We start from the raw sequence: 56,642 nt of genomic DNA, 5'->3' as shown, positions 1-56,642 counted from the left end.
CAGCATCGAGCCGGCGAAGAACAGCCCGAGCGCGAGGATCCACAGCCGCCTGCCGCCCAGCACCGCCTGCGCCCAGCCGACCGCCGGCATCGTCGCGGACAGCGCGAGCAGATAAGCCGTGGTCACCCACTGAACCGTGGCCAGCGACGTGTGCAGCTGCCCGGCGAGGGTGTCGATCGCGACGCTCATGATCGTGGTGTCGAAGATGACTGCGAGCGCACCGACGATCAGCGTGAAGGTCAGGCGCCGCAGGGCGGGGTCGATGCGGTCCGGCTCTGGCGGCCGGGCAGGGGTGGCGTTCATCGACGGCTCCTTAAGATACAAACCTCTATCTTACGAACCCCAGACTAGGCCGCTACGATTAGATACGCAACTCTATCTAAACGAGGGAGTCACGATGCCCGAACGCCGCCGCGGAGCCGCCCTGGAGAACGCGCTGCTCGACGCGGCCTGGGAAGAACTCACCGCCGTCGGCTACGCGCGCTTCACCATGGACGCCGTCGTCAAGCGCGCCGGCACCAGCCCGCCGGTCCTCTACCGCCGCTGGCCCGACCGCGACGCCCTGGTCCGCGCGACCCTCACCCGCGTCCTGCAGAAGAACGTCCTGCAGGCCCCCGACACCGGCAGCCTCCGCGAGGACGTCCTGACGCTCCTGCGCGAGATCAACGCCACCAGCGTCGAGCTCATCACCGCGATGAGCAGCTACTTCGCCGGCTACCACAAGGAGACCGGAGCCGGCACCGGCGACCTGCGCGACCCCTCCGCGACCGGCCGCAAGCAGGCCGTCGACGCGATCTTCGAGCGCGCCGTCGAACGCGGCGAGGTCAAGGCCGACCGCCTCACCGAGCGCGTCAAGACCCTGCCGTTCGACCTGCTGCGGCACGAGTTGCTGACGACCTACTCCCCCGCGCCCGACGACGTCCTGGAGGAGATCGTCGACACGATCTTCCTGCCCCTGGTGCGGTGAGTTTCGTGCGGTGAACTCCGGTCAAGAGGAGCGCGGAAGCACCTTCCCAACCGTGACCGGAAGCGCGGCGAGCGATCGCTGCCGGTGGCTCGACCGCCAGACCAGTTCCTCCGACGGCACGGCCAGGGCCAGGTCGGGGAGCCTGGCCAGCAACGTCCACAACGCGATGCGCACTTCGAGTCGAGCAAGTGGCGCGCCCAAGCAGTAGTGCACTCCATGCCCGAACGTGACGTGACCCGCGCCCGCCCCCGGGCTCCCAGCGCCCTGCGGATCGCGATTCGCGGAGCTGACCGACAGCAGAACGGTGTCACCGGCCGGAATCACGACACCGTCGCCAAGCGCCACGTCCTCGGTCGGAAAGCGGCGGATCGCGGTGGTCCCCGGCTGGTCGCGCCGCAGCACCTCCTCGACCAGGGCAGTCATGCCCGGCGTGTGCGGGTCCGGCTCGGCGCGCACCGCGTCAGCGGCGGCGGGGTCCGTGAGGAGCCGGGCCACCGCCGCGCTGATCACGTGCACCGAGTTCTCATAGCCCGCGAACAGGATCAGGAACGCCAGCGAGAGCAGCTCGTCCTCGGACAGGCGGTCGGCGCCGTCGCGGGCCGCGATCATGGCCGAGAGCAGGTCGTCGGCCGGCTCGTCGCGCTTGGCCGCGAGCAGCCCGGACAGCAGCCCGATGATGCCGCGCATCGTTCCGGCCACCTGCTCCGGCCCGTACTCGCCGGGCGCGAGCAGGACCTGCGTGTACCCGCGCAGCGTCGCACCCTGCTCGCCGGGGACGCCCAACAGGTCGCAGATTACTGCGATGGGCAGCGGCGCGGCGTAGGCGCTGACGAGGTCCGCCATGCCAGCGCTAGAGCCGGTGTCGCCAACCAGCGCATCGATCAGCACATCGATCAGCGCATCCGCCTGCCCCTGAATCCGCTCGCGAAGCCCCTCCACCCGCCGCGCGGTGAACGCCGACGACACCAGCCGCCGCAGCCGCGCGTGGTCCTCCCCGTCCAGGTTCAGCAGGTTCGCCTCCAGCGCGGGCGGCAACCCGAAGCCCTCGTAACCGGCCTGCGAAGCCTTCTTGTTCAGCGCCAGCCGCGGATCGGCGAGCAGATTCCGCACGTCCTCATACCGGCTCACCACCCAGATCCGCTCCCCGCCCGCGAGCCGCGCGCAGTGCACGCCCCCGGGCTCGGCGTGCAGCCGCTCGGCCACCACCTCGTGGTCGGCGCCCAGGACGGGGATGAGCGCGCGGGCGATGTCCGCGTCTTTGACGGTCACGAGGGCACTCCATCTTGCGCACGGCGGGAAAGACCGGATCAGCCTAGTGGATCAGGACTCTGGCCAGGCCGCTGTCACGCCTGCACCAACGACGACCTGCTCAGGATCACGATCCCGGCGATCGCCAACGCCCCGGCCGCCGCCTGGCCGACCAGCGCCCACGACGTGGCCAGCGGCTCCCGGAACACGACGGCCCCCATCAGCACCGATCCGACCGGCTCCACGGTATCGATGACCGGCAGGCTGATCGCCAGCGAACCGGCCTGGTAGGAACTCTGGACGAGCAGCAGTCCGGTGACGCCGACGGCGATCAGCGCGTACGGCTCCCAGTGCCCCAACGCGTCCCAGCCGTCGTTGCGGAACAGGTCGGCCGCGCTCTTGGTCAGCGCGTCGAGCAACGCCAGCAGCATCCCGGCCGCCGCCGCGTACAAGGCGGTCCGGGCCCTGCCGGACGTCCGGAATCCCACCGCGAGCAGCGCGGCCACCACCGCCACGACGGCGATCAGCACCAGCGTCCAGTCCGCCAGCCCCGGCACGGCCGTCCCCGACACGGACGGCAACGCCACCAGGAACGCGGCCATACCGCCGGCGGTGCACGCCGCGCCGGCCATCTCGGCGCGCGTGAGCCGGCGGCCGCGGCGCCAGGCGAGCAGCGGCAGCGCGAACAGCAGGTCGGTCGACGCCAGCGGCATCACCAGCACCAGCGGGCCGAACGCGAGCGCCACGCCTTGGATGCCGAAGGAGGCGACGTCCAGCGCCGCGCCGGCGAGCCATACCCGACGCCGGAGCAAGGACACGATGAGACTCGGGTGCAAGGATCGCGTCTCGGGGACGGACGCGGCGGCGGACTGCTGGAGCACGGCGGCGACCGCGAAGGCCAGCGCGGCCAAGAGCGCTGCCGTCACCGCCACCGCAATCGCCACATGTCATAGCATGACGGAACAAAGACGACTCGCCACGGGAGACACGCGTGCGCCTGCTGCTGACCACGGACACCCACCTCCCGACCCGCGCCAAGGCGCTGCCCGCGCCGCTGCTCGACGCGCTGGACAAGGCCGACGTCGTGTTCCACGCCGGGGACTGGGTCGACACCGCCGCCCTCGACCTGTTCCAGGAACGTTCGAAGCGGCTGGTCGCGGTCTACGGGAACAACGACGGCCCGGCGTTGCAGGAGCGGCTTCCGTTGGTGGCGCGGGTCGAGCTGGAGTCGTGCCGGTTCGCCGTGGTGCACGAGACCGGTCCGGCGAAGGGGCGTGAACAGCGGTGCGCGGCGCAGTTCCCTGACACCGACGTCCTGGTGTTCGGGCACAGCCACATCCCGTGGGACAGTCAGGCACCCGGCGGCCTGCGCCTGCTCAACCCTGGCTCGCCGACTGACCGGCGCCGGCAGCCTTTTGCGACGTTTATGACCGCCGCCGTGGAGGACGGCCGGCTCAGCGATGTGCGCTTGCACGACCTGCCGCCCCGCTAGAGCTGAAGCTAAAGAAGGTGCTTGGTACCGCCCCGAGCCCGAAGTGCGGCCGGAGACAACCCCCAATGCCGTTGGAACGACTCGGTGAAGTGGCGGCGATCGAGGTAGCCGCAGGAGCGGGCGATCGCGGCGATCGGCGTGTCATGGTGGCCGGGGTCGCAGAGCAGTTGGGCGGCGGCCTCCAACCGGCACCGGGCCAGGTAGGCGTGCACGGTGCAGCCGGCGAACTCGCGGAACAGCCGGGCCGCGTGCCGCTCGCTCAGGTGCACCTGGGCGGCGACCTCGCGGATGCGGACCGGCCGGTGGTAGTTGTCGCGCAGGTAGCGGATCATCGTCGTCACGGTCGAGGCGCCGGGGGTCGCGGGAGCGAGCCGGGCCGGGTGGCGCGACAGGTTGCGCGACGGCAGGTCGCTGAGGGTGCGAGCCGCGGCCAGCACGAGCGCGGAGGCCAGGGATCCGATCATCTCCGCGCTGCCGGGTCCGGGATCGGCCGCTTCCCGCGCGAGCAGCAACAGGATGCGGGGAACGGGACCGTCGGCGGCCATTGCGACGCGGTCGTCGCCGGTGGTGAAGGCCTCCATGAGATCGGCGGCGTCGTGGTTGTCGTCAGTGGTCGAGCCGGTGGCGGCTTTCGTGCCGGCCCCGTCCTGGAGCACCGCCCAGGACCAGAAGACGATGCCCATCGGGTCCTCGTCGGAGGCGACGATGTCGTGGACGTCGCCGGGCCGGGCCAGGAACAGCTCCCCGGGACCGATGGGATGCTCGGTGCCGCCGACGCGGAACGTGCCGTGTCCCGCGTAGGTGTAGCAGAGCTCGTAGCAGGAGTGGACGTGGGGGAAGTTGCGCCACGGCTCGGGGGCGTAGAAGCCCCAGTCGACGAACTCGATCCGGCGGCCGGCGAGCCTGACTCCGACCCGTTCGGCGCGAAGCCGACGCAGGGCCGCGCCCGAAAGGCGCAGCCCGTCCGCCGTGGCGTCGGCAGTCACTGCCGGCGCGCCGTGGGATCGACGCCGCGCAGGATCATGCCCTGCCCCAGCGACCACTGGTGGTCGTCGGTGGTCGGCCGGTCCTCCGGATCCCGGTATTGCACCAGCCACGTGACGCGCTCGTGGTCGGAGGTGTTGAGGCCGGAACCGTGCACCGTGAGGTACGTGAAGAACAGCACGTCACCGGCCTCCGCCGGGCAGGGCACCGCGTCGTCCAGCCGCCACTGGTCCGGGGCCAGGTGCCAGCTGCCGTCCTCGATGTGCTCCAGCGGCCCGTTGTGGTGGCTGCCCGGCACGACCCGGACGCAGCCGCGCTCCTCCTCGGCGTCGGTGAAGTGGAAGATCGCGGCGGCGACGCTGTCCTTGGCGTGCGGGAAGAAGGGGTGGTCCTGGTGCATGGGGAACGGGGAGCCGTTCTCCGGCGGCTTGACGAACATCTTCGTGTGGTGCAGCTGGAGGTTGGGGCTGCCGTTCAACGCCGCGGCGGTGTCGGTGAAGCGGCGGTCGACGAGCAGCCGGGCGAAGGCGGCGGAGTGGAACTGCGTGTCGTGGCAGTGCCGCAGCCGCGTGGCGGCGGCGCCGGCGGCCTCGCGGGCACTCCCCCACGTCGGGTCGTCGGTCTCGTTGAGGCGCCCGAGGAGGTCGTGGCACTCCTCGCGCATGGCGGCGGCCTCGTCGAGGTCGAGGAGACCCTTGACCAGGAGGTAGCCGTTCTCGCGGTAGAAACGGACATCGGCGTCGGTGATCGGGTACCGCGCGGCGGCGGGAGCGGTGGTTTCGGGGACGGTCTGCATGTGCTGTTCGGCCATGTCTTCGAAGGTAGGCGGGGCTCTGGCGCTTGCAGAGCGGCTCGACGGTCACGGAGGTGGGGAATCCGGACAGGCTACGCGCTCGGTCGAGCGCCGTCAGATCAGCCCGACGCCATCGGCTCCACATCAGTCCACACCACTCCACGCCAATCCGCGATACCCTCTCAGTCGCTCCACCCTACGCAGAAGGTTGATTCCGTCGGGCTGAGAGGGACATCGCCCATGTCACGAACACGTACGAATCCCCTGACGAGACGGGTCCTCGTCTCCATACTCACCACTCTCGCGATCACGACCGCGACGGTGCCGGCTGCCACGGCCGACTCCTCGCAGAACCCGGCGACGCCGTCCGCGCCGTCCGCCGCCTCGTCCACCGCGGCGACGCTGACCCGGGCCTTCGCGGCCGGCCGGCACGTCGGCGGCGACGCGATCGGCGGCATCCGCACCGGCACCCTGCACACCGGCACGGCGGACGGCCAGACCTGGGCCGTCGCCGCCTTCGACGCGGCGGACACGGCCACGCCGGAACAGGCCGTCGCCCTGCAGGACGCCAACACCGGCGTCTTCGTCCAGACCGGGAGCAGCTGGCGCCTGGTCAGCACCGGCCTGTACGGCTGCGCGACCGGCCTGCCCGCCGCGCTGAAGACCGCCTGGAACATCTCCGCGCCGGGCGTGTGCTCGGGCTCCGCGCCGGCCGAGAAGGCCGCGGCCGCCAAGGCACGGGCGGCCAAGCCCGCCGCCGCCACCGACGCGACCCCGCTCGGCCAGAAGATCGCGGACATCGCACTCAGCCAGGTCGGAGTCCAGACCGATCCCCCGGTGCCGAACTTCAACACCATCGACTGCGACCCGTACAGCACCCTGGTCGCGGGCTTCTCCTCCAACAGCGACGGCTGCGGCTACAACTCCGCCTTCGGCGTCCGGAACCAGAACGAGACCTGGTGCGCGGACTTCGCGAAGTGGGTGTGGCAGCAGGCCGGCGTCACCGCGGACATGAACACCCTCAACGCCGGCGCGGTCTCGTTCCACACCTGGGCCGTGCACCAGGGGCAGAACCCGCAGGCGAACACCGGCACGCCTGAGCCGGGCGACGCAGTGCTCTTCTACCGTCCCGGCCGGCTGCCCAACGGCTTCGCCGACCACGTCGGGCTGATCTCCGGCATCAACGCCGACGGCACGATCAACATGGTCAACGGCGACTTCTCCGGCGACGCGGCCGTGGACGTCCAGTACGACCAGAACATCAAGGACCTGGCGGCCTTCGCCGCGAGCGTGGAGAGCCCCGGCGAGCAGTGGGCCCTGGTGACCCCGCCGACCACCGCGCAGCAGGCGAACCCGACCGGCGCCATGGACGCCGCCACGGTCGCCGTGGACGGCGCCACCGCGCGGTTCCACGCCTCCGGCTCGGTGCCCGGCGGCACGATCACCGGCTACTACTGGACCTTCGGCGACACCCGGATGACCAACGAGACCGGCGCGGACGTGACCCACGTCTTCAGCGAGCCGGGCACGTACACGGCCACCGTCACGATCACCTCCAGCTTCGGCACCACCACCACGGTGCGCAAGAACATCCAGGTCGTCGCGGCCTCGGCGGCCGTCGCCTCGGCGCCGACCGACCAGATCTGGTACGACCCGCTGCCGGTGGTGCAGTACGCCTTCACCCGGTCGGCCGGCGGCCTCGCGGTCGACTACTGGAACGGCGGGCAGTGGATCCAGTGGGCCGTTCCGGGCACCCCGGACGCCGCCGGCGACATCACGGCCCTGACCTACCCGGACGTCGCGAACGCCGACGTGAACACCGCGCACGCCTTCTACCGCACCGCGAACGGCTCGCTCGCCGAGACCTCGCAGACCGCCGGCGGCTGGCAGACCCAGACGCTGCCGGGCACGGCGATCGCCGGCGGGGCGGTCAACGCCACGACGACGGCCGACGGCAATACAGAGGTCTTCTTCGTCAACAACCACCGGCAGCTGTCGGCGGACGTGCAGTCGGCCTCCGGCTGGAGCACCAAGGTGCTCGACCCGGCGCCGGTCGCGCAGCCCGGCTCGCTGGTGCTCGCCGACACCACCAGCGGCCCGGTCATCCTGGGGATCGGCCCGGGCGGCCTGGTGACGGCGAGCACTGACATCGGCCCGACCTGGATCACGGTGCCGATGGCGGCCCTCGCGGCCAAGGGCAGCAGCCTGGCCGTGGCGACGACGGCGGCGGGTACGGCAGAGGTCTTCTATACGGCCCCTGACGGCACACTCGGTGAGGCGACGCAGAGCGGGTCCTGCTGGAAGCCGTCCACCCTGCCCGGCTCCCCGACGGCGGCCGGAGGCAAGGCGGCGACGACCTACCTGCTGCCCTCGGTGCTGCCGGCCAACGTCGGCGACTTCCCGCAGCCTCCCGGCACGCTGACCGAGACCAGCGTCAGCGCGCCGCTGGGCATGGAGGTGTTCTACCTGACGGCGTCCGGCGCGCCGGCGGTCACGTACAACGACGGCACCGGCTGGCAGAGCAAGACCCTGCCGGGATCGGCCGACGGCATCGCGGGCGCGATGGCGTACCAGGTCGACGAGCAGCCCTCGAACCTGTACGTGACGAACGCGGGCACCCTCAGCGAGGAGACGACCGGGGCGCGCAGCGGCGACCCGTCCGGCTCCTGGCACGCGGCGCCGGCGCTGCCCACCGCCCCGGCGAGCTGGGCGAACCAGATCGTCCTGTACGCGGCCGACGCCGCGGACGCGGCGACCGCCCAGGCCTCCGCCGCCGCGGCCGGCCTGCCGGCGCAGCAGGTGACCACCTCGTTCGCGGTGGCGTGGGCGGACACGCTCGACGGCAACTACCTGGTGTACGCGGTGGGCACCCCGGCGGTGCGCGCTCTGTACAGCAACGTGTGCGACTGGGCGAACCCCTCGGATCTACCGGGCCCAGGCACCCCGTTCTCCTACGGCGTCGACCCGGTGAACACGCTGGCCCAGGTGGGCCCCGGCAACTTCATCAACGCCGCGGGCGCGACCGCCGCCGATACCCAGGCGATCACCACCGACCTGGCGTACTACGCGCTGCACGGCGCGCTGCCGCCGGGCGTGACGTCGGTTCCGCCGCAGGTCGGGGCTCCGTACGCGTGCATGGGGAGCCCGAGCTAATGATCAGCAGCGACGACAGCAATACCCTGTAACGCTCCGGGGCGGCCGCGAGGAGTTCGCGGTCGCCCCGACTACGTGCGCCGTCGCGGCGTGGAGCTACCGCGCGGAATCCCGGCCCGGAAGAAACCGCACCGTCAGCAGCGCCCCGACGAAAGCGACCCCCGCGCCGATCCAGGCAGCGGTCTGCGTCCCGTCCAGGAACGAGGCCCGCGCGGTCGCGGCGAAATCGGCGCCGAGCGGGCCGCCGACGCGGTCCGCGGCCTCGATCGCGCCGCTGATCGATTCGGTGGCGACCTTGCGCAGCTCGGCCGGGAGGGAGCGGACCGCCGAGGTAAGGCCCGCCGCGAAGCCGGCCGCGTACACGCTGCCCATGACCGCGACGCCGAGGGTGCCGCCGAGTTCGATCGAGGTCTCGTCGACCGCCGCCGCCGAGCCCGCCTGGTCCTCCGACACCGAGCTCATGATCGACTCGCTGGCGGCGATGCCCGCGGCCACCAGGCCCAGTGTCAGCACGCCGAGGCCGGCCAGGACCACCGGTTCGTTGTTGTGCCAGCCGACCGTGGAGAACACGAGCATGCCGAGCGTGGTCACGGCCAGGCCGCCGGCGACGACGTCGCGGGTGCCGAACCGGTGGACGAGCGGTTCGGCCGCCGCCGCGGACAGGCCCGCGGCCACCGCCATCGGCGTCAGCCGCAGCGCCGAGCCGACCGGGCTGTGGCCCTGGACTGTCTGCATATACAGCGTCAGCAGGAAGGCGGTGCCCATGAGCGCGAAGTACGCGATCGTCACCGCCACGCTCGCCGCCCAGAACCGCGGGTTGTGGAACAACGTCAGGTCGAGCATCGGGTACGCGGTCCGGCGCTCCCACCACAGGAACAGCACGAATCCCGCCGCGCCGCCGGCGAGCGTCCCCAGCGTCCGCGCGCTGAGCCAGCCCGCGTGCGGAGCCTGGATCACCGCGTAGACCAGCGCGGTGGTCGAGGCCGCGCCCAGCACCATGCCCAGCGGATCCAGCGGACGCCGGCCGGCCGCGCGCGATTCCGGCACCACCAGCGCGACGGCCAGCAGCGAGCCCGCGACCAGCGGCACGTTCATCCAGAACAGCGCCGGCCAGCCCCAGGCCTCCACCAGCACCCCGCCGGCGATCGGCCCGAGCATCACGCCAGCGCTGACGACGCCGGTCCACACCGCCATCGCCTTCACCATCTCCTCGGGCGGGAAGACGCTCCGGACGATCGACAGCGTGGCGGGCATGATCATCGCCCCGGCCGCGCCCAGGACCGCGCGCACCGCGATGAGCTGCCACGGCGCGTGGCACAGGGCGCCGCCCACCGAAGCCACGCCGTACAGGAGCAGCCCGGCCACCAGCAACCGGCGGCGGCCGAAGCGGTCGGCCAGCGAACCCATGGTGATCATGAGGGCGGCCAGCGCCAGGACGTACGTCTCGGTGATCCACTGGAGCTGGCTGGTCGTCGCCTGCATCGCCACGCCGATGCTCGGCAGGCCGATGTTCAGGGCCAGCGTGCCGATGTTGACCGTGCACAGCGCGACGCTCAGAGCCATGAGAATGTGCCAGCGCCGCGGATGCATGCGACCAGTCTTGATCAAGGACGGCGACTACGCCAACCAGGTCGACGCCCTGCGACGGTCGGGGATCGGTCCCCAAGTCGGTCGCTAGATCGGTCGCGCACCAGTCGCCGGCCCCAACCGGTAAGTGCTATTCCGGACGCGGTCGAGGCATCAGGCCCGGCATCATGGGCGGATGTCCCACTCCGCCGCGGCCGATCTGCTCGCCGTGCTCGACCCCCTCGACTACCCGACCCGCGCGCGCCGCCTCGCCACCGAGATCGCCCGGCTCAGCACGTATCCCGCCGCGTTGGACGCCGTCCTGGACGCGTTCGCGGCCGGCGGCGCCCACGAACGCGAACTCGGCCTGAAGATGGCCATGGCCGCGCATCGGCAGGACCGGGTGATCGCCGCGTTGCACGACCCGCTGCACCGCATCAGAGCCCTGGCCCTGTACGCGTGCGTCGCGCGCCCCGACGCCGAGGCCGACGCGGCGATCCTGGCCACCGTCGAGGACGCCTCGCTGCACTGGCGGCGCACCGTCGTCCGCCTGGTCGGCAACGCCAAGCGGACCGACCTGGCCGACCGGCTCGCCGAGTCCTACCGCGACCGGCTCGGCGACACCGACACCGCCAAACTGCTGCCGGTGTGCTCGGCGAAGGTCGCCGAGCGGCTGCTGCCCGACCTGGCCCACGAGCTGCGCGCCTGGTCCCGCTTCGGCACCGGGCATCCCGCGCTGATGCTGGAGTTCGCCCGGCGCGAGCTGGCAGCGGTTCCGGCCGGGACCCGCAGCGGGTGGTGGACCTGGTTCAGCGAAGGCATGCTCGCTGCCGCCAAGCAGAATCCGGATACGGTGCTGGACCTGCTGGAGGAATTCCCGCTCCCGGAAGGGCTTCCGCACCCGTTCCTGAGGCAGATCGGCCTTCTGACACGCGCCGACGAGACGCGCACGCTGCGGCTGCTCACGGTGGCCGACGGCGGGCTCGCCGGACGCTGGCGGGGCCTGTCGCGCACCACCCGCAAGCGACTGGCCAGGTCGGGGCGGCCGGAGATCGCCGTCGTCGGCCGCGCGGTCATGGACGAGCCGTCGGCGTTCGCCGATCTGCTGCGCGGCCTCCCGCCGGTCGCCCGGTCGGAGTTCTACGACGCCGTCACCGCCGACCAGGAACGGGAGAAGGCGATCCTGGCCCGTCCGGTTCTGGACGCGCTGCCCCGACGGCGGCGGCACGCCGAGGCCCGGCGGATGCTCGGGCTGGCCGCCTACACCGACCGGCCGGACCAGCGGCTGGCCGTCGTGGCGCGACTGCCGTGGGACGAGGCGCGGACGGAGCTGCGTGCGGCCGTGCGCGGCGCCGACGCGCAGGAACGCGCGGAGGCGTATCCGCTGCTCGTGGCGTGCGCCGCCGCCGAGGACCACCCGCCGGCGATCACCTCGCTGCTGACCGAGGAACTCCTCCGGCTGCGCAACGAGCAGGACCCGGTGCGGCAGGCCGCGCTGACGGCGCTCGCGACGGTTCCGGCGCGGCTGTTCGAGGACACGGCGGTGGTTACCGACGTGCTGCGGAGCCTGGTCACCGATGCGATCGAGGCTCGCGACTGTTCCTGGCACACCCGCGAGGCGCTGCGGCGGTTGGCGTGCCGGGTACTGGCGCATCAGGCTACGGACAGCGGCGGATCTGGTTCTGATGCCGGCTCCGGCAGTCTGCTGACATGGTCGCTGGCGACGTTCGACCAGCTGGCCGGCTCGACCGGCTTCTTCCTGCTGGACCGGATGGACCGGAACCTGCGCCGTGGTCAGGAACTGGCGGTCTACCGGACACTGCAACCGTGGGTCCAGCGCGGCATCGAGCGCGCCGACCACCGCCTCGTCCTGGCTCTGGCCCAGTCCCTCGGCGACCGGGCCCGAGCGATCCCCGGCCTGCAGGACGCGCTCGCGCACGCCATCTGGCACGGCACCGACGCCACCGCGCGGTCGGCGATCGACCTGTGGCTGGACGATCCGGCGCACCGGGACACCCGGGTCGCCCAGGTCGTCGCCTGGGATCCGACCGCCGTGGCGATCCCCCGGGTCTGCCGGCTGCTGTCCCTGCGCCGGACCGATCTGCTGGACCCGTACCTCGCCGCGAAGAAGCCGATCAACGGCAGGTTCATCGCGAAGGGCTTCATCTGGGTGCCGCAGTTCCAGCCGTCCCACCGCTGGCTGCCGCGCCAGCTCGCGGCTTACGCCGGGCAGCTCGCGAAGATCGCGGCCGACCCCGGCGCACGGATCGACGTGCGCGTCGGCGCGATCAACGGCCTCGGCGCGCTGCCCGGCGAGGGCGAACGGGAGGCGCGGCGCTATCTGGACTCGGCCGAGGTCCCGCTCGTCGAGGCGGCACTGCGAATGCTGTCCCGCAGCCAGGACCCGGTCGCCGACCTGCCGGTCCTGCTCGGCTACGCGGACGGCGACCGGGCCCGGGTGGCCGTCTACGCGGCCGGCCGGGCGGCCCGCTTCGCCCGGCCCTCGGCCGCCGGACCCGTCCTGGCCGCGGTCGCGTTGTCGCCGACCGCGAAGGTGACCAGCCGCAAGGAGGCGCTGCGGATCGCGGCGGACATCGAGATCCCCGGCCTGATCGATCTGCTGGTCACGGTCTGGCGGGCGCCCGGGCAGCATCGCGACGTCAAGGCCGCGGCCGTGCTGCGGCTCGCCGCCCGGATGGACGACGACCGGGTGCCGGCGCTGCTGCGCGAGGCCGTCGGCGACCACGCCGCGATCGCCACCCAGCTGCTGCGCATGGATCCGCCGGACCTTCCCGAGCGCCACCGCGCCGCCTACGGCGACTTCATCGCCGCGGCCTGCGACGCCGACGACCCCAAGGTCGCCGGGGCGGCGCTGGCGGTCGCGCCGCGGTGGTACCGGTGGAGCGCGGCGGCCACCACCGCCGTGTGCACGGCCACGACCGATCTCGGCCGGCGCGGCGACGGGGCCGCTCCGCCGACGGCGTTGTTCGCGCTGCTCGCCGAGGGGATGCCGGTGCCGCGGTATCGAGCGGTGCTGGAGGCTTTGCTCGCCGCCGACGCGCGGGAGGGCCTGGAGGAGAGCGCACAAAGCGGCGGGAGCAGCGGTGGGAACGACGAGCGGGACCGGCCGGCGCGTCGGCGCCTGGTCCTGATCGCGCAAGCTGCGATCGCGCTGCGAAACCGCGATCAGGCCGATCGTCGCGCACTCCTCACGGTCACGGCACAGACCTTGGCCGGACGTCCCGGATATGCGCGGTTGGCGTCGACGCTGCACGCGAATGCCGCGGATCTCGGCGCCTCGGCCGAGGAGGTGACCGGCGAGCTGCTGGAGATCGCCGCCGGCGTGTCAGGACGCTGCGACGCGGCAGCGCAGGTGGGCGCTTGTCTGGCCGATATGGTCCGGCCGGGGATGCCGTGGAATCCGGCCGCGGTGCTCGCCGCGATCAGAGCACTGATCGCGCGCGACGACCCGGAAGCCGGGTTGATCGCTGTGCATCTGGTGGGCGCTGTCGGCACTGAGCTGCGCTGGCCGGCGGGGTGCCGGTCGGCTGTCAGGGCTCTGCGTCGGCACTCGGACCCGGCCGTGGTGGAGGCGGCGCTGGACGTGGATACCGGCGCGGCTGCTGCGGTGTAGGACGTCGCGCACGGCGAGCGATCAGGCCGGATCGGATCCGGTGACGATCGCGAACGCGTCGGTGATGGACGCGGCGATGCGGGTCGGCCGCATCGCCGCCTCGCGCGGCAGCTCGGGATCCGGGTCGCCCTGGGAGATCCAGATGGTCCGGAGCCCGGCGGCCGCTCCCCCGGCCACGTCCTTGTCGAGCCGGTCGCCGACCATCCAGCCGTGCGGGCCCAGGTCCACGCCGAGCTCGGCCGCCGCGAGCTCGAAGATGCGCCGGTCCGGCTTGCGGTGGCCGGCGGCCTCGGAGTCGACGACCACGTCGACGTGCTCCCGCAGGCCGACGCTGTCCACCTTGGCCTGCTGCACGAGGGTGGATCCGTTGGTGACGACGCCGAGCAGCCAGCCGGCCGCGCGCAGCTCCGACAGGCCGTGCCGCACCGGCGGTTCGAGGACGAACTTGCCCGGGTAGACGGCGGCGACGTGCGCCATGAGCTGCTCGTCCGGCGCGGATATGCCGTAGCGCTCGCGGGCGTCCGCGACGAACGCCGGCCAGTTCGTTGCGGCGTCCACGCGCTCGAACACGTCGGACGCCGCGTCTTCGCGGCCGACTACGTACTCTGCGGCGAAGTCCGCGGACCAGGCGCGCAAGGCTGACCGAGCGTCCACGAGGGTGTCGTCGAGGTCGAAGAAAGCGAAGCGCATGCGGTGATCATACGGAGGGCGATTTCGCTGTAGAGACTGTAGAGATGGCGAGCATCGCGTTGATGGCCGCGCGGACCTGGTCGGCGACAGCCTCGGGCGTGGAGGCGTCGAGCTTGCCGTCGAGGTGCAGAAACGCGAGCCCGTGCACCAGTGCCCAGACAGCCGTGGAGAGTGGACCGGGGTCTGCGTCGGGGAAGACGGTGTGGACGATGGCCTGCAAGTACTCCGACACGGCGGCCACCGCCGCGACCCGCTCTTCGCTGGTGGGGTCGCAGGGTTCTGCGAACATGGCACGGAACAGCGCCGGGCGCTCCAGGGCGAAGCGGACGTAGGCGACGGCGAGTTCGATGAGGTCCTGCGGCGTCGCGGGCGCCGGGTTCGCCGCGACCAGCTGTTCGCCGAGTTCGCGGTAGCCCTCGGCGGCGACGGCGGAGACGAGCTGCTCGCGTACCGCGAAGTGCCGGTAGGGGGCGGTCGCGGACACGCCGGCGCGGCGCGCCACCGCCCGCAGCGACAGGCTGGCGCTGCCGTCCTCCTCCAGCAGCTCCCGCGCGGCGCGCACGCAGGCGGCGCGCAGGTCGCCGTGGTGGTAGGGGACCTCGGCGCGTGACATGAGACACCTCTTCCATGTTTGCAGTGCTCACATCGAGTGGCTAATGTAAGCACTGCAAACATCATACCCCTCGCCACCCGATCGGAACAGTCGTGAAAGCAGTAGTGATCAAGGAATTCGGCGGCCCGGAGATGCTGGAGTGGACCGAGGTCGACGACCCGGCACCGGCCGCCGACGAGGTCGTCATCGATGTCGCCGCCAGCGCCCTGAACCGCGCCGACGTGATGCAGCGCTACGGGCTGTACCCGCTGCCGCCGGGGACCTCGCCGTACCCGGGGCTGGAGGTGTCGGGCCGGATCAGCGCCGTCGGCGAAGGCGTCACCGGATGGGAGGTGGGCCAGGAGGTCTGCGCTCTGCTGACCGGCGGCGGTTACGCACAGAAGGTCGCCGTTCCCGCCGGACAGGTGCTGACCGTTCCTCGGGGCGTCAGCCTGACCGAGGCCGCGGCGCTGCCCGAGGCCACCGCGACGGTGTGGTCCAACCTGGTGCTGACCGCCGGGTTGAAGGCCGGTGAGACGCTGCTGGTCCACGGCGGCGGCGGGGGCATCGGGACGACGGCCGTGCAGATCGGCAAGGCGCTGGGGGCCCGGGTCGTCACCACGGTCGGCGGCCCCGAGAAGGCGGCGCTGGCCCGGGAGCTGGGCGCCGACCAGGCGATCGACTACCGCAGCGAGGACTTCGCCGAGCACGGGCCCTACGACGTCATCCTCGACGTCATCGGCGGGGCTTACCTCGACCGTAACGTCCGCTCGCTCGCCGGCGACGGACGGCTGATCGTCATCGGCCTGCAGGACGGGCTGGAGGCCACGCTCAACCTCGTCGAGGTGCTGTACAAGCGGCTGTCCGTCATCGGCACGACGCTGCGCAGCCGATCCAAGGCGCAGAAGGCCGAGATCATCGCCGACGTGCAGAAGCACGTGTGGCCGATGATCGAGAGCGGCGCCGTGAAGCTGGTCGTCGACCGGACGCTGCCGATGTCCGAGGCCGCCGAGGGGCACCGGCTGATGGAGGCCGGCGGGCACACCGGGAAGATCATCCTGGTCAACGACTGACGGAGCGTCGGCGGCACGGCCGGTCGGTCGGTAGGTAGGTCGCTGACGAATCAACACCCGGACCCGGCTAGGGCCCGGCGGCTCGCTGCCGCCGGGCCCGCTCTCACTTGCCGCCCTCGGATGGCGGCACGATCGTCGCCCCGGGGAAGGGGGCGCCGAGCGGGATGTTGGTGTACGGCAGCGTCCCGTTAGGGTGACCGGTCGGTTGGCTGGTCGGCAAGCTGCTCGGGGGCGTCCCCGTGATCTCGCCGCTGAACGATGTGGCGACGAGCGCGCCGCTGGTGTCGTAGACGTTGATCCGGAAGGTGTTCCAGGTCGTCACTCCCGCCGGGCGCAGCACGTACAGGCCGCACCAGCCCTGGCTCCCGTTCACCTTGACCACTGTGGCCGGATACACCGTGCCGTCGACGGTCATGCTGGCTGCCGCGATGTCCTTGTCGCCGACGTACATGCCGGTGACGAGCCGATCGGAGATGCCGCCGCCGACGAAGTCGGAGCCCCAGGTGTTGGACCCGTTGTACTGCATCGTCAGTCCGCCCTCGTACGTCCACCACGACATCGAGCTGGTGGAGTAGCTGAGGTAGAACCCCTTGGCGAGGGTGACGGGTCCCGGGTTCACGTGCTGGACGATCGAGGAGACCGGCAGCTTGGTCGTGGTCGCCGACGACGGTGACGTCGGGGCGGTCGGGGCGGTCGGGTCGGTCGGGTCGGTCGAGTCGGCCGTCTTGGGCGACGACGACGTGCCGCGCGGTGCCGTCGGCGACGGCTTCGTCGGCGTCGTGGCAGTCGGGTGGACGCCCGGCGCGGCACCCGACCCCGACCCGGTGTCGTGGGCCGTCGCCGCCGAGGACGGCGCGAACTGCGCCACGGCGCCCGCGACGGCCAGCACCCCGACCGCGCTCACGGCGCCGGCGCCGATCCGCGCGCGCCTCCTCTTCCGCCGCGCCTCGGCGACCGACCGGGCGACGAGGTCGCCCAGCGGCGGGCGCGTGGTCTCCAGTTCCGCGGTGATGCGATCGCGCATCGAGTCTTCCGGATTCATCATTCCTCGCTCCGTGAGGTGGTTGCAGGCCGTCAGACCAGGAGGAAGTCGAGCTCGGCCAACGCGGTGTCGTCCCGCAGGACTTCGCGCAGCTCGGCCAGCGCCCGCTGGGTGAGTGACTTGACGGCGCTGACGGAAAGGCCCATCGCCTCAGCCGTGGCTTCAACGCTCTGGTCCTCCCAGAAGCGCAGCACCAACACCGCCCGCCGATTGATCGGCAACCGCGCCAACGCCGCCAACAACGTCAACCGAAGCGCGGGATCACCCCCCACCGGCGCAGCCCCCTCGGGCACATCAGCCACCGGCCGCTCCGTGGAGCGCTTCAACCGCCGCGAGTCCAGAAACGTACGCAGCATGACCTGCCGCGCATAGGCATCGATGCTCTCGCTCCGCTCAACCCGCTTCCAGGCCCCGTAGAGCTTGACGAGCGTCGCCTGCGTCAGATCCTGCGCGGCGTGCCAGTCCCCACACAGCAGATATGCCGTGTCACGGAGGCGCTGGGCACGAGCGGCGGCATAGGCGGTGAACTCCGTGTCGACGCTCAAGCCGGTCCTCCCCGTGGTCGTACGGTCGGGATGCCTGCCGCGGACCGGCATCCCCTTCTGGTCTAGTAGACGAGGGATCGGGGGTGGGAGGTCTCGCCGGGGATTTTTCGGGACAGAGTGGATAGCGGACCAGGCAAATCAAGCCACTGATCTAGAACAGGCAAACTGTGATCCCGTACGGCGGCCATGACTCGCCGGCCACCCTAGACCCGGGCCACAAGCCGTCGAACTAGACCAGCTCCCCACCCCGGCCCGTTCCAGTCAGCCTCCCAAACGCGGAGCCCAGTAGGCTGAAGACATGCACTGCGTACCGGAGAACCACCCGCGGCCACGCCGCCAGGCGGTGCGATGCGGCTTGAGGGGGGCGATCATGCTGAACAGACAGGATCTCAGCGCCGACAGGATGCGGAACGCCGGGCCCACGGGCTCGCTGGACACGCCGGCACGAGGCGAAAGGCCAGGTCGATGATCGAGCTGGACGGGATCCCGGAGCTCGCCGACCCGGTGATGGTGGCGGCTTTCGAGGGGTGGAACGACGCCGGGGAGGCGGCTTCCAACGCGGTGAAGCACCTGGCTGAGGCCTATGCCGGGGGTGGACGGGTGTTCGCGGCGTTGGACGGGGAGGACTACTACGACTACCAGGTGCATCGGCCGATGGTGGCCTCGGTGGAGGATCGGCGGCAGGTGATCTGGCCGACGACGCGGTTCTCGATCGTGCGGGCGCCTGCGCGATTGCTGCCCGGGGACGCCCATGAGGAGCCGCGGGATCTGGTTCTGGTGCACGGCGTGGAGCCGAACATGCGCTGGCGGTCGTTCTGCGAGGAGATCCTGGGGTTGGCGCGGGATCTGGGGGTGGGGCAGGTCATCACGCTGGGCGCCTACCTGGCCGATGTGCCGCACACGCGGGCCACGCCGGTGACCGGGACCAGCTCGGACGAGGCGTACCAGGCGTTGTTCGACGTGGAGCCGCCGACGTACGAGGGGCCGGTGGGGATTACCGGCGTGTTCCAGGAGGCGTGCCACTTCGCGGGCATCCCGTTGATGTCGTTCTGGGCCGCGGTGCCGCACTACGTGGCGCATCCGCCGGTGCCGAAGGCGACGTTGGCGCTGCTGCGGCGGCTGGAGGACGTGCTCGACCTGTCGGTGCCGACGAAGCGGCTGGCCGAGGAGGCGCAGTCGTGGGAGGCCGGCGTCGACGAGCTGGCGGAGAACGACGCCGAGGTCGGCGAGTACGTGCGGACGCTGGAGGAGCAGCGCGACAACGAGGACGCCGCCGATCTGCCCGAGGCCAGTGGCGAGGCGATCGCGCGGGAGTTCGAGCGGTATCTGCGGCGGCAGGAGCGGCGGCGGGGGTCGTCGGAGGAGGGGTAGGGGTGGCCGTGGCGCGCTCTTATCTGAGGTACCTCAGAACCCTGCGATGAGGCGAAGCGCCTCGTCGACGGAGGCCGCCGGGTCCGGGACGGGGTAGAGCGTGCCGCGGATGGTGCGCGACGAGTCGACGATGAGCGTCGCGCGCTTGAGGCGGTCGGCGCCGGCGGCCCGGAACGTGGGCAGGCGGAGGGCGGCGGCGAGTTGGAGCGTCTGGTCTGACAGGAGCGGGAACGGCAGGTTCTCCGCTTCGGCGAACTGCGCCAGTTGCTCGGGGCGCTGCGTGCAGACGCCGATGACGGCGGCGTCGGCCGCGACGAAGTCGGGCAGGCGGTCGCGGAAAGTGCGGGCTTCGAGCGTGCAGCCGGGGCCGCCGGGGACGTCGGACCAGCCGGGGGCCAGTCCGGGCTCGACGGACGGCGAGCCGGGGAAGGTGTACAGGACCGTCCACTTGGCGCCGGCGGACACCGGGTCGGCCGGCGTGCCGTCGGCAGCCGGGAGTGTCAGGGCCGGAATCCCGGTGCCGACCAGCGCCTGGACCCGCCGGGCCTCGGCGGAGGCGGGCTCGGAGGTGGCGCTGAGTATGCCATCGCCCATCACGTGTTGCGCACCCCAGTTCTGCAGCGCGATCAGGACCGGGAGCAGGCCGCGCCCAGCGTCGGTGAGGTGGTACTCGAAGCGCGGCGGCCGATCAGAATACTGACGCCGCTCCAGAACGCCGCGCTCGACGAGCATCGCCAGCCGCTCGGTCAGCACCTTGCGGCTGACACCGAGCTCAGCGGCGAGCTCGGAGAAGCGCGTGACGCCGCCGGCGACATCGCGCACGACGAGGAGCGTCCACCAGTCGCCGACGACGTCGAGCGCCTGCGCGATGGAGCAGTCGGTGTCCGCGATGCGGGTGTACTTCACGGGGCCAGTATAGTCGGTTCACAATCGGAACTTAGTCAGTTCATAATGAGAACCGACTCTGGGGAGGACACACGTGAGCGCCGACGCGCAGACGGATAGCAAGAACGACACGGGGCCGGGCGGCATGGCTGCGGCAGCACGAGACCGCGCGCTCGCCGCACCGACAACCGAGATGCCGCTGGTCAGCGGACAGGCACGCGACACGGCCGCAGCACCGCAGGCCAGCTCACAAGCGCGCGAAACAGCCGCAGCACCGCAAGCCAACGCGTCGCCGCATCGCGCGAGCACCGCACCGCCGACCGCCGAGCAAACAGGCGGCATGGCCACCGCGCCGCCGGATCGCATGAGCGCCGCACCGCTGGTCAGCACACAAGCGGGCGACATGCCCGCCGCACAGCCAGCCGCCACGCCGCCAGCCGCAGCACCACTGTCCAGCGCAGCACAGGATCGCGCGACCGCGACGTCGCCAGCCGCGCCAGCGCCGCAGCCACCGCCCCGTGCCGCGCGCTCCTGGTTCTGGCGCTACTTCGCGGGGTCGACGGTCAGTCGCGTCGGTACCGCAGTGACCACCGTCGCGCTGCCGCTGACCGCGTTGGCTGCGGCGCACGCCAGTAGCTTCGAGGTCGGTGCTGTTGCTGCGGCGGGGTATGCGGCGTGGGCTGTGGTGGGGTTGCCGGCGGGGGTTTTGGTGGGGCGGTTGCCGTTGCGGGGGACGCAGGTGGCTATGGATCTGGTGCGGGCGGGGGCCTTGGCGTCGGTGCCGGTGGCGTGGTGGTTCGCTTCGGTCACCGTGGCGCAGTTGGTGGTGGTCGCGTTGGTGGTGGGGGTGGCTTCGGTGGTGTTCGACGTCGGGAATGCCACGATGCTGCCGTTCCTGGTGGACAAGGAGGAGCTCACTGCGCGCAACAGCCTCACGTCGGGGGCCGAGGCGGTGACGACGCTGGCCGGGCCGTCGCTGGGCGGAGCTTTGGTGCAGGCGGTCGGGGCGGCCGTGGCCATCGTCGTGGACGTCGTCAGTTACCTGATATCAGCGCTCTTGTTGTGGAACGTGCCGCGGCCGCCGAAGGTCGTCGCTGATGCGGGCGCAGTCAAGGTGACTGTGCGGGCTTCGATTCGGGAGGGTTGGCACTTCCTCATCCGTGAGCCCGTCCAGCGGGCGAACCTGTGGATCGCGACGTCCATGAACTTCATCTGTGGCGCGCTGATGGCGCTCACGCCGCTGTTCCTGGTGCGCACGCTCGGTCTCGGGGCCGCGTGGGTCGGGGCGATGATGGCGGCCGAGGGGTTGGGCAGTCTGCTCGGGGCTTCGCTGACGCCGCGCCTGACCCGACGCATCGGGACCGGGCGGGCGTTGGTCGTGGCGTCGTTGGCGCTGCCGCTCGGGTACGCGTTGATGCCGTTGGCGGGACGCGGCTGGGCCGCGGGGGTGTTCGCGCTGGGGAACGCCGCGTTCGCCGGAACGGTCGTCGTGGCCAGCATCGTCACGCGCACCTACCGGCAGATCGCGACGCCGACCGAGTTGCTGCCGCGGGTGATGGCGACGGTGCGCTTCGTCTCCTGGGGCGTCATCCCCGTCGGCGCGCTGGCCGCCGGGGCTGTCGCGTCCTGGTACGGGCCCCGCGCGGCGTTGTGGTGGACCGCCGCCGCGACGCTCGCCGTGCCGGCGGTGGTGCTGACCAGTCCGATCCGCGCGCGGCGAGACATCGCTGAGGCGTGAGGGGCCCGAGAGCAATCCCTTAGAGCGCCACGCCGAGCAGTGCGTCCGTGATCCGGCTGATCTGCCCCGGCGCCGCTGTATTGCGCTCGGCCAAAGCGGAACCCGAAGCCGAACCCGAAGCCGAACCCGAAGCCGACTCAGAAGACGACACAGAATCCGAAGCGTCCGCAGCCTCCTGCCGAGCCACCCACCGGTCGATCACCACCAGCGCCGCGGGCGTGTCGAGGTCGTCGGCGATCCGCTCGCGCACCGCGGCGAGCACGTCGTCGGCCGGCACGCCGTCCGGCCGCGACACCGCCGCGCGCCAGCGCGCCAGGCGCACCTCGGCGGCGGCCAAGTCGGCGTCGGTCCACTCCCAGTCGGTGCGGTAGTGGTGCGCCAGCAGGGCCAGGCGGATGGCCATCGGGTCCACGCCGGCGTGCCGGAGCTTGGAGACCAGGACCAGGTTGCCCTTGGACTTCGACATCTTCTCGCCGTCCAGGCCGACCATGCCGGAGTGCACGTAGGTGTGCGCGTAGGGCCGCTCGCCGGTGACCACCTGCGCCTCGGAGGCCCCCATCTCGTGGTGCGGGAAGGCCAGGTCGCTGCCGCCGCCCTGCAGGTCGATGCCCATGCCCAGGTGCTCCAGGGCGATCGCGGCGCACTCGATGTGCCAGCCGGGCCGGCCCGGTTTCAGGCCGGCGGCGCGCGCCGCCTCGCCGGGCTCCCAGGAGGGCTCGCCCTCGCGTTCGGCCTGCCAGAGCAGACAGTCCAGGGCGTTCTTCTTGCCGGGGCGGCCCGGGTCGCCGCCGCGCTCGCCGAAGGTGGTGAGCATGTCGGGGGTGTCCAGGTGCGCCACGGAGCCGAAGGCGGGGTCGGAGTGGACCGAGAAGTAGATGTCGCCGTCGACGTCGTAGGCGGCGCCGCGCTCCAGGAGCTTCACGACCAGATCCACGACCAGCGGGATGGACTCCACGGCGCCGACGTAGTGCTGCGGCGGCAGGATGCGCAGCGCGGTCATGTCCTCGCGGAACAGGGCGGTCTCGGACTCGGCCAGGCGGACCCAGTCCTGGCCGGTGGCCAGGGCGCGCTCCAGCAGCGGGTCGTCGACGTCGGTGACGTTCTGCACGTAGGACACCGGGTGCCCGGCGTCCAGCCACGCGCGCTGGATCAGGTCGAAGGCCAGGTAGGTGTTGGCGTGTCCCATGTGGGTCGCGTCGTAGGGCGTGATGCCGCACACGTAGATGCGGGCCGCCTCGCCGGGGGCCGCCGCCGGCGTGGGCACCAGGCCCTGCGCGGCGGTGTCGTGGAGCCGGACGGCGGAGCCGAGACCGGGCAGGTCAGGAACCTCGGGGGCGGGCCATGCGTGCATGCGGATGATCCTATCGGGATCGGCGCGGACGGTGCCGGGTGCGGGTGCGGACGGCGGCACGGAGCCGCTGCCTGCCGCCGAAGGCAGGGCAGACACCAGGGGCAACGGAGCGAAGGGTGGCGTTTGTTCCGGCGGCCGCGTGCGGTCGAGGGGCGGACGCGGGGCGTCTCAGGGCGTCTCAGCCAACGGTCGCGCCGGTCTCGTCGCTGCTGCTCGCGGCATCGGTCTCACCGGCGCTCGCAGCGCCGCCGGATCCGACGGGTCCGACCGTCCCCCGGGTCCAGGCGGTCAGCAGCGGCCGGTAGCCGCACCGGCTCCAGAACGGCACCGACAGCGGGTTCGTGGCCGTGTAGTGCAGCAGGATCGCGCCGATACCCTCGGCGTCGAGTTCGGCGTGGACGTGGCGCGCCAGCGCGCTCCCGACGCCGCCGCCCCGCTCCCCCGCCGTGACGGCTCCGCAGTTCAGGTACGCGGCGGGACCGACGCGGATCAGGTGCGCGGCCCAGGAGGCATACGCCGGCGGCTGGACCACGATCAGCCCGACCGGCTCGCCGTCCCGCTCGGCGATCCAGGCCCGCTTCTCCTCCCCACCGACGGCCTGCGCGACCTGCTCGGCCAAGCCGGACGCTGTGGAGGGCCGGATCGCGACGTAACCGAACTGCGCGTCCCAGCGCAGTTGTTCCATCCACAGCCGCGTCACGGCTTCGGTGTCCCGGGGCTTCGCGCGACGGATCACGACGCCGGAGTCGGCATTCCCGGGAACGGATTGCCCGGCGAGCCGCACCGCGAGAATCGCCTGCGGCGTGAATCCCCGCTCGACCAAAGCCCGCGACACCGCGGTGTCGCGCGAGGGCCAGGTGATCGTGGCGATGCTGTCCGGGCCCGGACGGAACGCGTCCTGCTCAGCCCACAGATCCAACAAGTCGGCGAACGCCTTCGGCCCGTCGACCTTCGGCACCAGCTTGCTCTCGTGGGCCGCGAAGAAGGTGTAGCCCCAAGTCTCAGGATCGGCGTCCACGTTCCGCACCAGCGCCACCCCGCCGGGACAGCTCAGCGTCGTGTCGTACTCCCCAGGACCCGGAAGCAGCTGCGACGACGCCAGCAACGGGTCGAAGGCCGCTCGCCGCGCCTGATGCGCCGCGAGCAATTCCGGACTCTGCTCCACCGAACCCTCCCTCACAAGCCGCCAGACACACTAGCGGCCCGCTCGGGTCGGAAGCAGGGTTTCAGAACGGCGGCCAGGGCACCGGACGCCGACGCCCCTCGGGCCCCGGTATCCGGTCGGTCTCCAGCAGCTCCCTGATGCGCTCCCGGGTCGCCGCGACCTCCTCGGCGTCCAGCAGGTCGCCCAGCCGGCCGCCGAGGCCCCCGGACTCGACGTCCCGGTCCAGCTTCTCCAGCACTTCGCGGACCTCGTCGCCCAGCGGCTCGCTGCTGAAGCCCCACAGCAGGGTCCGCAGTTTGTCGTCGATGTTGAAGGTCAGCCCGTGGTCGATGCCGTACACGTGCTCCGGCTCGGCGATGCCGACCAGCAGGTGCCCGCCCTTGCGGTCGGCGTTGTTCACCACCGCGTCGAAGGCCGCGATGCGGCGCAGCCGCTCGTCGGCCTTGTGTGCCAGCACCGCCGGGCGGCCGTCGCCGAGTTCCACCGACAGCACCGGGCGCCACTGGGCCGCGGCCTCGTCCGCCGGGTCGTCGTCGAAGTCCTCCGGCAGCAGAGCGAGCAGGTCGTGCTCGTCCTCGTCGGGGGTGTCGATCCACAGCTGGCACATGCCCGGGCCCCAGGGGCCCTCGCGCATCACCGTCGGCGGCACGATGCGCCAGCCGGTCGCCTGCGACAGCTCGTAGGCGGCGACCTCGCGGGCGGCCAGCGTGCCGTTGGGGAAGTCCCACAGCGGGCGCTCGCCGGCCACCGGCTTGTGCACGCAGGTCAGGCTGACGCCGTCCAGGGCGACCGTGCCGTAGAGCGTGGCGTTGGAGGCGTTGGTGAGGCGGCCGGTGATGGTCAGCTCGCCGCTCGTCAGGACCTGCCGGACCCCGGCCGGATCGAGATCCTGATCGGCCGCGGCGTCCGCTCCGGGGGTGCTCAAGCGGCGCGCCGCCGGTAGCCGTTGGAGCGCGGACACACATGACCCTCCGGGTCCAGCGGCAGCGAGCAGAAGGGGCACGGCGGCCGGCCGGCCGAGACCACGGCCTTCGCGCGGGAGGTGAACGCCCGCGCCTGCGCGCCGGTGAGCCGGACCACCATGGTCGGCGGGCCGTCGGCCTCCATGTCGCCCAGCGGCGGCTCGCCCTCGCCCTCCATCGGCGCCATGGCCTCGATCACGACCCGCTGCGTCTCGCCGTCCCAGGCCAGCGCCAGGGCCGCGACCCGGAACTCCTCGAAGACCGGCTGTTCCAGGGGCTTGTCGTCGGCCAGCTCCAACGGCGCGATCGCCGGGACCGGGGCGGCCCCGCCGGAGCGGCGCACGACCTCGTCCAGCAGGTCGTCCAGCCGCTCGGCCAACGCCTCGACCTGCTCCTTCTCCAGCGCCACCGAGGTGATCCGGCCGCCGGAGGCCGCCTGCAGGTAGAAGGTGCGGTGCCCGGGGAGTCCGACGGTGCCGGCGACGAACCGTTCCGGGGGGTCGTAGACGAAGAGTTCCCGTGACACCGTGTTTCCTCCTACAAGCTTCGCGCTCAGGCCCTCTCATGGGCCCCGCAATCAAGCCTATGCGTTCATGCGTTGTCGGCGCCCGCGCCGCCCCCCACTGCGGCGTCCGCGTCCGCTGTAGGCGAACGCTCCGGGGCCGGCTTGTAGGGCGCCGGGTCGCCGCCGACGTCGTTCAGGCGCACGACGAAGGGCCGCATCTCGGTGTAGCGCACGGCGGTCACCGAGCACGGATCGCAGGTGATGCGCTGGAACTGGTCCAGGTGCAGGCCCAGGGCGTCGGCGGCCAAGGCCTTGATGACGTCGCCGTGCGAGAACACCGCCCACACCGCCTCCGGTCCGTATTCGGCAGCTATCAGGGTGTTCCATTCCCGCACCGCGGCCACGGCACGCGCGGACATGTCGGCCATCGACTCGCCCTCGGGCCCGGGGAAGCGCGCGGCCGAGGGATGCCCCTGCACGACCTTCCACAACGGTTCCTTGGCCAACTCGGCCAGCGGCCGGCCGGTCCAGTCGCCGTAACGGCATTCGCCGATCCGCTCGTCCAGGTGCACCGGCACGCTCTCGCGGCCGGCCAGCACGATGTCGGAGGTCTGTCGGCAGCGCTCCAGCGGGGAGCTCACCACGGCCGACAGCGGCACCTCGGCCAGCCGCTTGGCCAGCTCGCCGGCTTGCTGTTCGCCGCGCTCGTCCAGGCGCACACCCTTGGTCCAGCCGGCGAGGATGCCGGAGCTGTTGGCCGTGGTGCGGCCGTGGCGGATCAGGAGTACCAGGGTCACAGGCCTCACCCTACGACTTGAGGCGCCCGGGCGGCGGATCGGATCTGCGCCCCGGCGCCGGATCGGATTGGCGCCGCGCCGCTTGGCCTGCGGGATAATCGCCCGCATGATCGTCGACTGCGCCACCTACCAGAACGGCCGCCGCGTGGCCGCGCCCGAGGACCTCTCGGACGCGTTGGAGCAGGCCAGGAGCTGCGGGGACCCCGGGGCGTTCCTGTGGCTGGGGCTGTTCGAGCCGGAGCCGGACGAGTTCGACCTGGTGGCGCGCGAGTTCGGGCTGCACCCGCTGGCCGTGGAGGACGCGGTGAGCGCGCACCAGCGGCCCAAGCTGGAGCACTACAAGGGCTCGACGTTCCTGGTGTTCAAGACGCTGCTGGAGTCCGACCCGCACCATCCGCTGCAGCTCGGCGAGATCTCGGTGTTCCTCGGCGAGAACTTCATCGTCACCGTCCGGCACGGCTCGGCCAACCCGCTGTCGGGGGTACGGCACCGCGTCGAGGCCGAGCCGGAACTGCTGCAGCTCGGGCCCAGCGCGGTCCTGTACGCGGTCGCGGACCTGGTCGTGGACTCCTACAGCGGCTACGCGCAGCGGATGCAGGACTCGATCGACGCGCTGGAGACCGAGGTCTTCTCCCCCGTCCGCGGCGACTACGGCGGCCCGATCTACGCGCTCAAGCGCAACGCGATCGTGTTCGCGCGCGCCGTGGTGCCGCTGGTGATGCCGACGAAGGCGCTGGTCGCCGGGGAGGAGGACCGGATCGCGAAGGAGACCCAGCCGTACTTCCGGGACGTGGCCGACCACGTGCTGCGCGCCACCGACGGCGCGCGGGAGTGGAACGAGCTGCTGGACCACATGCTGGAGGCGGACCGGTCGCGGGTGTCGGTGCAGCAGAACGACGACATGCGGCGGATCTCGGCCTGGGCGGCGATTCTGGCGGTGCCGACCGCGATCGCCGGGATCTACGGGATGAACTTCGACGACATGCCGGAGCTGCACTACCACTACTCGTACTACGTGGTGCTGGGGATCATGGCCACGGCGTGTGTGGTGCTGTACGTGCTGTTCAAGCGGGCGAAATGGCTGTGAGCGGCGTGCCGGTGCCGCCCGGCGAGTTGGAGCTGACACGGTTCCCGGAGGACGCGCGCGAGCAGTTGCGGGCCTGGGACGCGGCGGACGAGTACCTGCTGCGGCACCTCGACGACGGATCGGAGCGCGCGGGCCTGCTCGGCCGGGTCGTGGTGCTCGGCGACCGGTGGGGCGCGCTCACCACGTCGCTGGCGCTGACCGGGGCGTACGTCACGCAGATCTCTGATTCGTTCCTCGGACAGCAGGCCACCGCCGCGAACCTGGTGCGGAACGGGCATTCGGAGCCGGAGGTGGTGCTGGCCTCGACCGCCGAGGACTTCGGCGCTGAGTTCGGTTCGGACGTCGGTGCTAGGCTCCCGGCGCCGATCGACGTGCTGTTGGTTCGGGTGCCGAAATCGTTGGCGCTACTGGAGGACCAGCTGTGGCGGTTGCGGCCGTTCGTCGGGCCTCAGACGCGGATCGTGGGGGCCGGGATGGTCGCCGAGATCCATACGTCAACGCTTCAGGCCTTTGAACGGATTCTGGGGCCGACGCGGACGTCTTTGGCGGTGCGCAAGGCGCGGCTCCTCTTCTGTGAGCCGGATTCGGCGTTGCCGCGCGGGGAGAATCCTTGGCCGCTGACGTATCAGCTTCCTGATGGTATCGGGGTCGCGAGCGGGCACTCCGTGGTGAACTACGCGGGGACGTTCTCGGCCGACCATCTGGACATCGGGACGCGGTTGTTCCTTCAGCATCTGCCGAGCCGGTCTGATACAGCGCGGGTCGTAGATCTGGGGTGTGGCAACGGGGTTGTGGGGTTGGCGGCGGCGCTGGCGAGCCCGAAGGCGAGCGTGACGTTCGTCGACGAGTCGTACCAAGCGTTGGCTTCGGCGCGCGCCACCTTCGAGGCGGCGTTCCCGCCGGGCACGCGCGAGGCGGAGTTCCGGGCCGGCGACGGGATGGACGGCTTCGAGCCGGGCAGCGTGGACCTGGTGCTGAACAACCCGCCGTTCCACAGCCATCAGGCCACGACGGACGCGACCGCGTGGCGGATGTTCACCGGCTCGCGGGCGGCGCTGCGGCGCGGCGGGGAGCTGTGGGTGGTCGGCAACCGGCATCTGGGCTATCACCTGAAGCTGAAGCGGTTGTTCGGGAACTGCGAGGTCGTGGGGAGCAATCCGAAGTTCGTGGTGCTGCGGGCCGTGCGTCGGTGAGCAGGCTCCCCAGCCGACCCCAGCCAACCTCAGCACCTCAGCACCTCTCAGTCGACCAACACCGCCTCCTCGGCCTCGGCAATAATCTCCTCCGGCGTCGGCGGCTTGAGCAGCATCTCCGCGATCCGTGCCTGCCCCGGGTCGCCGGCCGCCTGGATCGCGGCCACCGACTCGCGCACGTCGTAGCGGGTGGTGCGCAGCTGGACGTCGGGGCCGAGCAGGGCCCAGTAGGCCAGGCCCGGCTCGTCGTGGTGGAAGGGCAGGCCGACGCTGCCGGGGTTGATGCTGCGGCGGGTGCCGACGAAGCGGTCGAACTGCAGGTGGGTGTGGCCGGTGACCAGGACGTCCTCCTCGATCCCGGCGGTCATCTCGGCGAAGCGCTCGGCCGGGGTGCCGGGGGTCACGGCCTCGTTGTCGCTGCGCGGGGAGCCGTGGCAGAAGCGCACCGGGCCCAGGCCGCGCACGTCCACGACGACGCTGAACGGGAACGAGCCGACGAAGGCCAGCGATCCGGTGCCGTGCCGGGCCGGGACCCACTCCTGGCGCGGGTTGGCCGGGGTGTAGGCGCCGGTGGCGATCTGCCGGACGTAGCGCTCGCTGTTGCCGCGCACGCACACCGCGCGCCGACCCAGGCTCTTGACCGTCGCGACCGCCCCGTCGGGGTCGACGCCCCAGGTCAGGTCGCCGTTGAAGACCACCAGGTCGGCGGCGGCGACGTCGGGCTCGGCGAGCACCGCGCGCAGCGCGGGGAGGTTGGCGTGCACGTCGGACAGCACCGCGACCCGGTCCACCGGCCCGTACCGCTTGGCCTGGCCCTCCCACGGCGCGGGTCCGTAGAACTCAAGGGACATCTTGGTCCTCCCCGGGACGGCGAATCGGCTGTTTCCGGGATTCAAGCCTAATCGCGGTCCTGATGGTGGGCGAGAAGTGACCGAGCACTGAGACCGGGGGCGTCGATCATGCTGATCAGCTCGGTGAAGGAGGCGATCTCCGGGCCCGGCCAGTCGTCCTCGCGGTCGTGCGCGCTGCTGCCGTGCCAGTCCGCGGCGCGCAGCATCACCGGCGTCATGCCGACGGCGGCGGCGCCGGTGAGCTCGCGCGAGCCGCCGTCGCCGACGTAGAGGCAGTCGCCGGGCGCGACACCGAGGCGGTCGCAGACCAGGTGGAAGAAGGCCGGATTCGGTTTCTTCAGGCCCTCGTCACAGGAGAACACAGCGGTGTCGAAGTAGCCGGCGACGGCCAGGCGCGGCCACGCGACGGGCAGTTCCGGGGTGCAGTCGCTGAGCAGGCCGAGGCGGTAACCGCGGGTTTTGAGGGCCCGCAGGGCCTCGGGGGCGTCGTCGCGGCAGACGAACAGCGCGTTCTGGGCCGTCACCCGCGCCTCGCACGCCTCGGCCAGGGCGGCGTCGGAGGGATCGATGCCGCAGCGGCGGGCCAGAGCGCGGAAGGTCTCGGACAGGTCGCCGAGGGCTCCGGTGGCGCGTTCGACGAAGGAGTCGGACAGCGTCTCGCGCCACTGCTCAGCGGGGAGCCCGAGGGGTGCGGCGCTGGCGGCCGCGGCGTGGAACCAGGCCTCGTCGGAGGCGCTGTGGGTGAGGGTGCCGAAGAAGTCGATGACGACCGCGGCGAAGGGGGGTGGCGAGGTGGGCTCCGTCGCCGCAGACATTGTTTCCATCAACACAATCTAGGCCCGGCGTCGTCTGAAATAGCCGGGCCGGGCGATGCGCCGAGCCCGCGCTCAGCCCGCGCCGAGCCCGCGCCTAGAAGGGCCGCTGCGGCCACGGCGCGTCGGCCGGCCGCAGGTCGTCCAAAGCGTTCGTGGTGATCGCGGTGGTCAGCGCCAGCACGCCGGCCACGGTGAGCGGATTGTGCAGCTCCCCGGCCAGGATCAGCTTGGTCACCTCGGAACGGTCGGCCCACACGACGGCCATGTCGGCCTCCTCGTGCTCGCGCGCGAACTGCTCGCCGTCGGCCTCGCGCACGCCGCGCGCCAGGTAGACGCGGATCGCCTCGTCCGAGCCGCCGGGGGTGGTGAACAGGTCGACCAGCACCCGCCAGTCCTCGGCCTGCTGGTGCGTCTCCTCGTAGAGCTCGCGCCGCGCCGCCTCCAGCGGGTTCTCCCCGGGGTGGTCCAGCAGCCCCGCGGGCAGCTCCCACAGCCGCCAGCCGACCGGGTGCCGGTACTGGCGCACCAGCAGCACGCGGTCCGCCTCGTCCAGCGCCACGACGCCGACCGCGCCGGGGTGCACGACGTAGTCGCGCTCGGCGACCTTGCCGTCCACCATCTCCACGGTGTCGGTCCGGATGGAGATCACATGCCCCCGGAACTTCTCCTCGGAGGCCAGGACCGGCCACTTCTCCGGTTCGTCGCGGATCTCCATCACGCTCCAGGGGCTGTGTGTGTCGCGGATTCGATGAGTGGACATCGATGATCGCCAGCCTATCGCGACAGCCCGTTCGCGGGCGGCGGAGACGGCAAACGCCCCGGCGCGAACGCCGGGGCGCGGTGTCGTGCTCCCTACCCGCGCCTCAGGCGCCGGCAGCCGTCTCGGCCAGCGCCTCCCCGGCGGCGGTCGCGGCGGCAGTCGCCGCGGCGCTCTCGGCTGCGGCGCTCGCCTCGCCCTTCGAGCGCTCGACCGCAGCCGCGATCAGGCCGGCGAACAGCGGGTGCGGCCGGGTCGGGCGCGAGCGCAGTTCGGGGTGCGCCTGCGTGCCGACCAGGAAGGGGTGCGTCTCGCGCGGGAGCTCGACGAACTCCACCAGCCGGCCGTCCGGTGAGGTGCCGGAGAAGACCAGGCCGGCCTCCTCCAGACGCGGGCGGTAGGCGTTGTTCACCTCGTAGCGGTGGCGGTGTCGCTCCTCGATGTAGGGGGCGCCGGCGTACAGCTCGCGGACGACGGTGCCCTCGCCGAGCTTGGCCGGGTACAGGCCCAGGCGCATGGTGCCGCCCAGGTCGCCCTGGCCGGCCACGATGTCGCGCTGGTCGGCCATGGTGGAGATGACCGGGTCAGGGGTGGCCTCGTCGAACTCCGCGGAGTTGGCCGCGGCGATACCGGCCAGGTTGCGGGCGCCCTCGATCACGATGCACTGCAGGCCCAGGCACAGGCCCAGCAGCGGGATCAGGTTCTCGCGGGCGTACTTGACCGTGTTCACCTTGCCCTCGATGCCGCGCACGCCGAAGCCGCCGGGCACGCAGATCGCGTCCACGCCGGTCAGGTGCTTGGCCGCGCCCTCGTCGGTGGCGCACTCGTCGGAGGGGACCCAGCGGATGTTCACCCGCGCGGAGTTGGCGAAGCCGCCGGCCCGCAGCGCCTCGCTCACCGACAGGTAGGCGTCCGGCAGGTCGATGTACTTGCCGACCAGGGCGACGGTGAGGTCGTGGTCCGGCTCGTGCACCCGGCGCAGCAGGTCGTCCCACTGCGTCCAGTCCACGTCGCGGAACGGCAGGTTCAGCCGGCGCACCACGTAGGCGTCCAGGCCCTCGGTGTGCAGGACCTTGGGGATGTCGTAGATCGACGGCGCGTCCACGGCCGCGGCCACGGCCTCCTCGTCCACGTCGCACATCAGCGAGATCTTGCGCTTGATGGCCTGGCTGATCGGCCGGTCGGCGCGGCACACGATGGCGTCCGGCTGGATGCCGATGCTGCGCAGCGAGGCCACCGAGTGCTGGGTCGGCTTGGTCTTCATCTCCCCTGACGGGCCGATGTAGGGCACCAGCGAGACGTGCAGGAAGAACACGTTCTCCCGGCCGACCTCGTGCCGGAGCTGCCGCGCGGCCTCCAGGAACGGCAGCGACTCGATGTCGCCGACGGTCCCGCCGACCTCGGTGATCACGATGTCGACCTCGTCGCCGCCCATGCGCCGGATCCGGGACTTGATCTCGTTGGTGATGTGCGGGATCACCTGGACGGTGTCGCCGAGGTACTCCCCGCGCCGCTCCTTGGCGATCACCGCGGAGTACACCTGGCCGGTGGTGACGTTCGCCGAGCCGTGCAGGTCGGTGTCCAGGAACCGCTCGTAGTGGCCGACGTCCAGGTCGGTCTCGGCGCCGTCGTCGGTGACGAACACCTCGCCGTGCTGGAACGGGTTCATCGTGCCCGGGTCGACGTTCAGGTAGGGGTCGAGCTTCTGCATCGTGACCCGCAGGCCCCGGGCCTTGAGCAGGGCGCCCAGCGAGGAGGCGGTCAGGCCTTTGCCCAGGGAGGAGGCGACGCCCCCGGTTACGAACAGGTGTTTCGTCTGATGTGCCAAAGGGGGGCTCCCGCGGATCGCTGGTGAAAACTAAAGAGGGCGCTGCTCGATGAGACAGAGAGCGGTGGGCGATGCGGTGCCGGAGGGGGCGTCGTCCGTGTCGGGGCGGCGGGGCCTGCACCTGTCATCCACGGGAGACCAGGATATCAGCAGTTGCGGGGCCCGGGGCTCACGGGTCGATCATGGCGGACAGGTGTCGGCAACATCCCGTTCATGATCGGTTTGACGCATACGCGGCGAGCACCGCGGACAGTTCTTCCTCAGGGCTCGGCCACAGCGCGTCCCAGTCGGGCTTCGGCGGCGCAGGGGCCGCAGAGGTGTCCAGGAGCGCCCGGGACAGCGCCTCCGGATCGCCGGGCGGAATCAGCGGCAGATAGCCCGCAGTGACCTCCGCGACGCCGCCGACGTCGGTCGCGATCACCCTCGGCACACCGGCCCGCAGTGCCTCCTGCAGCGCCAGCGGCCGGGCCTCCCAGGTGCTGCACATCACGAACACGTCGGCGGCGCGTAACAAATCGGCGATGTCGGCGCGGTGGCCGAGCAGCGCGACCGGGAGATCGTGCGCGTCGATGGCGGCCTGGAGCACGGAGCGCTGCCGGCCCTCGCCGGCGATGGCGACCGGCGGAACGTGCCCGGCACCGAGACGCTCCCGGATTGTTATCAATGCCTTGAGAAGAGTGTCATAGTCCTTCTGCGGCGCCAGCCGGCCGACGGCCAGGACCAGGCGGCGATCGTCGTCGGCGGCCAGGCCGAGTTCGCGGCGGAGCGCGTCGCGCACTTCCGGCGTGGGAAGCGTCGGCGCGGGCAGAGCGGGGGCCACGACCGGGCCGAAGGAGGCGTTCTTCGCGCCGTCCCTGGTCGCGGTGGCGACCAGGTCGTGCGAGGCGGCCAGGACGGCGTCGGCGCGTTGCGCGATCAGCCGCAGCAGCAGTTCCCCGGCGCGGGTGGAGGGCGCGTTGTGCAGGGTCACCACGGTGCGCTTGCGGGTCGCCAGGCACGCCGCGGCGCCGGCGCGCAGGCCGTGCGCGTGGACCACGTCGGCCTGGGCCTGGCGGGCGGCGTGGCGGATCGCCGGTATGGCGCCGGTGCCGGTGGCGACCAGAGTGCGGACGTCGTGGCCGACCTCGCGCAGGGCCCGGGTGAGGCTGTCGACGTGGACGCCGATGCCGCCGGTGCTCTCGGGGCGGACCAGCAGGATCCGCAGGGCGTGCGTGCTCATTGCGGGGACCTCCGGCCACGCCGGTTCCGGTACCGGTATTCGATGGGTGCGCGCAGCCACTTGCCACACTCGGTGTCCGGCAGCAGGCGCTTGGCCGCGACGACGGCGACGCCGACGAACAGCGCGATGGTGAGCAGCGCGGCGGCCGCGCCGATGAGCATCGCGCGCAGCGGGCCGGTGGCGCCGGGCAGTGCGGCGAGCAGCATCCCGATCGGTGCGGCGACGGCTGCGGCGAGCGCCGCGACCAGACCGGCGCGCCCGACGCCGGCCAGCGCGTCGCGGCCGACGCCGCGGCGGACGGCGGCGAGCAGCGCGGCGCCGGCCACGGTCATGCCCGCGACGTTGCCCAGGCCGAGGGCGATGACCGCGTCCTCGCCGGGCAGGAGTTCGACCAGCGTCAGGTCGGCGATCAGGACGGTGAACCAGCCGGCGCAGACCGCCGTCGCTGCGGCGCGGCCCCGGCCGCAGGCGTAGAGCGCGCGGCTGAGGTGGGCCAGCAGGCCGTAGCCGATCAAGCCCGGGGCGAAGGCGGTCAGGCCCTGGCCCATCATCTCGACGGTGACGCTGCCGCCGGTGCCGTGGCGCGCGGTGAGGAACAGCCGGGCCGTGGGCCACGCGGCGGCGGCCAGGACCGAGGCGCCGGCCGCGGAGAAGATCACGACGGCCTGGGTGGTCGCGGCGACGCCGTGCGCGTAGCCGCGGCGGTCCCCGGCGGCCCACTTGGCGGACAGGTCGGTGAAGGCGCTGGTCGCGACCGGGACGGCGAGGACCGCGTACGGGAGCGAGTAGACGGCCCACACCAGGTTGAACACGGTGAGGGTGCCGGTGGAGACGTGGCCGGCGTTGGAGAGCAGGACGATGGTCAGGACCGCGAGCTGCTGCGCGATCAGCGTCGCGACGCCGGCGACGCCGAGGGAGCGGGCCCTGCGGGCGACGCCTTCGGGGAAGCGGAAGGTCGGGCGGAGGTTCAGCTTCGCGCGACGGACTGCCGGCAGCAGCGACAGGACCAGGATGAGGACGCCTGCGGACGTGCCGAGGGCCAGGACGAGCTCGGGGACGTGGCGCAGGTCGCGCAGGTGGGCGCCGCGGCCGCGGTCGAGGAAGGCGAAGACCGTGTAGGAGGCGATGACGACCAGGCTGGACAGCAGCGGGGCCAGGGCCGGGGCCAGAAAGCGGCGATCGGCCTGCAGGGTCGCGCCGAGGACGACGGCCGCGCCGTAGAGCGGGATCTGCGGGAGGAAGAAGATCAGGAAACGGCTGATCTGGTCGGTGTAGTAGGGGCCGTGGCCGCTGCCGAGGATGTGGCCCATCGGGCCCGCCAGCGCTACGCCGGTCGCCGACAACGGGATGAGGATGGCCAGCGTCCAGGTCAGCAGGGCCGAGACGATGCGGGAGGCGCGGGCGCGGTCGGCGGGGCCGTCGCCGCCGGTGAGGGGGCCGGCCAGGAGCGGGACGGCGACGCCGGCCAGGGCGCCGCCGGCGGTGATCTCGAAGACGATGTTCGGGAGCTGGTTCGCGGAGTTGTAGGCGTCGGCGAGGGAGCCGGCGCCGACGGTGTGGGAGAAGACAAGCCAGCGGCCGAAGCCGACGACGCGGGAGGCGACGGTCGCTATGGCGATGAGGACGGCGGCGCCGAGGAGGGTGTTCGCTCGGTGAGGGAGGCGGACACCGCGCGGGCGCTGAGGGCTTTGAGGGCTCTGCGGGCTCTGAGGGCTCGCGGGCTTCGGCTCTGCGTGTTGCTGCGGCACCGAGGACTCGACGACGGCTTCCGGCTCAACCACCTCGGCCGGGTCGTGATCGATCTGGACGTCAGCCATCAGCGGTCTCGTTCCGCTTCGGGATCCGGCCCCACTCGTCGAGCGCGCGCAGCGGCGGCGTCGCGGCGATGACCTTGGTGAAGCTGACCTTCTCGCTGGCGGCGGTGAGCGCGACGAGACCGGTGGCCAGGGCGACCAGGCCGGGGCGCGAGGCGCGCGCGGCTGCCGCGACACCGAGTGCGGCACCGAGTGCGTTCGCGCCGCAGTCGCCGAGCATGGCCTGCTCGCCGAGGTCTTCGGGAAGAAGCGCTGCGGCGGCACCGAGTGCCGCCGCTGTGAAGAGCCCGGAGCTCGATTTGCTTGTGAGAACCTCGCGCAGGAGGCCACCGCCGGCGCCGATGACCGCGGCTTTGGTGGCACGTCCGGGGCGGAGGTCGAAGAGGTTGACGACGTTCGCCGCACCGGCGACGACGAGGCCCGCCAGCACGCGGTCGAGCGGATCGCGGCGGATGACGGCGCCGGCGGCCAGACCGGTGGCGCCGATGCCGAGGATCTTGACGGCGCCGGTGGTGACCTCGCCGTGCGCCAGGGCGCTGAGGTGGCCGCGAAAGCCCTTGGCGGCGCCGCGCTCGTTGAGGTCGTCGTAGAGTCCGACGGCGCCGGCACCGAGTGCCGCGCCACAGCCGGCGAGGCGCACCGAGGCGGACAGCCCGGGGACGAGGAGGGCCGCCGCGGCGATGCCGAGGGCGACGGCAGGGCCTTCGAGCAGGGTGACCTCACGGCCGCGGTTGTTCTTGCGGACCCAGCGTTCCCGGCCGCCGGGAGGGCGCGCGTTCAGGAGGCGGTAGGCGCCGCGCGCCACGCCGCCGCCGACCGCGCCGGCCGCCACGACACCGCCGACACCAGCCACCCGGCCGGCGCCGCCGAACACCCCGGCCGCTGCCACGCGCTCGACGCTACCTGCTGCGCGGGGCCGGATCGCCGAACGACGCGCGCCGGAGGGTGCTTGCCGAGCGCGGAGTTCGAGGGCTGTGATCGCCGCGCTCAACCGGTTCACTCCGGTGGACAGCCTTTCCAGCCGGTCCCCCGGCGCGCCGGAAAGCGCCCTCACGACCACACCCGGCCGAACCAAGTCACCCACCACCGGAACCCCACTCACCCGAAATCCCCTCCGCATACCGGCCCGCCACCCGCCTCAGTGCAGGTCCGGCAGCGGCCCGTCGGCCGTTCCGGTGAGTCCGTAGTGCCCGGTCTTGCCGCCGGCGGCCTCGGCGAGGGCGAACACCGCGATGATGCGGCCGGACGGCTGGTCGGCGCTGTCCGCGGTCGACACGTTCTTCGACACCCAGCTGTCCTTCAGCGCCGCTGCCAGCAGGCCCGGGCTCGCCGCCGAGGACGCTGGGCCCGCCAGGACCGCGCCCAGCGAGCGGCCGCCGCCGGTCAGGTCCTTCAGGAGGCCGAGGTACAGCGCGTCGGCGGCGTCGTTGCCCGCGGAGCCCGACGAGGGCGCCGGCGGCGCGAGCACCACCACCAGGTCCGCCGAGGTCGCGCTGGCCGCCTTCACGTCGACGAACCCCGCGTCGCTGTAGGTGGTCAGCACATCCTGGGACGCCTGGTCCGTTATGTTCTGCTCGCCGACGCCGGAGGAGTTCGCCGGTATGCGGTGCACCACCGCGCCGGCGATGTCGGCCATGGCGATCACCGGGGCCGGCGTGCCGGACGTCGCGGAGGCCGACGGGCTCGGCAGCTGCGCTCCCCCGCGTTCGGTGGCCGGGAGCTTCGCGCCGGTGGCGGCCAGCTTCGCGGCCTGGCCGGGGTCCAGCAGCGCGGACTTCAGCGTCACCTCGCCGGTGACCTGCGCTCCGGCCTTGCCCAGCAGAGCGGCCAGGGCGTCGCCGCTGGAGCCGTCGGCGCCGGGGAGCATCACCACGGCGACGGAGTGGCCGGCGAGCTTGCCGGCGACGGCGGCCGGGCCGAGGGCGGCGATCAGGCTGTCGCGGTCGCGGACCTGGTTGTCGAGCTCGTTTTGGGTGCCGTGCAGCGCCTGGTTCTGGCCGCGCAGGGAGGAGAGCTGGTTGTTCAGCTCGTCGTAGGCGACCTTGCTCAGGTAGGAGGACCCGATGACCAGGCCGACGGTGAGGGCGAGGAAGACCGCGACGATGGAGACGACGTGGTAGCGGAAGTCGATCAAGTGAACAGTCCCCGCAGCCGGAACAAGGGGCTTCGTCCCTCGCTGAGAGCAGCGCCAAGATCTGCCGGGCGCGCGGAGGCCGCCACCGGCAGAGGATCACTCCATGAGCGCCCTTCGGCTCGTCGTTGCCGCACGTATCTCCCAGCTCACAGACGAATCGGTCTCGATCCAACGACAGGTCAAGTCAGGTGAAGCCTACGCGCTCGCCCGGCAGTGGCCAGTAGTCGGCTTCGTCCGCGCGGCCGGGTACTCCCCCGCTCGCGAGACACGCCCGTGAACGCCGACAAGGCTCCCCGCCACGGGCAAGACCCCGAACAGAGATTCACACTAACTAGTGATTCGATACCGCGGAACCCGGGATGTGGCGCCACCGTGCGCCAAGATCCAGGCATGGCACGCATCGAGACAGCGGTGACTTCGGGCGGCGGCGTCGTATACGGCGGCCGCCCCGCGAAGATCGCCGGTTTCAGCGATGGGACAGTGAAGCTGCGCTTCGCCGACGGCGAGATCCTCAACGTCGCCCTCACGGTATTCGTCCTGAACGCCCGCGTGGGCAAAGAGCCCGACAGCCCGGCACCGACGACCCCCTGGGAGCCCGTGGGCCAGCGGGCCCGCCACGTCCGGGGCATGCTCAACAGCTACACGAGGGGACGCAGGGCCGCACTGCACGAACTGGGCCGATAGCCGCCGACCGCGGTCAGTTGAGGATGTTGACGGCGCGCGCCGCCACCAGCGCGATGGTCACCAGCGACACGCCCGACTGGACCATCATCGTCATCTTCGCCCACGAAGACATCGGCAGGGTGTCCGTCGGTGAGAACGCGGTGGAGTTGGTGAACGAGAGGTAGGCGTAGTCGACGAAGGTCGGTTCCCAGTCCGGGGACGCCTTGGACGGATCCGTCATCTGCGCGAAGAGGAAGTCAGGGTACGGGTTGCGAGCCGCGGCGCGTGAGAACGGCCCGCCGCGGTCGAATTCCCAGTAGATCAGCCCGAAGACCACGACGTTGGTGATCCAGATCGCCAGGCCCGAGCCGAGCAGCGTGACAGCGTCGACCGTCGGCGCTCCCGCCTTGTGATGCAGGATCTCGTTGATCAGTCTGGCTATCGAGGTGAGGTTCGCGATCGCGATGGAGATCGTCATGCTCAGCGACATCCACCGCACTATCGGGTGCTCGCGTTGGAACCGGACCGGGTTGGCGGCAACGAGTCCGAGCAGCAGAACGACTTCGAGCGCGGGGAGGAGCAGCTTGGGTTGCAGGGCGTAGCGGTCGGGAAGCACCACCTGCATCACGATGGCCAGCACGACTCCGATGGTCACCGGCCAACGCCGCTCGCCGGCGGTCTCGCGCAGCCAGCCCGGCAGTTTGCCGATCTCCCAGTGCAGGCCCGGCACGTGCTGGTTGTGGTGCGGCAGATGTTCCCCGGCGGCGCGCTCAGCCCCGGGATCCCGGCGATCGTTCATCCGCTGAGAGTACGCGTGGCCCCGGTGCCGCAGCCAGTGTCTGACCTGCGTGACAACAGAGTCTCTTGGACTCGCTACGAAAACCAGCTCCGCATCCAGAACACGAAGTCGTCCCACAGCGAGCCCAGCACGGTCAGATACCCCTTGCCGGCCGGCGAGACCAGCAGCGTGGCGATGATGGTGGTGAGCGCGGCGAGCACCAGCGCGGCCAGGGACGTGTTGGAGATGCGGCTGCGGTACAACCGCGAGACGCCCTTGGCGTCCACCAGTTTGCCGCCCACGCGCAACCGGGTCAGGAACGTCGAGGCCATCCCGCCGCGCCCCTTCTCCAGGAACTCCACCAGGTTGGTGTGGCCGCCGACGGCGACGATCAGGGTCGCGCCCTTGTCGTCGGCCAGCAGCATCGCCACGTCCTCGCTCGTGCCGGCCGCCGGGAACAGCACGCACGGCAGCCCGAGGTTGGTGACGCGGTCCAGGCCCGGGGCGGTTCCGTCCGGGTAGGCGTGCACGATCAGCTCGGCGCCGCAGCCCAGTGCCGCGTCGGAGACCGAGTCCATGTCGCCGACGATGATGTCCGGCTTGTGGCCGCCCTCCAGCAGCGCGTCGGCGCCGCCGTCCACCCCTATGCACACCGGCCGGTATTCGCGGATGTAGGGACGCAGCACCGCCAGGTCGTCCTTGTGGTGCGTGCCGCGGACCACCAACAGGACGTGGCGGCCGTCCAGCTCGGTGCTGATGTCCGGCACGCCGACCCCGTCGAACAACAGGTCCCGCTCGGCGCGCAGGTACTCCATCGTGTTCGCGGTGAACGCCTCGATCTGCTCCGAGACCGTCGAGCGGGCCTCGGCCAGCGCCTCGACGACCTCGGCCAGGTCCACGGCCTTGCCCACCGCGACCGGGGTGCTGCCGCGCAGGATGACGTTGCCGTCCAGGCGCACCATGTCGCCCTCGCAGATCCGCTCCAGCACGGCCGGCCCGACCTCGTCCACGACCGGGATGCCGGCCGAGAGCAGGATCTCCAGGCCCATCGCCGGATAGCGGCCGGACAGCGACTTGGCGGCGTTCACCACGGCCGCCGGCTTGCAGGCCAGCAGGGCCTCGGCGGCCGGGCCGTCGAGGTCGACGTGGTCGATGAGGGCGATCTCGCCGGCGCGCAGGCGCTTGGTCAGGTCCTTGGTGCGGCGGTCCACTCGGGCAACGCCGGACAGGCCCGGCAAGTCTGGCTGGCGGGCCTGGGCTCGGCGTCGGGGACGGTGCGGAGAGTGCGTCATCACTGGCGCTCATCGTCGCACGTCCGGCTGCGGCGGTGGTAAGGGATTGGCCGGTGGGTGACGCGGGGTCGGTGGGGAGGGTGGAGGGGGGTGGAGCGGCGGAGGGGCGCTGGAGGGGCGGCGCAGGCGCAAACGCCGAGGTCTCCACCGGCCACGCCCCGTCATCTCCACCCCGGTCTCCACCCCCGCTCCGATCTGGGGAAGCCGCGAAATCCCTACCGTCGAAGACATGAACATCCTGCAGATCGTCCTCATCGTCGCGGTCGCCGCGCTGGTCATCGGGAAGCGTCTGACCGGACGTCCGGTCGACACCCGGCGCTCGGTCGTCATGCCGGGCGTGCTGGCCGTCTACGGCTTCGTCATCCTGCAGAAGAGCGGCACGCTCACGCACACCGACCAGGTGTGGCTCGGGATCCAGGCGGGCGTGTCGGTCGCGATCGGTCTGATTCGAGGCACATCGATCCACCTGTACGAGCGCGAGGGTGTGCTGTGGGCCCGCTACCGGCCGATCACGATCCTGCTGTGGCTCGGGTCCTTCGCGCTGCGCTTCGGTCTGGATGCCGCCGCCGTCGGCGCCGGGGCGGGCAAGTCGGTGATGACGTCCTCGACGATGCTCATGTTCGGGCTGTCGCTGGCCGCCGAGTCGCTGATCGTGGTGCCGCGGGCTCACGCCAGCGGGATCCCGGTGCTGGCGCGGTCGTGAGTGCCGGCGCGAGTGCAGGCGTGAGTACAAGTACGAGCACGAGTACAAGTACGAGCACGAGCACGAGCGCCGGGCTGGCTGCTCGCACTAGCCGCACCAGCCACACCAGCCGCACCGCCCGAGCCGCGGCGTGGGCCACGAGCCGGGCTCGGACGTGGCGCGAAGCCCTGAGCCACCTCGCCGTGGCCGACCTGGCCGACGTGCTTCCCGCCCGGTCGGACGGGCACACTGACCTCATCATGAGCACCGGCACCGAGGACTTCCCCGATCTGCGGCGGTGGACCGAGCGCTGGCCCGCCGTCGCCGTGGTGGCGCGGCTGGTGGCCATCGGCGGCGTGTCGATCGCCATCGCGCACAGCCACCGGCCGGCCGCCTGGGCCTTCGGCGCGGTCGCGGCGCTGACCGGCGTCGCGTGGTCGGTCTCGGCGGTGCGGCGGGTGCCGGGGCTGGTGCCGGCCGTGGCGGTGATCGCGCTGTGCGGTGCGGTGCTGGCCGGTCCGGGGCTGGCCGAGCCGTCGGGGCTGACGTACGTCTTCATGAGCGTGATGTACCTGCAGTCCATGACCGAGGCACGGTCCACGGCGCTGTACGTCGGCATCGCGGCCGTCGTGGTCGGAGCGATCACCGCGGTGATCGCGAACGACGGGAGCCAGTTCCCCTGGGTCGTCGTGGTGACGGTCAGCGGCTACCTGTTCGGCGACGCGCGCCGCTCCCGCCGCCTGGCCCTGGAACGCGCGCAGGACCTGCTCGTGATGACGCGCCGCGCCAACACCGAGCAGGCGCACGCGGCGGCACTGGCCGAACGCGGGCGGATCGCCCGGGACGTGCACGACGTACTGGCGCACTCCCTGTCGGGCCTGGCGATCCAACTGGAGGCCGCCGACGCCCTGATGACCGACGGCACGGACCTGGACCGCGCGCACACCATGGTGATCCGCGCCCGCCGCCTGGCCCGCGACGGCCTGTCCGAGGTCCGCCGCGCGGTGGCGGCGCTGCGCGAGGACGTGAAGCCCCCGGAGGAGACCCTGGCAGTGCTGGCGGCCGACTACGCGGAGGACACCGGCTGGCCGGCGACGTTCGAGGTGGTCGACGGACCCGTGCCGGAGCTGGCAGTGGAGACGGCGCAGACCCTCCAGCGCGTCGCGCAGGAGGCGCTGACGAACGCCCGCAAGCACGCACCAGGCGCGCCGGTCACGGTGCGGCTGGCGGTCGGCGCGGACACGGTCACGCTTACGGTGGAGAACGAGACGTCGACGAAGCCCTCGACGCCACTCTCGGACTCCGGCGGCGGCTGGGGACTGGTGGGACTGCGGGAGCGGGTCGGCTTGGTCGGCGGGTCGGTGGAGGCGGGAGTTGTGGCGGGCGGCGGCTTCCGAGTCGCGGCGGTGGTGCCAGCCAGGAAGACCAGCACCCCCGCCTGAAGCAGGGCCGTCCAAAACACTGTGAGAATGCTGCCGTGGCAGCGATCCGAGTAGTGGTGGCCGACGACCAGGCAGCAGTGCGCGACGGCCTGGTCGCCCTCCTGTCCGTGACCCCCGGCGTCGAGGTGGTCGGGGAGGCCGGGGATGGGGCGGCGGCGGTGGTGGCGGCCGAGGCGCTGCGGCCGGATGTCGTACTCATGGATCTGCGGATGCCGGGTGTGGACGGGGTTGAGGCGACTCGGCTGATCGGGGCGAGTGCGCCGGACGTGCGGGTGGTGGTGCTCACCACGCATGCCGACGATGCCTCGATTCTCAAGGCTCTGCGGGCCGGCGCGACCGGCTACCTGACCAAGGAGTCCGGGCGGGCTGAGATCGCGCGGGCCATTGAGGCCGCCGCGTCGGGGCAGTCGGTGCTGGACGACGGGGTCACGGCCATACTGCTCGCCGCCGCCGTGGATGTCCCGCCCTCAGTCGACCTGACGCCGCGCGAGGCCGAGGTGTTAACCCTGATCGCGCGCGGGAAGTCGAACACCGAGATCGCCGGGGAGTTGTTCGTCTCCGCCGCGACGGTGAAGACGCACATCAACAATCTGTTCGCGAAGATCGGCGTGCGCGATCGGGCTCAGGCTGTGCGCTACGCGTTGCGGCACGGGCTGGACTGAGTTGCCAGCCAGGGACGAGCTGTGGCCGGCCCGAACCGGACCGACCCCAGCAAAACCCCTAAGCCCGCTGCCGATCAGCCGCCGCAGCCTGCAACAACTCGTCGGCATGCGCCTGCCCGAGCTCCGACTCCTCCAGCCCGGCGAGCATCCGCGCCAGCTCCCGCCGCCGCGCCGCGTCGTCGAGCACGACCACGCCCGAGCGCGTGACCAGCCCGTCGTTGGCCTTCTTCACCACCAGCTGCCGGTCCGCGAACGCCGCGACCTGCGGCAGGTGCGTCACCACCACGACCTGCGCCGAGCGCGCCAGCCGCGCCAGCCGCCGCCCGACCTCGACCGCGGCCTTGCCGCCGACGCCGGCGTCCACCTCGTCGAAGACGAACGTCGGCACCGGGTCCGATCCGGCGAAGACCACCTCGACCGCCAGCATCACGCGCGACAGCTCGCCGCCGGAAGCGCCCTTGGCGATCGGCAGGAACGGCGCGCCCGGGTGCGGGGCGAGGCGAATCTCGACGTCGTCGACGCCGGTGGGGCCGAACGCCACCTTCCGGCCGCCCGGCTCCAGCTCCAGGCCGTCGGCGGAGTCCTTCTGGGTCACCGGGACCTCGACGCGGGCGTGCGGCATCGCCAGCTCCGCCAGCTCCGTGGTCACCGCCGCCGCGAACTTGTCCGCGGCCTGCGAGCGCGCCGCCGACACCCGCGCGGCGTGCCCGGTCAGCTCCTCGCGCGCCGCGGTGCGCTCCTCGGTCAGGGCGGCGATGCGGTCGTCGTCGCCTTCGAGCTCGGCCAGGCGCAGGGCGCCGTCGGAGGCCCAGGCGATGACGTCGGAGAGCTTCGGGCCGTACTTGCGCATCAGGCTGTTGAGGTCGCTGATGCGCTGCTGGACGTCGGCCAGGCGGCGCGGGTCGGCCTCGATCGAGTCGGCGTACGCCGCCAGCTCGGTGGAGACGTCGGCCAGCAGGAACGAGGCCTCGTCCAGGCGCTGCGCCAGCTCGGCCAGCGCCGGGTCGTGGCCGCGGGCGGCCTCCAGCGCGCGGGTCGCCTCCGACACCAGGGACAGCGCGTTGATCGACGCCGGGTCGTCCGGGCTGCCGGCCAGCGCCATGTGCGCGCCCTCGGAGGCGGTACGCAGCGTGTCGGCGTGGCCGAGGCGCTCGGATTCGGCGTCGAGTTCGGCGTCCTCGCCCTCGACCGGCTCCAGGCGCTCGACCTCGGCCAGGCCGAAGCGCAGCAGGTCGGCCTCCTGGGAGCGCTCGCGGGCCCGGGTGGTCAGCTCGTCGAGGGTGGACTCGATCTTCTTCAGGCGGTCGAAGCAGGCCTTGTACTCGGCCAGGGCCTCGGCGACGGCGGGGCCGGCGTAGCGGTCCAGGGCCTGGCGCTGGCGCGCCGGCTGCAGCAGCGACTGCTGCGCGGACTGGCCGTGCATCGCCACCAGGTCGTCGGCCAGGCCGCCGAGGACGCCGATCGGGACCGCGGCGCCGCCCAGGCTGGCCCGGGAGCGCCCCTCGGAGGACACCGACCGGGAGATGATGAGCTCTGCCTTGTCCTTGCCGACAGGCTCGAACTCGGCGCCGGCCTCGGCGGCGGCCAGGCCGGCGGCGCTCTTGGGGTCCACGACCAAGCGGCCCTCGACCGAGGCCCGCTCGGCGCCGGGCCGGACCAAGGCGGAGTCCGAACGTCCTCCGAACAGCAGGCCGAGGCCGGTGACCACCATCGTCTTGCCGGCGCCGGTCTCGCCGGTGACGGCCGTGAATCCGGGCGACAGCTCCAATACCGCGTCCTCGATGACGCCGAGACCGCGAATCCTCATCTGCTCCAGCACAGGTAAGACACTAGGTCTTCGCGGGCCGGAAGCGGTACCTGCGCGCCGGATTCGTCCCTTTAGGGGGCGAAGTTCACAGCCCTGACACGGTGTCAGTGTGAGGAAGGACCTCAGCTCGGCACCTACTTCTCCGCGCGCCACCCGTCCACCGGCAGCGCGAACTTCGCAACCAGACGGTCGGTGAACGGCGCCTTGTGCAGCCGCGCGAACCGCACCGGCAGCGCGCCGTGCCGCACCTCGACCCGCGCGCCGGCCGGCAGGTCGAGCACCCGGCGGCCGTCGCACCACATCACAGCGCCCTTGCTCCCGGTCTCGTCGCCGTTCGGCTGGAGCTCCAGCGCCAGCAGCGAGTACGGGGAGACCACCAGCGGCCGCGCGAACAGCGCGTGCGCGCTGATCGGCACCAGCAGCAGGGCGTCCAGGTCCGGCCAGACGATCGGGCCGCCGGCGGAGAAGTTGTAGGCGGTGGAGCCGGTCGGCGTGGCGAAGATGACGCCGTCGCAGCCCCACTTGGACAGCGGCCGGCGGTCGATGGAGACCAGCACCTCCAGCATGCGCTCGCGCGAGGCCTTCTCCACGCTGGCCTCGTTCAGCGCCCAGGAGCGGTCGATGACCCGCCCGTCGAGGCTGACCTCGACGTCGAGGGTCATCCGCTCCTCGACCGTGTAGTCCCGGGCGACGATGCGGTCCACGACGAAGGCCAGGTCCTCGTACTCGGCCTCGGCCAGGAAGCCGACCCGGCCCAGGTTGACGCCCAGCAGCGGGACCCCGGCCGAGCGCGCCACCTCGGCGCCGCGCAGCATCGTGCCGTCGCCGCCGAGCACCACCACCAGCTCGATGTCCTCCAGCGCCTCGGTGCCGGCCGCGCAGACCGGCGCGTCGGTCTCCAGCTCCCCGGCCTCGCCGGCCAGCACGCGCACGCCGACCCCGCTGGCCGACAGCCGCGCGACGGTGTCGCGCGCGGCGTCCAGCGCCACCTGCCGGCCGGTATGGACGACCAACAGCACGTTGCGCTCGCCGTGTCCCATCAGCTCGCTTCCCCTGACCCCTCGTTCGCGATCGATCCCGCTCGACTAATACTGCTGTCGTCCGGAGCGGGCTCCGGCCCGGAGTCTGTGTCGAACCGCCCGTCCCCGGCCGGGCCCTCCTTGATGGCCCGCGCCAGGTCCTCCTCGCGCAGCGGCGGCGCGTCGGCCCGCAGCCACAGGAAGTACTCGACGTTGCCCGCCGGTCCCGGCAGCGGGCTGGCGGCCACGCCGCGCACGCCGAGCCCGGCCCGGCCCGCCGCGGCGGCCACGTCCCGCACCGCCTCGGCGTGCAGGCCGACGTCGCGCACCACGCCGCCGGAGCCCAACCGCTCCCGGCCGACCTCGAACTGCGGCTTGACCATCAGGGTCAGATCCGCCTCCTCGGTCGCGCAGCCGGCCAGCGCCGGAAGCACCAGCCGCAGTGAGATGAACGAGAGATCACCCACCACGAGTTCCACCGGACCGCCGATCATGTCCGGTGTCAGGTCGCGCACGTTGGTCCGGTCCAGGACGGTGACCCGCTCGTCGGTGCGCAGCGACCAGGCGAGCTGGCCGTAGCCGACGTCCACGGCGACCACGTGCGCGGCGCCGTTGCGCAGTAGGACGTCGGTGAAGCCGCCGGTGGAGGCGCCGGCGTCCAGGGCCCGGCGGCCGGCGAAGCTCAGGCCGTCGGCGGCGAAGGCGGCCAGCGCGCCGGCCAGCTTGTGCCCGCCGCGCGAGACGTAGTCCGGGCCGGTGCTGGCCTCGGCGACGACGATCGCGGCGGACGTCTCCACCTGGGTCGCGGGCTTGCCCGCGGTCTGACCGCCGACGCTCACCCGGCCCGCCTCGATCAGCTCCCGGGCCTGCTCGCGGGAGCGAGCGAGGTTGCGGCGCACCAGCTCGGCGTCCAGGCGGCGCCGGGCGGTCACCGGGGGCCCTGGGCCGCGGGCTGCTCGGACAGGATCGCGCGCAGCTCGGTGTGGACGGCGTCGTACACGTCGGCGTGGCCGGCCAGCGGCGTGTCGGGCAGCCGGGCCAGGCGGTCCAGGGCGTCGTCGACACGGCGGTCGCCGGAGTGCTCGTAATCCACTTGGAAGTCGACGGTTTCGGAGGTCTCATGGAAGGCGACCGTCGGCGGGCCGCCAGAGGGCCCGTCCTGCCGGCCGTCCGTCTCGAACTCGCCCATGTCGTCCACGCTCGCGCCGCTCGCCTTCGGTTGCCGAATGTTCACTGTGAACGCTATCGCGTGAACAGTGGTGAGCGCGGGTGCGGCCGCCGGGACGTTGACGCCGACGACGAACTACGACAAGCTGTAGCAGAACCGGACCGACCCGGATGGGCGGCCACGAAATCGCAATTGCCGCCCGATAATGCGCAGCTCCGGCATCAGATTCCCTTCAGGCGCCGATGAAAACCTGGTCAGAGCGTCGCCTGAATGGCATCCGCCGTTAACGCAAGACTCTTTCGAGTGACATTCAAAGGGTGCCCACATCCGCTAACATCAGCGGCTGTCGGGGTGATTCCCATCGCCGTGGCGGGGTGGGAGTTGTGTGGGTCTGCCGGTCGCCGGCGTCGAATTCGTGAGGAGCTGCGCTGGCATGGCGATGGTGGACGACGGTGCCTGGATCGACCGTTTGACAACCTCCTACAAGCCGTGGAGCCGCCGCCGGGCGGCCGCCTGGTGGATGGCCGCGGCCGTCCTGGTCTTCGGGGTCGGGCTGATCGCCGGCAAGGGCGGGAACCCGCTGATAGACCTGAAGGTCTACCGGGACGGCGGGATCTCCTTCATGAAGGACCTCCCCCTCTACACGACCCGCTTCCCGCGCCCGCTGACCGGCCCGAACCTGCCGTTCACCTACCCGCCGTTCGCGGCCGTGGTGTTCAGCGTGCTGGGCTTCGTCGGCTACTACCTGGCCGCGGTGCTCATGGTGGCGATCGGGTTCAGCGCGCTGACCTGGACCATCTACCTGGTGCTGCGCAACCGCGCCGGGGCCCGCTTCCTGCCCGAGCCCACGCCCCGGGTGCTGGTCACCATCACCCTGATGAGCCTGGTGATGGAGCCGATCAGCAGCACGTTCCTGCACGGGCAGATCAACCTGCTGCTGATGGGGCTGGTCGTCACCGACGCCCTGGGCCCCAAGACCCGGATCCCGCGCGGCGTGCTGGCCGGCATCGCCGCGGCGATCAAGCTGACCCCGGCGGTGTTCCTGCTCTACTTCGTCGCGCGCCGGCAATGGAAGACCGCCTCCAACATGGCGGCGTCCTTCGTCGGAGCGACGTCGCTCAGCTTCATCCTGGCCCCGCGCGACAGCAAGGCGTACTGGACCGAGACGGTCTTCGACCCGACCCGCATCGGCGACCTCGGATACGCCGCCAACCAGTCGCTGCGCGGCGGCCTGCACCGGCTCGGCGGCCTGCGGGGCATGGCGATGTCGGTGAAGACCGAGGAACACCTCTGGTTCGCGCTGTCGATGGTCGTCATCGGCCTGGCCTACCTCGGCGCGCGGCGCGCGATCCGGCGCGAGGACCCGGTCTGCGCGCTGGCCGTGGTCGCCGCCTGCCAGCTGCTCATATCCCCGGTCTCCTGGTCGCACCACTGGGTGTGGATCGCGCCGATGCTGCTGCCGTTCGCGATCCAGATCGTGCGCGGCCGCGAGCGCCTGAAGATGGCCGGCCTGGCGCTGCTCACCGTGGTGTTCCTGATCGGCCCGCTGCTGCTGTTCCCGACCAACAACGGCCTGGAGATGCACTGGGGCTGGTGGGAGAACGTGATCGGCGACGCGTACCTGCTCATCACGCTGTCGTTCGTGGTCTGGGCGGCCGTCTCGCGCAAGAACAAGCCGGCCGGGCAGGCCGCGCCGCTCCCGGCGCCGCGCGTGCCGGCTGCGAGCAGCACGCGTACACCCGCCGAGGTGCGTTAAGGTCACGCGCGTGGCCACCATCGAGGAATGCCGGGAAGCACTGAAGGAATTCGCCGGGAAGCTCGGCGAGATGGACGAGTCGAACAAGAAGCTCGTACGGACCGTGAGCCTCAGGGTCCCGGATCTGGACGTGACCTTTCACGGGACGCTGCGCGAGGGGACGTTGGAGGACGTCACCACCGAGCCGCGGGACCGGGCGCAGATCCGGCTGACGATCAACAGCGACGATCTGATCTCGCTGGTCGCCGGAGATCTGAACTTCGCCTCGGCGTGGGCCCGGGGGCGGGTGAAGCTGGAGGCTTCATTCTCCGACCTGCTGCGGCTTCGGAAGCTGGTCTAGCAACATACCGGCAGATCTGCCTGTAAGTTGGTGTGCGTGACCGCCGCACGCCGCACCCAGGAGGAACGCTCCGCCGCGACCCGCCGCCTGCTGCTCGACGCGACCGTCGAGTGCCTGGTGAAGCACGGCTACGCCGGCACCACGACCACGCGGGTCTCGGAGCTGGCCGGGGTCTCGCGCGGGGCGCAGGTGCACCACTTCGCGACCAAGGACGAGCTGGTCGTGGCGGCGGTGCGGCATCTGGCCGAGCAGCAGGCGATGCACGTGTTGGCGCGGCCGGACCTGTTGGCGGACTCCACCGACCCCGTCGGGGACGCGCTGGAGCTGCTGTGGAGGGCCCATCAGGGCCCGACGTTCGACGCCGCGATCGAGCTGTGGGTGGCCGCGCGGACCGATCCGGAGCTGCGGGAGGCGACGACCGCGTTCGAGCGGGCACTGACCACGCGACTCATGGAGGTCTCGGTGGTCTTGTTCGGGCCGGAGGTGACCGCGCTGCCGGACTTCCAGCTGCGGCTGCTGACGGCGCTGGAGGCGATCAGGGGGCTGCGGATGGTCTCGTTCCTGCACCCCTATCCCTCGGCGCGGCTCGATGAGCGGTGGCAGAGGTCGAAGGCGCTGCTGCGGCCGCTGTTCGAGTCGGCGGGCTGACGCGCAGGCAACCTGACACGAAACCTGATACACCGTCAGAAGAATCCGCCGCCGGCGCTCCGGGAGGATGCATGACAGGGCCGCTGCAGGGACTGAAGGTCGTGGAGATCGCGGGCATCGGGCCCGGGCCGTTCGCCGCGATGCTGCTCGCCGACCTCGGCGCCGAGGTGGTCCGGGTGGACCGGCCCGGCGGCGGCGGGCTGTCGCTCGGCGACAAGGACGTGCTCAACCGGGGCCGGCGCTCGGTCGCGGTGGACCTGAAGCACCCCGGCGGCGCCGAGGTCGTACTGCGGCTGGCCGAGCAGGCGGACGTGCTGATCGAGGGCTACCGGCCGGGCGTGGCCGAGCGGCTGGGCATCGGGCCGGAGGCGTGCCTGGCCCGCAACCCGAAGCTGGTCTACGGCCGGATGACCGGCTGGGGCCAGGACGGGCCGCTGGCCCCGACCGCGGGCCACGACATCGCCTACATCGCGGTCACCGGCACCCTGCACGCCATCGGCCGCGCCGGCGGCCCGCCGCAGGTCCCGCTGAACCTGGTCGGGGACTTCGGCGGCGGATCGATGTACCTGGTCGCCGGCATCCTGGCGGCGCTGTGGGAGGCGGCACGCTCGGGGCGCGGGCAGGTCGTGGACGCGGCGATCGTCGACGGCACCGCGCACCTGTCGGCGATCCTGCACGGCTTCGTCAGCCTGGGCCTGTGGCGCGACCGGCGCGGGACGAACCTGCTGGACACCGGCGCGCCGTACTACGACGTCTACGAGACGGCCGACGGCGAGTACATGGCGGTCGGCGCGATCGAACCGCAGTTCTTCGCCGAACTGATGCGGCGGCTGGGGATCGCCGAGCGCGCGCCGGAGCAGAACGACCGCGAGCGCTGGCCGGAGCTGCGGGCGCTGATCGCGGAGGTGTTCCGGACGCGGACGCGCGCGGAGTGGACGGAGGCGTTCGACGGGAGCGACGCGTGCGTGGCGCCGGTGCTGTCGGCGAAGGAGGCCGCGGCGCACCCGCACCTGGCGGCGCGCGGGACGCTGGTGGAGCGCGACGGGCTCACACAGCCGGCGCCGGCGCCCCGGTTCTCGCGGACGTCCGCCGAGCTGGGGCTGCCGCCGTGCGGGGCCGGGGCGCACACACGGGAGGCGCTGGCGGCTTGGGGGTTCGGGGATGTGGAGGCGCTGGTGGCGGCGGGGGTCGTGGTGCAGGCTGAGGGCTGAGGGCTGGCGGCTCAGTCAGCCCAGGCTGACCTTCACGACCTGCGAGGCGGGGAAGGCCACGGTGCCGTGTTCGTTCTTGGCGAAGACCCAGCCTGCGGCGAAGGCCACGGAGTTGACGGGGTAGTCGCCGTCGGCGACGAGGACGATGCGGATGGCGGGGTGCCAGTCGAGATCCTTCATGCCGCCAGCGTCGGGCGCCGGCGGCTGCGGGGCGAGCGTGGGAGGTCCAGGTAGGGGACGTGGCCGCGGACCGGGACGCCCGGCACGCTCGGCGCCGCGCTTGAGGTTTCCCCGGGGCAAGGTTCTAGGTTCGGGGCATGGCGGATGAACCCGAGCTGATCACGGTCGGCCAGTTGGCGCGGCGCGTCGGGCTGACCGCGAAGGCACTCCGGCACTACGACCGAGTCGGGCTGCTGGCGCCGGCCGTGGTCGACGCCGACACCGGCTACCGGCTCTACAGCGCCGAGCAGGTCGGGCCCGCGCGGCTGGTCCGGCTCCTGCGCTCCGTCGACGTGCCGCTGGACCAGGTACGCGAGTGCCTGGCCCGGCCGGACGACGAGGCCGCGATCCAGCAGGTTCTGCACCGGCACCGCCGCCGGCTCCAGGCACGCCTGGACCGGGTCCGCGGCGACCTGCACCGCACCGACCACCTCATCGAGGACGGAGTCACCACGACGATGACCGACCAGGACGAGCACGACAAGCAGGACACCCCCGGCCCGGCGGCCGACGAGCGCCGCCTGGCCGCCGATCTCTTCAACGGAGTGTGGCGGCTGCTGGAGCAGGAGGAGCGCAGCATCGAGGACGACGACCGGATGCTCCACATGGCGCACGCCTCGCGCTACCACTGGGGCCAGATCGGCGCCGCCGTGAACCGCAGCCGCGGCGAGTGGCAGGTGTCACGGGTCTACTCCGTACTCGGACGGGCAGAGCCCGCCCTGTACCACGCCAGACGCGGCCTGGAGATCTGCCAGGAGCACGGCATCGCGGACTGGGACCTGGCCTTCGCCTACGAGTCACTGGCCCGTGCTCACGCGGTCGCCGGCGACAAGGAGCAGGCCCGAGCCTGGACCGAGCAGGCCCTGGCCGCCGCCGAGGACATCGCCGAGGACGAGGAGCGCGAACTGGTCCTGACCGACCTGGAAGCCATTCCCGGGCAACCGCGGTTCTGGTGACGGCTGCCAACTGCGCGTCGCGGATGGAGAACCGGTCCAGGTCCGTCACGCAGGCCTCGGCCGCGTGCTCGGCGGCGCCGGGCCTGCCGTGCCGGACGGCCAGGCGATCCGACTGAGCCGATCCGAGCCTTCCAGGCCCGAGCCCTAAGCCAGCTGCGCCAGCGCGTCCTCCACGTCGACCTTCCCGCCGTACTCCCACACCGCGGCGCACATCACCCGCAGCGCGTCCATCTTGTCGCCGTGGCCGTGCAGCACCACCTGCTCGGACACCACGGCGGCGGTCCAGCGCGCGGAGACGAAGTTCACGCCGTCGCGGGTGGGCGCCACGTGCGAGGTGAGCAGGCCGCGCAGGTCCTCGGCGATGTAGCTCGGGCGGCGGTCGGCGGGGGCGGCGAGCAGGTCGCGCGCCGTGGTCACGCCGGTGAAGACCAGCAGGCTGTCGGTGTCGCCGCGGACCGCGCCCTCGATGTCGGTGTCGAGGCGGTCGCCGACGATCAGCGGGCGGGTGGCGCCGGAGCGCAGGATCGACTCGCGGTGCAGCGGGAGCTCCGGCTTGCCCGCGACCTGCGGGATCTTGCCGGAGGCGGCCTGGACCGCGGCGACCAGCGTGCCGTTGCCGGGGGCGATGCCGCGGGAGGTGGGGACCGTGGTGTCGGTGTTGGTGGCGATCCACGGCAGGCCGCGGCGCACCGCGTACGTCGCCTCGGCCAGGTCCTTCCAGCCCAGGTCCGGCGAGTAGCCCTGCACCACGATGTCCGGCAGGTCGTCGGCGGAGGCCACCGGCTTCATGTTCAGCTCGCGCACCGCGGCCATCAGGCCGTCGCCGCCGATCACCAGGACCCGGCCGCCGTCGCCGACGCAGGCGTGCGCCATGCGGGCCGCGGCCTGCGCCGAGGTCACGACCTCCGACGGCGCGGCCGGGACGCCGAGCTCGTTCAGGTGCTCGGCGACGGTCTCCGGCGTGCGCGAGGCGTTGTTGGTGACGTAGGCGCGGCGCATGCCGAGGTTCTGCGCGTCGCGCAGCGCCTCGGCGGCGTGCGGCACCGCCTCGGCGCCGCGGTACACCACGCCGTCGAGGTCCAGCAGGGCCGTGTCGTACGCCTCGGCGAGCGGCTTCTGGGACGTCAGGAACGGCAGAGGCGCGGTCTTGCCGTCGCCCTCGATGGTCTCAGCGGTCACACCACCATCTGATCACATCCGCGAACCTCACGTGTCAGCCAGCCCCTTCTTTCCGGTCTGCTCCCGAAGAGTGGACCGGGCGGCACGCAGAGCGTTGGCATAATGACGGATTTCCGGACGCATCGCGGCGGCGGCGGAAAGGTGTTCGACGGCGACATCCATCTGGCCGAGTTTGGCCGCGGCCAGGCCCCAGCCGAATTGTGCGTAATCGTCGTCCGGGCTCACATGCGCCAGTTGCGCGAAGCTTTCCACGGCCTGCTCGTAGAGTCCGCCGTCGAAATGGGCCCGGGCCAGCGCCTCCAGCACCGGCGCGGAGTCGGGGGTTTTCTGGGCGACCTTGGTGAGCAGCTGCGCGGCGGCTGCCGGGTCGCCGGCCTCCAGCAGCTGGACGCCCTGCCGGTACCAGTCGGCGGCCTCTCCGGTGGGCTCGCCTGCACCGTCTTCGGCGTCGTACTCGCCATATCGCTCAGACATCAGATCCTCCGTCGTACTCGGCTCCCGCTACCGGCTCCCCATCCGTCACACCTTGTTGCGTTCTTCCTTTCCACCCTCCCACCACGTCATGCCACTGCCCGTTTTCCTTAAGATGCCCTCATGGCAAACACCGATCCGCAGGCGTTGCGCGTACTCCCCTTTCGGGGACTCCGGTTCGCTCCGGATCGGGTCTCGGACCCGTCGGCAGTCACTTCGCCACCGTACGACATGATCGGACCGGACGAGGCCAGGCGATTGGCCGACACTGAGGAACACAACGTCGTACGCCTGATCCTGGCCGCGCCGGAGGAACTGGACGCCGGGCCCGGCGCGCCGGCGCCGTATCACCGTGCGGCGACGTCGTTACGGGAGTGGATCGACGACGGGGTGTTACGACAGGACCTCGAACCGGCGTTCTATGTGTACGAACAGACCGGGCGCGGAGTTCGGCAGCGCGGGCTGATCGCGCTGGTCAAGCTGGACGACGCGGACGTGGATCCCGCGGTGAGCGCCGGCGGCGACCCCGCCGCCGAACCGTCCCCGGCGAGCCGCGCGATCCTCCCGCACGAAGCCGTGACCACCTCCGTCGTCACCGACCGCCTGGCCCAGATGCGCGCCACCGAGGCGCACATCGAGCCGATCCTGCTCACGTACGAGGGCGACCGCACCGTCTCGGACCTGCTGGACCGCGTCGCCGACCTGGCCGAACCGCTGACCTCGACCACCACCGCGGACGGCACGCAGCACCGGCTGTGGGCCCTCACCGACCCGGTCGCCACCGGCCGCATCGCCGCCGACCTGCTCTGGCACCGGGCCCTGATCGCCGACGGCCACCACCGGCACGCCGCCTACCGCCGACTGCGCGCCGAACGCGGCGGCCCGGCCGAGTACGGCCTGGCCCTGCTAGTCGACTCGACGCGCTACCCACTGAGCCTGCACGCGATCCACCGCGTCCTGCCGCACGTCCCCCTGGAGACGGCCGTCGTCCAGGCCGGCAAGGTCTTCGCGGTCCGCCAGACCCCCGACCCGCACCACGCCCTGAACGAGATCCCGACCGGCGAACACGCCTTCGTCCTCTCCGACGGCACCACGCACTACCTCCTCACCGCCCCCGACCCGGCAGTCCTGGCCGAGACCATCCCCGCCGACCGCCCCCAGGCCTGGCGCGCCCTGGACGCCACAGTCCTGCACCACGTCCTGGTCGAGGCGGTATGGCAGCTCCCGGACACCCCCGAAGAAGTCCGCTTCGACCACGACCCACTCCACGCCGTCGCCGAGGCCGCACGCATCGGCGGCACCGCGGTACTCCTGCGGCCGACGACGGAGGACGTGGTACGACAGCTGGCCGGCGCCGGGGTGCTGATGCCGCGGAAGTCGACGGCGTTCGGGCCGAAGCCGGCGACGGGGCTGGTGATGCGGCTGCTGGCTGAGGATGGGGCTGGTCCGATCGAGCGGTTCTGATCTGCGGGTACTTCTTTTGGCGGTTGGGGTGTGGGTGGCTGGGGTGCAGTGGGTGCGGTTTGTTTGTGGGTTTTAAGAGCTTTTTACGGCTTCGCACTGGTTTAAGAAGGATCCGCTGGGTGGCGCAGTTCGGTGGGGTGCCTGGGGACGCGCTGGCGGCCGGCGGGTGATGCTGGACACGACCGCGCGCGGGTCCGAGTCACTGCGCACGCGTTGCGTGGGCGGCAATCGTCGGGCGTGGTGGGCGCCTGAAGTCAAGAGCAGGCGCCTCCGGCGGGGGCACTCCAGACTCTGAGGGATCCCCAACCCCCCGCGTCGCCGGCGGTCTGAGTGTTGGTCGCCGAGTCCCGGATCCCTCGTCGCTGTCGTCGCCGTAGACGGAACCAGCCCGGCCTGGCGGGGTAAAGCCGGATCGCTGCTGCTGTGGTCCGGCCTCGTCCGGCTTGACCCCGCCAGTCCGGGCTGGTTGGCAGAGCCCGCCGACAGCGACGAGGGATCCGGGACAACCCCGCCTGTGGGAAGGATTCCCCGCGTCTCAGGCGCGCCACGTCACGACCGCACGTGGCGCACCCGGGTGGACCGTGTCCACACCACAGGCCGGGGTTGTCCCGGGTTCCCCGTCGCGTCGGCGGGC

Annotated in this window: 52 protein-coding genes (1 of these 52 running past the window's edge); 19 read left to right on the top strand and 33 right to left on the bottom strand. The window is 71.9% G+C overall.

From position 1 onward, the window contains the following. Window positions 1–303: the 5' portion of a DHA2 family efflux MFS transporter permease subunit gene (locus ABH935_RS44615; protein ID WP_370384069.1), read on the bottom strand. 1,182 nt of this gene lie to the left of the window's left edge; 303 of the gene's 1,485 nt are visible here — the first part of the coding sequence; the start codon lies at window positions 301–303; the stop codon falls past the left edge of the window. 94 nt (window positions 304–397) lie between these two features. On the opposite strand from ABH935_RS44615, the gene ABH935_RS44610 reads away from it, so the two are divergent. Beyond that, window positions 398–967: a TetR/AcrR family transcriptional regulator gene (locus ABH935_RS44610; RefSeq protein ID WP_370384068.1), complete on the top strand. Its 570-nt coding sequence runs from the start codon at window positions 398–400 to the stop codon at window positions 965–967. Between the two features lie 21 nt (window positions 968–988). Here ABH935_RS44610 and ABH935_RS44605 read toward each other — a convergent pair whose 3' ends face one another. Both ABH935_RS44605 and ABH935_RS44600 read right to left on the bottom strand, forming a co-directional pair. Continuing rightward, window positions 989–2,236: a cytochrome P450 gene (locus ABH935_RS44605; protein WP_370384067.1), complete on the bottom strand. Its 1,248-nt coding sequence runs from the start codon at window positions 2,234–2,236 to the stop codon at window positions 989–991. A gap of 74 nt (window positions 2,237–2,310) precedes the next feature. Continuing rightward, a complete protein-coding gene (locus ABH935_RS44600) occupies window positions 2,311–3,159 on the bottom strand; it encodes a DMT family transporter (RefSeq protein WP_370384066.1) in 849 nt (282 codons plus the stop codon). 47 nt (window positions 3,160–3,206) lie between these two features. Here ABH935_RS44600 and ABH935_RS44595 point away from each other — a divergent pair, with 47 nt between their 5' ends. Then, on the top strand, window positions 3,207–3,707 hold the full coding sequence (locus ABH935_RS44595; protein WP_370384065.1) for a metallophosphoesterase: 501 nt from the start codon (window positions 3,207–3,209) through the stop codon (window positions 3,705–3,707). An 8-nt stretch (window positions 3,708–3,715) separates the two neighbouring features. On the opposite strand, the gene ABH935_RS44590 is transcribed toward ABH935_RS44595, so the two are convergent. Both ABH935_RS44590 and ABH935_RS44585 read right to left on the bottom strand, forming a co-directional pair. After that, window positions 3,716–4,693, bottom strand: a complete 978-nt coding sequence (locus ABH935_RS44590; RefSeq protein WP_370384064.1) for an AraC family transcriptional regulator — start codon at window positions 4,691–4,693, stop codon at window positions 3,716–3,718. After that, window positions 4,690–5,502: a phytanoyl-CoA dioxygenase family protein gene (locus ABH935_RS44585; protein WP_370384063.1), complete on the bottom strand. Its 813-nt coding sequence runs from the start codon at window positions 5,500–5,502 to the stop codon at window positions 4,690–4,692. The genes ABH935_RS44590 and ABH935_RS44585 overlap by 4 nt, the downstream gene beginning before the upstream one ends. A 222-nt stretch (window positions 5,503–5,724) precedes the next feature. On the opposite strand from ABH935_RS44585, the gene ABH935_RS44580 reads away from it, so the two are divergent. Beyond that, the gene (locus tag ABH935_RS44580; protein ID WP_370384062.1) at window positions 5,725–8,637 is read left to right on the top strand and encodes a PKD domain-containing protein; all 2,913 of its coding nucleotides are present in this window, start codon (window positions 5,725–5,727) and stop codon (window positions 8,635–8,637) included. Window positions 8,638–8,733: 96 nt separating this feature from the next. Here ABH935_RS44580 and ABH935_RS44575 read toward each other — a convergent pair whose 3' ends face one another. Further along, window positions 8,734–10,227, bottom strand: coding sequence for an MFS transporter (locus tag ABH935_RS44575; RefSeq protein WP_370384061.1), 1,494 nt, complete (start codon window positions 10,225–10,227; stop codon window positions 8,734–8,736). A gap of 172 nt (window positions 10,228–10,399) precedes the next feature. On the opposite strand from ABH935_RS44575, the gene ABH935_RS44570 reads away from it, so the two are divergent. After that, a complete protein-coding gene (locus ABH935_RS44570) occupies window positions 10,400–13,837 on the top strand; it encodes a hypothetical protein (RefSeq protein WP_370384060.1) in 3,438 nt (1,145 codons plus the stop codon). Between the two features lie 21 nt (window positions 13,838–13,858). On the opposite strand, the gene ABH935_RS44565 is transcribed toward ABH935_RS44570, so the two are convergent. Together ABH935_RS44565 and ABH935_RS44560 are read right to left on the bottom strand one after the other, a co-directional pair. Further along, window positions 13,859–14,527 carry an HAD family hydrolase gene (locus tag ABH935_RS44565; RefSeq protein WP_370384059.1) on the bottom strand — a complete coding sequence of 223 codons (669 nt, stop codon included), beginning with the start codon at window positions 14,525–14,527 and terminating at the stop codon, window positions 13,859–13,861. A gap of 7 nt (window positions 14,528–14,534) precedes the next feature. Beyond that, complete coding sequence (locus ABH935_RS44560) at window positions 14,535–15,140, bottom strand: TetR/AcrR family transcriptional regulator (protein WP_370384058.1); 606 nt, start codon at window positions 15,138–15,140, stop codon at window positions 14,535–14,537. A gap of 92 nt (window positions 15,141–15,232) precedes the next feature. Between ABH935_RS44560 and ABH935_RS44555 the strand changes: the two genes are divergently transcribed. Then, complete coding sequence (locus tag ABH935_RS44555) at window positions 15,233–16,192, top strand: NAD(P)H-quinone oxidoreductase (RefSeq protein WP_370384057.1); 960 nt, start codon at window positions 15,233–15,235, stop codon at window positions 16,190–16,192. Between the two features lie 103 nt (window positions 16,193–16,295). Here ABH935_RS44555 and ABH935_RS44550 read toward each other — a convergent pair whose 3' ends face one another. Together ABH935_RS44550 and ABH935_RS44545 are read right to left on the bottom strand one after the other, a co-directional pair. Then, window positions 16,296–17,237 (bottom strand): hypothetical protein, encoded by a 942-nt coding sequence (locus ABH935_RS44550; protein ID WP_370384056.1) that lies wholly within the window; start codon window positions 17,235–17,237, stop codon window positions 16,296–16,298. Between the two features lie 29 nt (window positions 17,238–17,266). Next, a complete protein-coding gene (locus ABH935_RS44545; RefSeq protein ID WP_370384055.1) occupies window positions 17,267–17,779 on the bottom strand; it encodes a SigE family RNA polymerase sigma factor in 513 nt (170 codons plus the stop codon). A 465-nt stretch (window positions 17,780–18,244) separates the two neighbouring features. Here ABH935_RS44545 and ABH935_RS44540 point away from each other — a divergent pair, with 465 nt between their 5' ends. After that, a complete protein-coding gene (locus ABH935_RS44540; RefSeq protein ID WP_370384054.1) occupies window positions 18,245–19,150 on the top strand; it encodes a PAC2 family protein in 906 nt (301 codons plus the stop codon). Window positions 19,151–19,183: 33 nt separating this feature from the next. Here ABH935_RS44540 and ABH935_RS44535 read toward each other — a convergent pair whose 3' ends face one another. After that, window positions 19,184–20,056 carry a winged helix-turn-helix transcriptional regulator gene (locus tag ABH935_RS44535; protein ID WP_370384053.1) on the bottom strand — a complete coding sequence of 291 codons (873 nt, stop codon included), beginning with the start codon at window positions 20,054–20,056 and terminating at the stop codon, window positions 19,184–19,186. Window positions 20,057–20,438: 382 nt separating this feature from the next. Between ABH935_RS44535 and ABH935_RS44530 the strand changes: the two genes are divergently transcribed. Beyond that, a complete protein-coding gene (locus ABH935_RS44530) occupies window positions 20,439–21,773 on the top strand; it encodes an MFS transporter (RefSeq protein WP_370384092.1) in 1,335 nt (444 codons plus the stop codon). A gap of 19 nt (window positions 21,774–21,792) precedes the next feature. On the opposite strand, the gene mshC is transcribed toward ABH935_RS44530, so the two are convergent. The 5 genes from mshC to ABH935_RS44505 form a co-directional block, all read right to left on the bottom strand. Then, window positions 21,793–23,124: a cysteine--1-D-myo-inosityl 2-amino-2-deoxy-alpha-D-glucopyranoside ligase gene (gene mshC / locus ABH935_RS44525; protein WP_370384052.1), complete on the bottom strand. Its 1,332-nt coding sequence runs from the start codon at window positions 23,122–23,124 to the stop codon at window positions 21,793–21,795. A 178-nt stretch (window positions 23,125–23,302) separates the two neighbouring features. Next, entirely contained in the window at window positions 23,303–24,289 is a 987-nt protein-coding gene (locus ABH935_RS44520) for a GNAT family N-acetyltransferase (protein WP_370384051.1), read from the bottom strand. Between the two features lie 61 nt (window positions 24,290–24,350). Next, entirely contained in the window at window positions 24,351–25,214 is an 864-nt protein-coding gene (locus ABH935_RS44515; protein ID WP_370384050.1) for an SCO1664 family protein, read from the bottom strand. Beyond that, window positions 25,211–25,777: a DUF3090 domain-containing protein gene (locus ABH935_RS44510; protein WP_194916913.1), complete on the bottom strand. Its 567-nt coding sequence runs from the start codon at window positions 25,775–25,777 to the stop codon at window positions 25,211–25,213. The genes ABH935_RS44515 and ABH935_RS44510 overlap by 4 nt, the downstream gene beginning before the upstream one ends. A 65-nt stretch (window positions 25,778–25,842) precedes the next feature. Beyond that, window positions 25,843–26,553 (bottom strand): histidine phosphatase family protein, encoded by a 711-nt coding sequence (locus ABH935_RS44505; RefSeq protein ID WP_370384049.1) that lies wholly within the window; start codon window positions 26,551–26,553, stop codon window positions 25,843–25,845. Between the two features lie 106 nt (window positions 26,554–26,659). Between ABH935_RS44505 and ABH935_RS44500 the strand changes: the two genes are divergently transcribed. Together ABH935_RS44500 and ABH935_RS44495 are read left to right on the top strand one after the other, a co-directional pair. Beyond that, window positions 26,660–27,640, top strand: a complete 981-nt coding sequence (locus ABH935_RS44500; RefSeq protein ID WP_370384048.1) for a magnesium and cobalt transport protein CorA — start codon at window positions 26,660–26,662, stop codon at window positions 27,638–27,640. Between the two features lie 5 nt (window positions 27,641–27,645). Next, a complete protein-coding gene (locus ABH935_RS44495) occupies window positions 27,646–28,833 on the top strand; it encodes a methyltransferase (protein WP_370384091.1) in 1,188 nt (395 codons plus the stop codon). Between the two features lie 47 nt (window positions 28,834–28,880). Here ABH935_RS44495 and ABH935_RS44490 read toward each other — a convergent pair whose 3' ends face one another. The 8 genes from ABH935_RS44490 to ABH935_RS44455 form a co-directional block, all read right to left on the bottom strand. Continuing rightward, entirely contained in the window at window positions 28,881–29,684 is an 804-nt protein-coding gene (locus ABH935_RS44490) for a metallophosphoesterase (RefSeq protein WP_370384047.1), read from the bottom strand. A gap of 47 nt (window positions 29,685–29,731) precedes the next feature. After that, a complete protein-coding gene (locus tag ABH935_RS44485; RefSeq protein ID WP_370384046.1) occupies window positions 29,732–30,508 on the bottom strand; it encodes an HAD family hydrolase in 777 nt (258 codons plus the stop codon). A gap of 85 nt (window positions 30,509–30,593) precedes the next feature. After that, window positions 30,594–31,214 carry an NUDIX domain-containing protein gene (locus ABH935_RS44480; RefSeq protein WP_370384090.1) on the bottom strand — a complete coding sequence of 207 codons (621 nt, stop codon included), beginning with the start codon at window positions 31,212–31,214 and terminating at the stop codon, window positions 30,594–30,596. Between the two features lie 148 nt (window positions 31,215–31,362). Continuing rightward, window positions 31,363–33,084, bottom strand: coding sequence for a CTP synthase (locus tag ABH935_RS44475; protein WP_370384045.1), 1,722 nt, complete (start codon window positions 33,082–33,084; stop codon window positions 31,363–31,365). Window positions 33,085–33,295: 211 nt separating this feature from the next. Continuing rightward, window positions 33,296–34,303 (bottom strand): glycosyltransferase family 4 protein, encoded by a 1,008-nt coding sequence (locus ABH935_RS44470; RefSeq protein ID WP_370384044.1) that lies wholly within the window; start codon window positions 34,301–34,303, stop codon window positions 33,296–33,298. After that, the gene (gene murJ, locus ABH935_RS44465) at window positions 34,300–36,120 is read right to left on the bottom strand and encodes a murein biosynthesis integral membrane protein MurJ (protein ID WP_370384043.1); all 1,821 of its coding nucleotides are present in this window, start codon (window positions 36,118–36,120) and stop codon (window positions 34,300–34,302) included. The genes ABH935_RS44470 and murJ overlap by 4 nt, the downstream gene beginning before the upstream one ends. Further along, window positions 36,113–37,006 (bottom strand): hypothetical protein, encoded by an 894-nt coding sequence (locus ABH935_RS44460; protein ID WP_370384042.1) that lies wholly within the window; start codon window positions 37,004–37,006, stop codon window positions 36,113–36,115. Before ABH935_RS44460 ends, murJ begins: the two co-directional genes overlap by 8 nt. Before the next feature lie 249 nt (window positions 37,007–37,255). Beyond that, window positions 37,256–38,251, bottom strand: a complete 996-nt coding sequence (locus tag ABH935_RS44455; RefSeq protein ID WP_370384041.1) for a copper transporter — start codon at window positions 38,249–38,251, stop codon at window positions 37,256–37,258. Window positions 38,252–38,641: 390 nt separating this feature from the next. On the opposite strand from ABH935_RS44455, the gene ABH935_RS44450 reads away from it, so the two are divergent. After that, window positions 38,642–38,935 (top strand): hypothetical protein, encoded by a 294-nt coding sequence (locus tag ABH935_RS44450; protein ID WP_370384040.1) that lies wholly within the window; start codon window positions 38,642–38,644, stop codon window positions 38,933–38,935. A 13-nt stretch (window positions 38,936–38,948) separates the two neighbouring features. Here ABH935_RS44450 and ABH935_RS44445 read toward each other — a convergent pair whose 3' ends face one another. Together ABH935_RS44445 and steA are read right to left on the bottom strand one after the other, a co-directional pair. After that, the gene (locus tag ABH935_RS44445) at window positions 38,949–39,713 is read right to left on the bottom strand and encodes a hypothetical protein (RefSeq protein ID WP_370384039.1); all 765 of its coding nucleotides are present in this window, start codon (window positions 39,711–39,713) and stop codon (window positions 38,949–38,951) included. A gap of 74 nt (window positions 39,714–39,787) precedes the next feature. Beyond that, the gene (steA, locus tag ABH935_RS44440; protein ID WP_370384038.1) at window positions 39,788–40,984 is read right to left on the bottom strand and encodes a putative cytokinetic ring protein SteA; all 1,197 of its coding nucleotides are present in this window, start codon (window positions 40,982–40,984) and stop codon (window positions 39,788–39,790) included. Window positions 40,985–41,213: 229 nt separating this feature from the next. Here steA and ABH935_RS44435 point away from each other — a divergent pair, with 229 nt between their 5' ends. Genes ABH935_RS44435 through ABH935_RS44425 form a run of 3 tightly spaced genes read left to right on the top strand, consistent with a single transcriptional unit; the run spans window position 41,214 to window position 43,770 of the window. Then, window positions 41,214–41,687 (top strand): hypothetical protein, encoded by a 474-nt coding sequence (locus ABH935_RS44435; RefSeq protein ID WP_370384037.1) that lies wholly within the window; start codon window positions 41,214–41,216, stop codon window positions 41,685–41,687. A gap of 20 nt (window positions 41,688–41,707) precedes the next feature. Next, window positions 41,708–43,108: a sensor histidine kinase gene (locus tag ABH935_RS44430; RefSeq protein ID WP_370384036.1), complete on the top strand. Its 1,401-nt coding sequence runs from the start codon at window positions 41,708–41,710 to the stop codon at window positions 43,106–43,108. Window positions 43,109–43,143: 35 nt separating this feature from the next. Beyond that, complete coding sequence (locus ABH935_RS44425; RefSeq protein WP_370384035.1) at window positions 43,144–43,770, top strand: response regulator; 627 nt, start codon at window positions 43,144–43,146, stop codon at window positions 43,768–43,770. A 58-nt stretch (window positions 43,771–43,828) separates the two neighbouring features. On the opposite strand, the gene recN is transcribed toward ABH935_RS44425, so the two are convergent. The 4 genes from recN to ABH935_RS44405 form a co-directional block, all read right to left on the bottom strand. Beyond that, complete coding sequence (gene recN, locus ABH935_RS44420; protein ID WP_370384034.1) at window positions 43,829–45,577, bottom strand: DNA repair protein RecN; 1,749 nt, start codon at window positions 45,575–45,577, stop codon at window positions 43,829–43,831. A gap of 134 nt (window positions 45,578–45,711) precedes the next feature. Continuing rightward, window positions 45,712–46,617, bottom strand: coding sequence for an NAD kinase (locus ABH935_RS44415; protein WP_370384033.1), 906 nt, complete (start codon window positions 46,615–46,617; stop codon window positions 45,712–45,714). Beyond that, the gene (locus ABH935_RS44410) at window positions 46,617–47,528 is read right to left on the bottom strand and encodes a TlyA family RNA methyltransferase (RefSeq protein WP_370384032.1); all 912 of its coding nucleotides are present in this window, start codon (window positions 47,526–47,528) and stop codon (window positions 46,617–46,619) included. The genes ABH935_RS44415 and ABH935_RS44410 overlap by 1 nt, the downstream gene beginning before the upstream one ends. After that, on the bottom strand, window positions 47,525–47,785 hold the full coding sequence (locus tag ABH935_RS44405) for a hypothetical protein (protein WP_370384031.1): 261 nt from the start codon (window positions 47,783–47,785) through the stop codon (window positions 47,525–47,527). The genes ABH935_RS44410 and ABH935_RS44405 overlap by 4 nt, the downstream gene beginning before the upstream one ends. 412 nt (window positions 47,786–48,197) lie before the next feature. Between ABH935_RS44405 and ABH935_RS44400 the strand changes: the two genes are divergently transcribed. From ABH935_RS44400 to ABH935_RS44385, 4 genes are all read left to right on the top strand, one after another. After that, complete coding sequence (locus ABH935_RS44400) at window positions 48,198–49,520, top strand: glycosyltransferase 87 family protein (RefSeq protein ID WP_370384030.1); 1,323 nt, start codon at window positions 48,198–48,200, stop codon at window positions 49,518–49,520. A 10-nt stretch (window positions 49,521–49,530) separates the two neighbouring features. Next, on the top strand, window positions 49,531–49,860 hold the full coding sequence (locus tag ABH935_RS44395; protein WP_370384029.1) for an alkyl sulfatase C-terminal domain-containing protein: 330 nt from the start codon (window positions 49,531–49,533) through the stop codon (window positions 49,858–49,860). A gap of 36 nt (window positions 49,861–49,896) precedes the next feature. Continuing rightward, window positions 49,897–50,508, top strand: coding sequence for a TetR/AcrR family transcriptional regulator (locus tag ABH935_RS44390; protein WP_370384028.1), 612 nt, complete (start codon window positions 49,897–49,899; stop codon window positions 50,506–50,508). Window positions 50,509–50,579: 71 nt separating this feature from the next. Then, window positions 50,580–51,719: a CaiB/BaiF CoA transferase family protein gene (locus ABH935_RS44385; RefSeq protein ID WP_370384027.1), complete on the top strand. Its 1,140-nt coding sequence runs from the start codon at window positions 50,580–50,582 to the stop codon at window positions 51,717–51,719. 15 nt (window positions 51,720–51,734) lie between these two features. On the opposite strand, the gene ABH935_RS44380 is transcribed toward ABH935_RS44385, so the two are convergent. Then, window positions 51,735–51,899 carry a hypothetical protein gene (locus tag ABH935_RS44380; RefSeq protein WP_370384026.1) on the bottom strand — a complete coding sequence of 55 codons (165 nt, stop codon included), beginning with the start codon at window positions 51,897–51,899 and terminating at the stop codon, window positions 51,735–51,737. Window positions 51,900–52,036: 137 nt separating this feature from the next. Here ABH935_RS44380 and ABH935_RS44375 point away from each other — a divergent pair, with 137 nt between their 5' ends. Further along, a complete protein-coding gene (locus ABH935_RS44375) occupies window positions 52,037–52,894 on the top strand; it encodes a MerR family transcriptional regulator (RefSeq protein ID WP_370384025.1) in 858 nt (285 codons plus the stop codon). Window positions 52,895–53,038: 144 nt separating this feature from the next. Here the strand turns inward: ABH935_RS44375 and ABH935_RS44370 are convergent, their stop codons facing one another. Both ABH935_RS44370 and ABH935_RS44365 read right to left on the bottom strand, forming a co-directional pair. After that, the gene (locus ABH935_RS44370; protein WP_370384024.1) at window positions 53,039–54,073 is read right to left on the bottom strand and encodes an HAD-IIA family hydrolase; all 1,035 of its coding nucleotides are present in this window, start codon (window positions 54,071–54,073) and stop codon (window positions 53,039–53,041) included. Window positions 54,074–54,100: 27 nt separating this feature from the next. Beyond that, a complete protein-coding gene (locus ABH935_RS44365) occupies window positions 54,101–54,547 on the bottom strand; it encodes a tetratricopeptide repeat protein (protein WP_194917315.1) in 447 nt (148 codons plus the stop codon). Between the two features lie 120 nt (window positions 54,548–54,667). On the opposite strand from ABH935_RS44365, the gene ABH935_RS44360 reads away from it, so the two are divergent. Next, window positions 54,668–56,008, top strand: coding sequence for a DUF1015 family protein (locus tag ABH935_RS44360; RefSeq protein WP_370384023.1), 1,341 nt, complete (start codon window positions 54,668–54,670; stop codon window positions 56,006–56,008). Window positions 56,009–56,642 lie beyond the last annotated feature (634 nt).

The organism is Catenulispora sp. GAS73, from assembly GCF_041262085.1.
Lineage (GTDB): Bacteria > Actinomycetota > Actinomycetes > Streptomycetales > Catenulisporaceae > Catenulispora.
Note: the sequence above shows the minus strand (reverse complement) of the source record. Positions and strands in the feature narration are given on the sequence as shown.

What these genes read in the sequence shown, in the direction of transcription:
- ABH935_RS44500 (WP_370384048.1), top strand. Translation starts at nt 26,660, where the DNA reads ATGATCGTCGACTGCGCCACCTACCAGAACGGCCGCCGCGTGGCCGCG.
- ABH935_RS44575 (WP_370384061.1), bottom strand. Translation starts at nt 10,227, where the DNA reads ATGCATCCGCGGCGCTGGCACATTCTCATGGCTCTGAGCGTCGCGCTG.
- ABH935_RS44485 (WP_370384046.1), bottom strand. Translation starts at nt 30,508, where the DNA reads ATGGAAACAATGTCTGCGGCGACGGAGCCCACCTCGCCACCCCCCTTC.
- ABH935_RS44365 (WP_194917315.1), bottom strand. Translation starts at nt 54,547, where the DNA reads ATGTCTGAGCGATATGGCGAGTACGACGCCGAAGACGGTGCAGGCGAG.
- murJ (WP_370384043.1), bottom strand. Translation starts at nt 36,120, where the DNA reads ATGGCTGACGTCCAGATCGATCACGACCCGGCCGAGGTGGTTGAGCCG.
- ABH935_RS44385 (WP_370384027.1), top strand. Translation starts at nt 50,580, where the DNA reads ATGACAGGGCCGCTGCAGGGACTGAAGGTCGTGGAGATCGCGGGCATC.
- steA (WP_370384038.1), bottom strand. Translation starts at nt 40,984, where the DNA reads ATGACGCACTCTCCGCACCGTCCCCGACGCCGAGCCCAGGCCCGCCAG.
- ABH935_RS44435 (WP_370384037.1), top strand. Translation starts at nt 41,214, where the DNA reads ATGAACATCCTGCAGATCGTCCTCATCGTCGCGGTCGCCGCGCTGGTC.
- ABH935_RS44380 (WP_370384026.1), bottom strand. Translation starts at nt 51,899, where the DNA reads ATGAAGGATCTCGACTGGCACCCCGCCATCCGCATCGTCCTCGTCGCC.
- ABH935_RS44450 (WP_370384040.1), top strand. Translation starts at nt 38,642, where the DNA reads ATGGCACGCATCGAGACAGCGGTGACTTCGGGCGGCGGCGTCGTATAC.
- ABH935_RS44480 (WP_370384090.1), bottom strand. Translation starts at nt 31,214, where the DNA reads ATGGAGATCCGCGACGAACCGGAGAAGTGGCCGGTCCTGGCCTCCGAG.
- ABH935_RS44470 (WP_370384044.1), bottom strand. Translation starts at nt 34,303, where the DNA reads ATGAGCACGCACGCCCTGCGGATCCTGCTGGTCCGCCCCGAGAGCACC.
- ABH935_RS44610 (WP_370384068.1), top strand. Translation starts at nt 398, where the DNA reads ATGCCCGAACGCCGCCGCGGAGCCGCCCTGGAGAACGCGCTGCTCGAC.
- mshC (WP_370384052.1), bottom strand. Translation starts at nt 23,124, where the DNA reads ATGCACGCATGGCCCGCCCCCGAGGTTCCTGACCTGCCCGGTCTCGGC.
- ABH935_RS44540 (WP_370384054.1), top strand. Translation starts at nt 18,245, where the DNA reads ATGATCGAGCTGGACGGGATCCCGGAGCTCGCCGACCCGGTGATGGTG.
- ABH935_RS44560 (WP_370384058.1), bottom strand. Translation starts at nt 15,140, where the DNA reads ATGTCACGCGCCGAGGTCCCCTACCACCACGGCGACCTGCGCGCCGCC.
- ABH935_RS44580 (WP_370384062.1), top strand. Translation starts at nt 5,725, where the DNA reads ATGTCACGAACACGTACGAATCCCCTGACGAGACGGGTCCTCGTCTCC.
- ABH935_RS44360 (WP_370384023.1), top strand. Translation starts at nt 54,668, where the DNA reads ATGGCAAACACCGATCCGCAGGCGTTGCGCGTACTCCCCTTTCGGGGA.
- ABH935_RS44415 (WP_370384033.1), bottom strand. Translation starts at nt 46,617, where the DNA reads ATGGGACACGGCGAGCGCAACGTGCTGTTGGTCGTCCATACCGGCCGG.
- ABH935_RS44530 (WP_370384092.1), top strand. Translation starts at nt 20,439, where the DNA reads ATGCCCGCCGCACAGCCAGCCGCCACGCCGCCAGCCGCAGCACCACTG.
- recN (WP_370384034.1), bottom strand. Translation starts at nt 45,577, where the DNA reads ATGAGGATTCGCGGTCTCGGCGTCATCGAGGACGCGGTATTGGAGCTG.
- ABH935_RS44570 (WP_370384060.1), top strand. Translation starts at nt 10,400, where the DNA reads ATGTCCCACTCCGCCGCGGCCGATCTGCTCGCCGTGCTCGACCCCCTC.
- ABH935_RS44565 (WP_370384059.1), bottom strand. Translation starts at nt 14,527, where the DNA reads ATGCGCTTCGCTTTCTTCGACCTCGACGACACCCTCGTGGACGCTCGG.
- ABH935_RS44550 (WP_370384056.1), bottom strand. Translation starts at nt 17,237, where the DNA reads ATGATGAATCCGGAAGACTCGATGCGCGATCGCATCACCGCGGAACTG.
- ABH935_RS44490 (WP_370384047.1), bottom strand. Translation starts at nt 29,684, where the DNA reads ATGTCCCTTGAGTTCTACGGACCCGCGCCGTGGGAGGGCCAGGCCAAG.
- ABH935_RS44400 (WP_370384030.1), top strand. Translation starts at nt 48,198, where the DNA reads ATGGCGATGGTGGACGACGGTGCCTGGATCGACCGTTTGACAACCTCC.
- ABH935_RS44445 (WP_370384039.1), bottom strand. Translation starts at nt 39,713, where the DNA reads ATGAACGATCGCCGGGATCCCGGGGCTGAGCGCGCCGCCGGGGAACAT.
- ABH935_RS44375 (WP_370384025.1), top strand. Translation starts at nt 52,037, where the DNA reads ATGGCGGATGAACCCGAGCTGATCACGGTCGGCCAGTTGGCGCGGCGC.
- ABH935_RS44405 (WP_370384031.1), bottom strand. Translation starts at nt 47,785, where the DNA reads ATGGGCGAGTTCGAGACGGACGGCCGGCAGGACGGGCCCTCTGGCGGC.
- ABH935_RS44585 (WP_370384063.1), bottom strand. Translation starts at nt 5,502, where the DNA reads ATGGCCGAACAGCACATGCAGACCGTCCCCGAAACCACCGCTCCCGCC.